This is a genomic window from Shewanella sp. TC10, assembly GCF_009663145.1.
Taxonomy (GTDB): domain Bacteria; phylum Pseudomonadota; class Gammaproteobacteria; order Enterobacterales; family Shewanellaceae; genus Shewanella.
On record NZ_VKHR01000017.1, the window covers coordinates 1 to 57671 of the forward strand.

Annotated in this window: 44 protein-coding genes and 1 pseudogene; 17 read left to right on the top strand and 28 right to left on the bottom strand. The window is 40.3% G+C overall.

What is annotated here, in order from left to right; translation table 11 throughout:
• Positions 1-97: 97 nt before the first annotated feature.
• The 10 genes from FNZ24_RS07945 to FNZ24_RS07990 form a co-directional block, all read right to left on the bottom strand.
• Complete coding sequence (locus FNZ24_RS07945) at positions 98-1708, bottom strand: ABC-F family ATPase (RefSeq protein WP_153913951.1); 1611 nt, start codon at positions 1706-1708, stop codon at positions 98-100.
• Between the two features lie 181 nt (positions 1709-1889).
• Complete coding sequence (mepA, locus tag FNZ24_RS07950) at positions 1890-2747, bottom strand: penicillin-insensitive murein endopeptidase (protein WP_153913952.1); 858 nt, start codon at positions 2745-2747, stop codon at positions 1890-1892.
• A gap of 119 nt (positions 2748-2866) precedes the next feature.
• A complete protein-coding gene (locus FNZ24_RS07955) occupies positions 2867-3397 on the bottom strand; it encodes a (2Fe-2S)-binding protein (RefSeq protein ID WP_153913953.1) in 531 nt (176 codons plus the stop codon).
• A complete protein-coding gene (locus tag FNZ24_RS07960) occupies positions 3394-6219 on the bottom strand; it encodes a xanthine dehydrogenase family protein molybdopterin-binding subunit (protein WP_153913954.1) in 2826 nt (941 codons plus the stop codon). Before FNZ24_RS07960 ends, FNZ24_RS07955 begins: the two co-directional genes overlap by 4 nt.
• A 590-nt stretch (positions 6220-6809) precedes the next feature.
• Positions 6810-7232, bottom strand: a complete 423-nt coding sequence (locus FNZ24_RS07965) for a ribosome recycling factor family protein (protein ID WP_153913955.1) — start codon at positions 7230-7232, stop codon at positions 6810-6812.
• A 16-nt stretch (positions 7233-7248) separates the two neighbouring features.
• Entirely contained in the window at positions 7249-7809 is a 561-nt protein-coding gene (locus FNZ24_RS07970; protein ID WP_153913956.1) for a sugar O-acetyltransferase, read from the bottom strand.
• Positions 7810-8109: 300 nt separating this feature from the next.
• Complete coding sequence (locus FNZ24_RS07975; protein ID WP_153913957.1) at positions 8110-9663, bottom strand: ammonia-forming cytochrome c nitrite reductase subunit c552; 1554 nt, start codon at positions 9661-9663, stop codon at positions 8110-8112.
• 923 nt (positions 9664-10586) lie between these two features.
• Complete coding sequence (locus tag FNZ24_RS07980; protein ID WP_153913958.1) at positions 10587-11504, bottom strand: LysR family transcriptional regulator; 918 nt, start codon at positions 11502-11504, stop codon at positions 10587-10589.
• Between the two features lie 1161 nt (positions 11505-12665).
• A complete protein-coding gene (locus FNZ24_RS07985; protein ID WP_153913959.1) occupies positions 12666-13223 on the bottom strand; it encodes a DUF4377 domain-containing protein in 558 nt (185 codons plus the stop codon).
• Between the two features lie 319 nt (positions 13224-13542).
• Positions 13543-14805 carry a glycosyltransferase gene (locus FNZ24_RS07990; RefSeq protein WP_153913960.1) on the bottom strand — a complete coding sequence of 421 codons (1263 nt, stop codon included), beginning with the start codon at positions 14803-14805 and terminating at the stop codon, positions 13543-13545.
• Positions 14806-15143: 338 nt separating this feature from the next.
• Between FNZ24_RS07990 and FNZ24_RS07995 the strand changes: the two genes are divergently transcribed.
• The 3 genes from FNZ24_RS07995 to FNZ24_RS08005 all read left to right on the top strand — a co-directional run bounded on the left by FNZ24_RS07995 (position 15144) and on the right by FNZ24_RS08005 (position 17931).
• Complete coding sequence (locus tag FNZ24_RS07995) at positions 15144-15968, top strand: mechanosensitive ion channel family protein (protein ID WP_153913961.1); 825 nt, start codon at positions 15144-15146, stop codon at positions 15966-15968.
• 249 nt (positions 15969-16217) lie between these two features.
• Complete coding sequence (gene trmH / locus FNZ24_RS08000; RefSeq protein ID WP_153913962.1) at positions 16218-16943, top strand: tRNA (guanosine(18)-2'-O)-methyltransferase TrmH; 726 nt, start codon at positions 16218-16220, stop codon at positions 16941-16943.
• A 322-nt stretch (positions 16944-17265) separates the two neighbouring features.
• Positions 17266-17931 carry a DedA family protein gene (locus FNZ24_RS08005; RefSeq protein ID WP_153913963.1) on the top strand — a complete coding sequence of 222 codons (666 nt, stop codon included), beginning with the start codon at positions 17266-17268 and terminating at the stop codon, positions 17929-17931.
• Between the two features lie 119 nt (positions 17932-18050).
• Here FNZ24_RS08005 and FNZ24_RS08010 read toward each other — a convergent pair whose 3' ends face one another.
• From FNZ24_RS08010 to FNZ24_RS08020, 3 genes are all read right to left on the bottom strand, one after another.
• Entirely contained in the window at positions 18051-19304 is a 1254-nt protein-coding gene (locus FNZ24_RS08010) for an aminotransferase class V-fold PLP-dependent enzyme (protein ID WP_153913964.1), read from the bottom strand.
• A gap of 99 nt (positions 19305-19403) precedes the next feature.
• Positions 19404-20369: a tryptophan 2,3-dioxygenase gene (locus tag FNZ24_RS08015; RefSeq protein ID WP_153913965.1), complete on the bottom strand. Its 966-nt coding sequence runs from the start codon at positions 20367-20369 to the stop codon at positions 19404-19406.
• Between the two features lie 403 nt (positions 20370-20772).
• Positions 20773-20940, bottom strand: coding sequence for a hypothetical protein (locus tag FNZ24_RS08020; RefSeq protein WP_153913966.1), 168 nt, complete (start codon positions 20938-20940; stop codon positions 20773-20775).
• 155 nt (positions 20941-21095) lie between these two features.
• On the opposite strand from FNZ24_RS08020, the gene FNZ24_RS08025 reads away from it, so the two are divergent.
• The 4 genes from FNZ24_RS08025 to FNZ24_RS08040 all read left to right on the top strand — a co-directional run bounded on the left by FNZ24_RS08025 (position 21096) and on the right by FNZ24_RS08040 (position 27076).
• Positions 21096-21704, top strand: a complete 609-nt coding sequence (locus tag FNZ24_RS08025) for a protein-disulfide isomerase (protein WP_153913967.1) — start codon at positions 21096-21098, stop codon at positions 21702-21704.
• A gap of 501 nt (positions 21705-22205) precedes the next feature.
• On the top strand, positions 22206-24641 hold the full coding sequence (locus FNZ24_RS08030; protein ID WP_153913968.1) for a S8 family serine peptidase: 2436 nt from the start codon (positions 22206-22208) through the stop codon (positions 24639-24641).
• A gap of 309 nt (positions 24642-24950) precedes the next feature.
• Positions 24951-25790, top strand: coding sequence for a sulfotransferase domain-containing protein (locus FNZ24_RS08035; protein ID WP_153913969.1), 840 nt, complete (start codon positions 24951-24953; stop codon positions 25788-25790).
• A 233-nt stretch (positions 25791-26023) separates the two neighbouring features.
• Positions 26024-27076 (top strand): flavin-containing monooxygenase, encoded by a 1053-nt coding sequence (locus FNZ24_RS08040; RefSeq protein WP_153913970.1) that lies wholly within the window; start codon positions 26024-26026, stop codon positions 27074-27076.
• A gap of 78 nt (positions 27077-27154) precedes the next feature.
• On the opposite strand, the gene FNZ24_RS08045 is transcribed toward FNZ24_RS08040, so the two are convergent.
• Positions 27155-27796, bottom strand: a complete 642-nt coding sequence (locus FNZ24_RS08045; RefSeq protein ID WP_194945021.1) for a LysE family translocator — start codon at positions 27794-27796, stop codon at positions 27155-27157.
• 128 nt (positions 27797-27924) lie between these two features.
• Complete coding sequence (locus FNZ24_RS08050) at positions 27925-29142, bottom strand: cation:proton antiporter (protein ID WP_153913972.1); 1218 nt, start codon at positions 29140-29142, stop codon at positions 27925-27927.
• A gap of 116 nt (positions 29143-29258) precedes the next feature.
• Here FNZ24_RS08050 and FNZ24_RS08055 point away from each other — a divergent pair, with 116 nt between their 5' ends.
• Positions 29259-30122: a universal stress protein gene (locus FNZ24_RS08055; protein WP_153913973.1), complete on the top strand. Its 864-nt coding sequence runs from the start codon at positions 29259-29261 to the stop codon at positions 30120-30122.
• Positions 30123-30203: 81 nt separating this feature from the next.
• Here the strand turns inward: FNZ24_RS08055 and FNZ24_RS08060 are convergent, their stop codons facing one another.
• Positions 30204-30452 (bottom strand): DUF3297 family protein, encoded by a 249-nt coding sequence (locus tag FNZ24_RS08060; protein WP_153913974.1) that lies wholly within the window; start codon positions 30450-30452, stop codon positions 30204-30206.
• Between the two features lie 597 nt (positions 30453-31049).
• Here FNZ24_RS08060 and putA point away from each other — a divergent pair.
• Entirely contained in the window at positions 31050-34874 is a 3825-nt protein-coding gene (gene putA, locus FNZ24_RS08065; RefSeq protein WP_153913975.1) for a bifunctional proline dehydrogenase/L-glutamate gamma-semialdehyde dehydrogenase PutA, read from the top strand.
• Positions 34875-35237: 363 nt separating this feature from the next.
• Here the strand turns inward: putA and FNZ24_RS08070 are convergent, their stop codons facing one another.
• Positions 35238-35756, bottom strand: coding sequence for a hypothetical protein (locus FNZ24_RS08070; RefSeq protein WP_153913976.1), 519 nt, complete (start codon positions 35754-35756; stop codon positions 35238-35240).
• A 42-nt stretch (positions 35757-35798) separates the two neighbouring features.
• Entirely contained in the window at positions 35799-36545 is a 747-nt protein-coding gene (locus tag FNZ24_RS08075) for a helix-turn-helix domain-containing protein (protein ID WP_153914015.1), read from the bottom strand.
• 536 nt (positions 36546-37081) lie between these two features.
• On the opposite strand from FNZ24_RS08075, the gene FNZ24_RS08080 reads away from it, so the two are divergent.
• Both FNZ24_RS08080 and FNZ24_RS08085 read left to right on the top strand, forming a co-directional pair.
• On the top strand, positions 37082-37906 hold the full coding sequence (locus tag FNZ24_RS08080; RefSeq protein WP_153913977.1) for a cytochrome C: 825 nt from the start codon (positions 37082-37084) through the stop codon (positions 37904-37906).
• 10 nt (positions 37907-37916) lie between these two features.
• Positions 37917-38477 (top strand): hypothetical protein, encoded by a 561-nt coding sequence (locus tag FNZ24_RS08085; RefSeq protein WP_153913978.1) that lies wholly within the window; start codon positions 37917-37919, stop codon positions 38475-38477.
• Positions 38478-38766: 289 nt separating this feature from the next.
• On the opposite strand, the gene FNZ24_RS08090 is transcribed toward FNZ24_RS08085, so the two are convergent.
• Positions 38767-39021 (bottom strand): hypothetical protein, encoded by a 255-nt coding sequence (locus FNZ24_RS08090; protein WP_153913979.1) that lies wholly within the window; start codon positions 39019-39021, stop codon positions 38767-38769.
• A 329-nt stretch (positions 39022-39350) separates the two neighbouring features.
• The gene (locus tag FNZ24_RS08095; RefSeq protein ID WP_153913980.1) at positions 39351-40433 is read right to left on the bottom strand and encodes a sensor domain-containing diguanylate cyclase; all 1083 of its coding nucleotides are present in this window, start codon (positions 40431-40433) and stop codon (positions 39351-39353) included.
• 402 nt (positions 40434-40835) lie between these two features.
• On the opposite strand from FNZ24_RS08095, the gene FNZ24_RS08100 reads away from it, so the two are divergent.
• Together FNZ24_RS08100 and gltS are read left to right on the top strand one after the other, a co-directional pair.
• Positions 40836-41282 carry a hypothetical protein gene (locus FNZ24_RS08100; protein ID WP_153913981.1) on the top strand — a complete coding sequence of 149 codons (447 nt, stop codon included), beginning with the start codon at positions 40836-40838 and terminating at the stop codon, positions 41280-41282.
• A gap of 351 nt (positions 41283-41633) precedes the next feature.
• Positions 41634-42863, top strand: a complete 1230-nt coding sequence (gltS, locus tag FNZ24_RS08105) for a sodium/glutamate symporter (protein WP_153913982.1) — start codon at positions 41634-41636, stop codon at positions 42861-42863.
• Between the two features lie 90 nt (positions 42864-42953).
• Here the strand turns inward: gltS and FNZ24_RS08110 are convergent.
• Positions 42954-43631 (bottom strand): annotated as a pseudogene (locus FNZ24_RS08110) (class I SAM-dependent methyltransferase); the annotation flags it as partial.
• Between the two features lie 355 nt (positions 43632-43986).
• Between FNZ24_RS08110 and FNZ24_RS08115 the strand changes: the two are divergent.
• Entirely contained in the window at positions 43987-45144 is a 1158-nt protein-coding gene (locus FNZ24_RS08115; RefSeq protein ID WP_153913984.1) for a cupin domain-containing protein, read from the top strand.
• 325 nt (positions 45145-45469) lie between these two features.
• Complete coding sequence (locus FNZ24_RS08120) at positions 45470-46447, top strand: methylenetetrahydrofolate reductase (RefSeq protein WP_153913985.1); 978 nt, start codon at positions 45470-45472, stop codon at positions 46445-46447.
• Positions 46448-46681: 234 nt separating this feature from the next.
• Here FNZ24_RS08120 and FNZ24_RS08125 read toward each other — a convergent pair whose 3' ends face one another.
• The 4 genes from FNZ24_RS08125 to FNZ24_RS08140 all read right to left on the bottom strand — a co-directional run bounded on the left by FNZ24_RS08125 (position 46682) and on the right by FNZ24_RS08140 (position 50536).
• On the bottom strand, positions 46682-47293 hold the full coding sequence (locus FNZ24_RS08125; protein WP_153913986.1) for a trimeric intracellular cation channel family protein: 612 nt from the start codon (positions 47291-47293) through the stop codon (positions 46682-46684).
• 226 nt (positions 47294-47519) lie between these two features.
• The gene (locus FNZ24_RS08130; RefSeq protein WP_228768419.1) at positions 47520-48029 is read right to left on the bottom strand and encodes a YrhK family protein; all 510 of its coding nucleotides are present in this window, start codon (positions 48027-48029) and stop codon (positions 47520-47522) included.
• A complete protein-coding gene (locus FNZ24_RS08135) occupies positions 48010-48900 on the bottom strand; it encodes an AraC family transcriptional regulator (RefSeq protein WP_153913988.1) in 891 nt (296 codons plus the stop codon). The genes FNZ24_RS08130 and FNZ24_RS08135 overlap by 20 nt, the downstream gene beginning before the upstream one ends.
• Before the next feature lie 88 nt (positions 48901-48988).
• A complete protein-coding gene (locus FNZ24_RS08140; protein WP_153913989.1) occupies positions 48989-50536 on the bottom strand; it encodes an Ig-like domain-containing protein in 1548 nt (515 codons plus the stop codon).
• Positions 50537-51296: 760 nt separating this feature from the next.
• Between FNZ24_RS08140 and FNZ24_RS08145 the strand changes: the two genes are divergently transcribed.
• A complete protein-coding gene (locus tag FNZ24_RS08145; RefSeq protein ID WP_153913990.1) occupies positions 51297-52805 on the top strand; it encodes a DUF3360 family protein in 1509 nt (502 codons plus the stop codon).
• Between the two features lie 248 nt (positions 52806-53053).
• Positions 53054-54628, top strand: a complete 1575-nt coding sequence (locus tag FNZ24_RS08150) for a tetratricopeptide repeat-containing sulfotransferase family protein (protein WP_153913991.1) — start codon at positions 53054-53056, stop codon at positions 54626-54628.
• Positions 54629-54676: 48 nt separating this feature from the next.
• Here the strand turns inward: FNZ24_RS08150 and FNZ24_RS08155 are convergent, their stop codons facing one another.
• From FNZ24_RS08155 to FNZ24_RS08165, 3 genes are all read right to left on the bottom strand, one after another.
• Entirely contained in the window at positions 54677-55819 is a 1143-nt protein-coding gene (locus FNZ24_RS08155) for an aspartyl/asparaginyl beta-hydroxylase domain-containing protein (RefSeq protein ID WP_153913992.1), read from the bottom strand.
• A gap of 18 nt (positions 55820-55837) precedes the next feature.
• Positions 55838-56860: a sulfotransferase family protein gene (locus FNZ24_RS08160; RefSeq protein WP_153913993.1), complete on the bottom strand. Its 1023-nt coding sequence runs from the start codon at positions 56858-56860 to the stop codon at positions 55838-55840.
• A gap of 243 nt (positions 56861-57103) precedes the next feature.
• Entirely contained in the window at positions 57104-57529 is a 426-nt protein-coding gene (locus FNZ24_RS08165; RefSeq protein ID WP_153913994.1) for an HPP family protein, read from the bottom strand.
• Positions 57530-57671 lie beyond the last annotated feature (142 nt).

Consider the following 57671-nt stretch of genomic DNA (forward strand, 5'->3'; position numbering starts at 1 on the left):
AGCACAGCAATTTAGATTTTTCCGCTGATATTGAAATGCCGCTACCCTCAGGGGGCGCGGCATTTCAATATCAGCGGAAAAATCTAAATTGCTGTGCTTATTTACCTGCGAATGCAGCTGCTTCAGCTTGGCTAGCTAAGTACTCGTCAAAAGTACCGTGGAAGCTCACCAGTTGTTGGTCTTTCACATCAATAATGTGGGTTGCCAAAGACGACACAAACTCACGGTCGTGGCTGACAAAAATCAAAGTACCTTCAAACAATTTAAGCGCGTTATTTAACGCTTCAATGGCTTCCATATCCATGTGGTTAGTCGGTTCATCCATGACTAACACGTTAACGTCTTGCATCATTAACTTGCCGTATAACAAACGGTTTTTCTCACCACCTGAACAGTTTTTGGCTTTCTTGTTGGCATCGTCTTCAGTAAATAACAAACGGCCTAACATGCCACGAACCATTAAGTCGTTATGTTTAGGGGTACGCCACTGCGACATCCAATCAAACAATGACAAATCATTATCAAAGTCTTTGCTGCTATCTTGCGGGCAATAACCAATTGCAGCGTTTTCAGACCACTTAATAGTGCCGTGATTATTAGCTAGCTCATTGACTAAACAACGCAGCAAGGTGGTTTTACCCACACCGTTTTCACCAATAACCGCAAGCTTAGCGCCCGCTTCTAAAATTAAATCGCCACCTTTAAATAAGGTTTCGCCATCAAAGCCATGGCCTAACTCTTCAATCACTAATGCTTGGCGATGCATTTTCTTACTTTCATCAAAACGTAGCGATGGCGTCATACGGCTTGATGACTTCACTTCATCTAAGCTTATTTTATCAAGCTTTTTAGCACGTGAGCTTGCTTGTTTCGCTTTAGATGCATTGGCACCAAAACGGTTAACAAAGTCTTGCAGCTCTGCCATTTCAGCACTCTTTTTAGCATTGCCTGCTAATAGTTGCTCTTGAATAAGGCCAGATGCTTCGAGGAAGTATTCGTAATTACCTGGGTAAATACGCAACTCACCGTAATCAATATCAGCCATATGGGTGCAAACTGAGTTCAAGAAATGTCTATCATGGGAAATGATAATCATGGTGCACTTACGCTTGTTAAGCTCACCTGCTAACCAAGAAATGGTATGAATATCCAAGTTGTTGGTCGGTTCATCAAGTAACAAGATATCTGGGTTAGAGAATAACGCCTGAGCCAGTAATACTCTTAATTTCCAGCCTGGTGCCACTTGTTGCATCAAGCCAAAATGAAAGCTTTCTTCAATACCCGCCTCTAGCAGAATTTCACCCGCGCGAGACTCAGCACTGTAGCCATCCATCTCAGCAAACTCACTTTCAAGATCGGCCACTTTCATGCCGTCTTCTTCACTCATTTCAGGTAAAGAGTAAATACGGTCACGCTCTTGCTTCACTTCCCACAGTTTTGCATCACCCATGATCACAGTATCAACCACACTGTATTGCTCAAAAGCAAACTGGTCTTGGCTCAGGGTACCGACTTTTAAGCCCGGTGTAATTGAGACATTGCCAGAGCTTGGTGCTAACGCACCACTGAGGATTTTCATGAAGGTTGATTTGCCACAACCATTTGCACCAATCAGACCGTAACGGTTGCCGTGGCCAAATTTAGCTGAAATGTTTTCAAACAAAGGCTCAGCGCCAAACTGCATGGTGATGTTGTTTGTACTAATGATAACGGCAATCCTCAGGGTAAATAGTCGAATAAATGAGCTTTAAAAGCAGCGCGGCAGTATACAGAGTCTGCCGATCATTAGATAGGCAATAATCAGTTAAATATAAGGGGGAATAAATAAATTTGCCCCCAAACGCCGCGCGTAAGTGGTGCGACATCAAATTACATTGGTTAGAGGTATATCAAGGCGCGGCCACCGTTAGTGGTTCACATTGCTGGGGCTTCTTCTTTAGAGGCTTTGGCTGACGCTTTTTATTTTTATCTAGCGGCTTTTTAGGAGCTGACTTAGCGATATAAAACTGCTGCTTCCACCAATCAATATCTTCACAGCCATCTCCTGCTTTAATTGCTTGCTGAGGTTTACAATCAATATCTGCTTCAGGGCAGGCTAGGCGAACATGCATATGAGCACTGTGCCCCCACCAAGGACGCACTTTATTAAGCCAAGTATCTGACTCCGTTCGCTCCTTACAAAGCTGTTGCTTAATCGCGCCATTAACAAATATCCGCTCCACGTTAGGATTTTTAGCCGCGGTCATTATCATGGTTTTGTGTTGGGGTTTCCATGCAGTGCGATTAATCGCAAACTCGTTAAAATCAATCACTGTGACTGCCGTGGGAGACTTAAGCTCTTTGGCCGTTAAAGGTTTATCAGTTAATTTAAGCCAAATATCCACATCCAAGCCAATTTGGTGGCTACTGTGACCATAATCAAATTGGCCTCCACGGGGCATCGACATATCCCCCACCAGAATTTGCTCTATCCCTTCACTTTGCAATTGCATGGCATATTGCTGTACAAAGTTGACCAAATTGGGGTGGCCATAATAACGATCTCGTTGCGGCCTAATCACTTGAAAACCGTCACCGGATAATGGCAATGCCTCAGCGCCTGACAAGCAACCATTAGCATATTCTCCAATCGACTTTGAAGGCCCATTGAAGGGAGATTTTGCATGTTCCCAAGGGTTAAAACGCGCCTGAACATTAGCGCTATTACACAGAACTAAGATGCTAATCAGTATTGATAAATAATACATGCTGACTCTCTGGTAAATGTCAGGTAAAAGCCTAGTAAAGCAGCAATATAAAGCGACTCTAATTCGAGTGGAATACGCTTTATATTGCTTAGCAACTTGCTATGAGTTAACCATAAAGCTTATACCGTTAAGCCTTTGGTCGCCAAAATCAATTTTTTAGCCGCTTTAAAGTAACGCACATATCCAGTACAACGACAGACATGATCTCCTAAGGTGTCTTCAATGACTTGCTCCACTTTATCTTTAGCAATAGGGCTTAACTTCAGTTTTTCAATCAATGACACCGTTTCGTTAGTAAAGCCAGGGGCGCACCAACCACATTGAAACGCGAAGTTTTTGATAAAGGCATCTTGCACAGGATGCAGCGCGATAATTTCACCCACGTTATTTTTGGTTGCATGGCCTTCAATGGTTCTAATATTTAGATTATTAAAAAGCATGACATTTGCAATACATGTCCGCCTGGTGCTTGAAGTGCCATCTTCATTATCAACAATCACTACACAAGCATGACAAATACCTTCGCCACAGCCAAATTTAGTCCCTGTGAGGTTGAGATACTCATGTAAAAAGTTGACCATTGGCATGCCTGGATCTATCTCCAGTGGGCCATATTGCTTTCCATTGATGGTTAAGTTTAATGTGCTCATGCCTTGCCCTCCGAAATATCTTTAGCTGTAATAGGTAAATGGTAGAAACGTTTTTCAGTGGCTTGATAAATCGCCTCAACAACCGCGGGAACAATTGGGATCATCACCACTTCTGCTAAGCCTTTTGATTCATCACTTCCATCAATCGGCGGTAGGAGCGTGTAGTCAAGAGTCCACACACCATTGTCTTTGGCAAACGGAACTTTATAACGGTCAATGTTCCATTCACCATTACCTGCGCCGGTATTATCCTGTGGTAATGCTTCATGAAGTACATGGCCTATCCCCATGGTAAGCCCGCCTTCAATTTGTCCTTCAACTAACTCCCGCACATGCACTTTCCCAGGTTCTATCCATGTTTGCGTTCTAAGAATGTCAACTTCGCCAGAAACCTTATGAACAGCAAGTTCTACCATAGTTAAACAAGGAGTGTAATATCGTACCATTGCGCTATTAAGCTTTACTTCAGGGTAATTGACAGCTTGTCTTTCTTGCACCACAAAGCCCTGTTTATTTTGCTTAGCTTTTACTGCGTCATTGGCGCCGATACCGTATTCCAATGCGATGGCATCTAGTGGGTATTCTTTTTGCTGCTGATTAAGTTCAAATTTTGCTGTTGCCCATTGCCAACGATTAAAACCATGGGTCATAACACCCGTTATCATGCCTTCGGCATGCGCTTTCTTACAGATAATAGACAGTGATAATGGCTCTGCGCTTTTAGCGTGCAATAGGCCATCTTGCCAGCTCACATCAGCAATGTTGATGCCGCTAGTTCCTTGCTTTTCCCATATCACTTTTGCAGCCATAAACAATGACTCTTCAAATAAAATTTTAGCTGCATATTTAGTCGAATGACTTTGAAAAAAAGCTGATTGGCTTGCCGACGATGCTGATACGACCATAGGGGTCCAACGTGGATTTTTAGCCATTTTATCTTGATGCTCTTGGCTCATTATATACGGGCTAGCATCATCAAAAATCTCTAATGCATCAAACACTTCTATTTGAGCAATATCAAGGTTATCTGCTGCTGAGCCCAAGTATTCTGAGATTAAACTGGCTTGAGAAGTGTCGGTTCCTGTACCCATTTCAACAGAGAACACTTTAACGACTACTTTTCCATCTGGCGTTACGCCAACATAGGAGGACGGCGCATTAGAACCCGTGCCGTAATCTTTACTGACAAAACCAAACCCAACGCCCATTGATTTATCTGGATTGGCTTGGTCAAACTTGGTTTTATTGGCTTGCCTGTTTTGCCACATCTCATGTTTTTCAGCTAAATCAAGCATTTCTTGGTAGCGAATATTTTCAAGTGGCACAGAGCCTTGGGTATTTTTGTCGCCATTAACCATGGCGTTGACGCGCCGAAGTTTGAATGGATCCACTTTCATCTCATCTGCCGCTTCATTAAACATCATTTCTATAGATGCCATTGATTGCAAAGAACCGTAACCTCGCATTGAACCGGCCGTTGGCAAATATGATGGTAAACAGGTCGCCACAATATCATTTCTGGGAATGTAATAAATACCTTGAATAGCACTCGCTCCCACCATGGCAACGGACGAGGAGAAGTTAACTCTACCACCACCATCTAGGTCAATATCTGCCACTAAGCCTTTGAGTTTAAGGCTCGATTTATCAAATGCTAACTGGTTAGTAAAATGGAATGGGTGGCGCTTAAGTCCTGACTGAAATTGTTCAAAGCGATTGTTTGCCAGTCTTACCGGTGCGTCAGCAAAAATGGATGCAATCATGCCGTAATAAGGAAAAATAGTGTGATCTTTACCGCCAAATCCGCCTCCAATATAAGGAGAATGAACCACAAGGTTTTTAATCGATTGGGTTAATGGGCTTTCACTGAGCACCTTACCAGCTTGAAGGTAAAAATCTTGGGGGGATTGGGTCGTGATGACCACGTGCAAAGTTTGGCTTTTTTTATCGAAAAAACCATTGTAGGCTTCTGGCTCTAACATCATAGGTTCAATCGATTGAGTTTTGTATTGTTTATTTAATACAAACCAATCATCGTTTGATGTCATCTCTTGACGAAGAGTCTGTGCAAGATACATCCCTCGCTCGCCAATATCATCACTGTCTTTTACTGGGTTAGGCCAGAGCAGTTTTTGCCCCTCGTATTTAGGGAAAAACTGCCCCGAGTGATATGTGCTATAAATATCATCATCTTGGGAGCCTTTAGCTGACTCTTCACGGATAATTCGCCAGCCTGCATAAGGTTGTTTTGAGGCTGCAGTATAAGGCACGGTTTCAGGGCCGTATTGCACAAAATGCTCATGAAATTGCAGCATCATTTTAGCTTTTAAAAACTGGGCAAAATCATTAAATAATAAAATGGCCACTTCATGACCTAAATAATCTGGCGCACTGCCTTTTTTAAGCAGCATATTATCGCCATAAAAAGGCGGTAACTTTAGATCATTACTCTCTAAGTCTTCAGCTGTAATGATCTTATAGGGCATCAACTCTTTAGGAATAATACTGAGGTCAAGGCCTTGATACACTTTATCTGCAATGTGGGCTCGCACAATAAAGGCATGATGTTGAGTGTCAGGCCAAGACGGGATATCTTTTGCGCGATAATCACGGCCGTAAATTTTCTCACCAGTAATTTTTTCTATCGCATCAAATCGAAATGCTGGTTTGCCATCTTGATACCAAGTTTCTGCCAATGAAGCAGCAACACCTGTCGCCATTGCACTTTGCTGCTGCAGTAACATCGGTGCACTATAAACTGTTACCCCACCGATAACGCACTTTTTCATGAAGTCCCGTCGGGATAATTCCCACTGTTTCATACCTAATTCTCCTAAAGTTAACCGATGGAAAAATATGGTTAACATTGACCGTCAAATAAAGGGATGAGTCTATTAACAGCAAATGACCTCACATCTAGATACAAAGCAGAGGAAAATAAAGACCCGTAAGCAAGTATAGACAGCTATTGAGCAACTGATTCAAATCTATTGCGATTTAAATTAGGGATACATGAAGTACCTTGCTAAATTGTGATAGCAAAGAAACTGTCGGCGCACAAAGGGGACTTATCTGACTTCGCTTTAATGATAAATAGCCTAATTGATGCCATTCAACAAACGTAATAAATAACCAGTGACCGAGGGGAGTAAAACAGGTGTAATTGGAAAAATTGCGGAAATAGAATTCAAATCAGTGGGTTATTTCAAAAGCGTAAGGTTTAAGTTAGTACATCTAAGCAAGAGCATCTAAGCAAGTACACTTAAGCAAGAGCACCTAAGCAAGAGCACCTAAGAAAGAGCACCTAAGAAAGAGCACCTAAGAAAGAGCACCTAAGCAAGTACACTTAAGCAAGAGCATCTAAGCAAGTACACCTAAAGCCTCGCTTAATAACCTGCTTTAATCGATATAGCTACCAAGTATCCGCTTCAAACCTAGCCGTTCTGGCTTGCACTTCTGTACATTGAGTCAACTGGATAAGCTCAGCTAAGGTAATGCTAGGTGTTTCAGTGATGAGGCGAATGAGCTTGGCTTCTAAAGGCTCCAGTTTATCGGCATGATCTAACAGTGCAATTTCAATTTTTTTGCTCAAATAGCCAAAGGACTCTTGGCTGATAGATTTAAGTATAGAAGATTTAAGGCTAGCCGATTTAAGTTGAGTGTTGAAAGATTGAACCTTAATCGCCTCCCCCACCAAGCTCCAGTTTCTGGAGCGGCGCACACGTTTGAGCTCACATCCATGCTTGGTTGCGATAACCTTGGCCTGATTAACACTTTCTCTACCGATGCGATGAATAAGCGAAGGCAGTGCAATGGTGATAGCGTCTTTATGCATAAACTAGCGTAAGCCCTTAAGCGTCATTTTCAGTTAAATGGCGAATTAACTTAGCCGGCGTTCCGCCATAAAGACAATCTGCAGGGACATCTTTTGTGACAACAGAGTTTGCAGCAATCACTGAACGCGCTCCAATGGTAACGCCTTGATTGATTATCGCATTACCACCAATCCATACGTCGTCTTCGACCACGATAGGTAGACAGTGGGTTTGCCACTGCTTGCGCTGACGGTAATCTAAGTCATGGCTTGCCGAGTAAAACTGAGTGTTAGGCCCCACTAGCACATTATTGCCAATGGTAATAAAGCTGCCATCAAGCATAGTGACATTCAAGTTAATAAAGCTGTTATCACCTATGGAAATAGTTTTACCAAACTCACACGAAAATGGTGAACGAATCACGGAGCCTTCACCAAAGTGAGCAAATAAACGCTTAAATAATGCAACTCGTCTTATATCATCTACTGTCTGGTTAAGTTCAACTAATGCCATCGTCGCAGTATCACGCATTACATTTAACTCACTATCGCCACCATTAAATGCTTGCCCTGAGGTCATCTTTTCAAACTCTGTCATCGTCACCTCTGTACCTCTATTACTTTGTAATTCATTCTCAGACTATAGAAATACTACACCCACATTCAGTTCAGCAGGATTATACCGTGGATTAATACCTAGTGTTTTGAAATAACCCGCTAATCGCTATTGCTTTATCATAATTTCTCAAATAAAAAGTGAGAAAAATACTGAACAATAAAAATGCCAGTCGATGAACATCGACTGGCATTTTGCTGCCACAGTGACAGATTTGAACGGTGATAGTGGAGAGTCTATTTATTCAAATTGCACTGATTCATTAAAGTGTCAGTAACTGAATTACTTAAGCTCTACTGGCCATTCTTTTTCTACACGCTTTTCAAGAAATAGTTCTTTTGACGCTTTCATTGCTTCAAGGTCTAAACCAACAAGTGGCTGAACTTTCGCTTTCGTATCGTATTTAGTTGCATCGTACTTATATTCTGGTGCGTACTTTTTCAGTAATGCATCAGCTTCAGTGATTGCTGTATCTAAAATACCGTTAGACTTCTCTAACAAACGGATGGCTTCAGCAGGGTTGTGAGCATGGATACCATGAGATGCTGTTGCACTATCCCAGAACCACTGTGCATTTCTTACTTTGGTCAGTAAGCTGTTCATTTCACCAGATAGTACTGATTTAGTTTTCAGCGCAGCTTCGTAGTTACCTTTCGCTTCTGCAATGCCTTTACCCGCTTCTAAACCTTCAATGCCATTAGCAGCCCAAATTGCTTGCGCTTTAAAATGAACTTCAGTCAAACGTGGGTCTGTGCCGTCGGCTTCAAAACGTAGTTTGTTGATTTCAGCTTTACGCTCATCAAGGATTTCTTTGAAGTCTTCTGCTTCATGACAGCTTTGACAGCTTGATGGTAATGTTTCAGCTTCAAACGTCACTTTATGGTTAGAATATTTGCCGCCCTTTTCATTTTCAGCTTTAGGCATATGACAAGTAGTACAGCCAAACTCTAAATGGCTATCCATTGCATGCTCAGTTCGATCAAGCATGTTTTCAAATTCTGGATGTTGCGCTTTAATCATTGGCGCACCAGAAACAGCATTGGTCCAATCTTTAAAGCCGCGGCTATCGAAATATGCAAGTTGTGCTTCAGCCGCAAAACCTTCGTATAAACCGTCAGTTCCTTTGTAACCCACAAACTCTTTATAATCTGTGTTCACGCCTGGTACCCAGTAATCCATTGGGTATTTAACTTTCTTCTCATCTGTACCATCGAAGTAGTATTCAACGTGACACTGGGCACACGTCTGACTTGCTTGCATTGTGGCATCTTGCTTATCGAAGTCTTTACCAATCGCTTTCATTGCGCGGTCTGCATACGGACGGCTTAATCGTATTTCTTCTTTACCTAATTCATGACAGTCAGCACAACCTATGGTGTTAGACATCTCATGGCCCCAAGTTGACCAGGTATTATCAGAAAACTTGCCTTCGCCGACTTCATCATACATGCGAGCAACATCAGGTGTTTTACATGACCAACAGCTTGCCGCCATTGCTTCACCAACCATCTTACCGTCATGACCTACCATTGGGTGGCCAACACGTAATGTTTTAACGATATCAGTTAGTGCAAAGTGATGACCGCGAGCACGGTTGTAGTCTTTAGCAAATCCATAACCAGCCCATGCAGAAACTAGGTTAGGGTTAGCAGCGAGTAAATCATCTAACTCGCCATTTGCAGGTGTGCTCTGCTCAGTTTCAGCCCAAGTTTTATATTGTTCTGGGAAGCTTTTTTGCCAGTTTTCACTTTTGTATAAATCGACTTCACCTGCAATGCTGTAACCTGTAAATGCGGTAGTTAGCATTACTGCGGCAGCTAGTTTTCTTAATTTCATCATCATTCCTCATTGGGATTTTTATTATTTACACTTAATAATTTATTCATCATCACTAATTATTTATTAAGTTAATTTATTAAAGCCATGGAAGTAACACTGTCTCCCTTATGGCTACAAAGAATACCCTTCAATATTTCATTAATGGAAATTCTAATAAATTCAATACAATTATTATCACAACAAAAATAGAGTGGCAGGGCTTTACTGTATTAATGTGACCATTAACAAACCGAATCAAAATACATGTCGAACTTCAAATTTTACCCAGCAAAAGGAATACTCCTTTAGGGGTATTTGCATATATTTTTAAAGAGGAATTATGGTTAAATTTCGATTATGTCAGCGATTGCTACATTAACAAAATGGTATAAAGCAAAACAAAACTGATATCTAATTAAATAAAAACAACCACTTAATAAAAAACTAAGCTACCAGTAAAGTTTTATGAGAAAGCTTAAAGTGGTAACAACTGCTAATATTTCAGTTCACAAAAACGCTGAAAACTAAAGCCACATCAAGATTAATACAAGGGTAACAGTATAATTTAAAGGGTAAAAACCAGACCTAACGTGCAAACCTTAAATCAAGCTTAATTATTTATTAATTTTATTGAAAGCGAATAAAGCATTATATAAATAACAATTCAAAGCAATCAAAAACAATAAACGCCAATAAAAACTGAAAATTACACAAGCATATAAACACCGCAGACAACACTAAAGATAAAACTATAAAAATCACGACATATAAAAACTAATTTAGCAATTTACAATAAAGTTATTTAACTAAAGGTAAATTACCAACACCTTATTTATAAATCAGCACCATCAAGTTTCAAATTAAAATAATCCCCCTATTGATAAACTAAACTGAGTTTAATCATTTAATTTATTAACTGAAAGATAATTTAATAACAGCACCTATATTAATTCTTGCTGATTTAATTTATCAAGAATCGCTTCTGCGTTTGTTCTAAACATATCTCTAAGTAAGCGCATTGTAGGTGTAATTGATTGACGGCTGGGACACACTAGCCATAGCTCAGTTGCTGTAGGACTATAGCCTGGCATCACATTAACCACTCTACCGGCCAATAAATCTGTAGACATATCTAAGCAAGACTTAATGGCGATCCCTTTGCCCGCAACACACCATCGTCTAACTAGATCACCATCATTAGATGCACGGTTGCCTTTAAGCTTTACTTTGTGTTCTTGCTTACCGTCATTTAGCTGCCAATCGTCCTGCAAAATATCCTGTAACTGATACAGCAAGCCATTGTGCTGTGCGATGTCTTCAGGTGAACTAAGGCTACCATGCGCCGCAACATATTCAGGGCTAGCACAGACGACTCTTGGAACATCGCAGATTTTAAAACCATACATAGTGGCATCGTTAGGGGAGCCATAACGCAGCGCCATATCCACAGAGTCGCGATAGAAATCAATTTTACTGTCACTGATACTGCTACGAAGGGTTACGTTTGGGTATTGATCTAAAAACTCATCAAGCCAAGGCGTGATTAGGTTTCTGCCTAAATCAGATGACAGTGCAATACGAATCTCACCATCAATAATGCCAGAGTCTTCTCGCATATTTAGCTTTGCTTGCTCAAGCATTTTTAATGCTTGTTCACAATGAGGAAGGTAGCGCTCGCCTGCAGTTGATAAACGTAAATGGCGGGTGGTTCTAACAAATAGCTCAGCACCTAGTGATGCTTCAACACGCTTAACAGCAGCGCTCGCGGTCGCCGTACGCATATCTAAATTAGTCGCCGCAGCAGTAATACTTCGAAATTCAGCGACTTTTAGAATCACTACCAGATCTTCAAGAAGCATAATTTGACCATGATTATGAGAAAGTGGCTCTCATCATATCCAGTAATGATTAATGCACCAAACCTTATTATCAATTTATATTTGATAATTATATATAAAATACGAGCTTCTCATTTAATGAATTATAGAATTGGTTCCCTAACTCATTTTATGACTTAAAATTTTTTTGCAATAAAAAACAGCGCCATGCCGCTTAGCTCTAGCTAATTTTGAGCGTAAGTTTCCTTTCTGTATTTCCAAACTCCGTTTGGATTAAAATCAAAGTCGTGGCGCTTCGCCCATTCTTTTGTAAAGAACAGGCCAAGAGGGTATCAACAGCAATACCCTCTATACTCCCTGTAACCCAACGAAAAATGCTGAAAAGCGCATGTTTTCAACGGAGGTTGATCCAGCTTTCAACCTCGCTTGTAGACTGCTTCGGCCACCTCTTTATTGCAAATAAGTAAAAATGCTAACACTTCCGATGGTGCATCTGAAGTAAATGGATTTATGAATGTCACGATGGCATGTGTGCCAAGGAGTGACCATGCACCGCGAAAGCTAGCCTGACGTCCTGTCAGGCTCACGCTATTTTCTCTGCGTCCTCAATTCAAACTGAGTCTTTTAGATTTGTATCTTTTTGATTTTTTAGTTGTCGCGAATACCGTCAAATCGAAGAGACAATAATCCCAGTGTAGATGCAGCAGCGAGCTTCTGACTGCCAAGAATGGCGGGAATGTCAATATTTGTCGGGAACAAATATGACCAAAACATGGATGTTTTGGCAGAGCTTACAGGGACCTTTTGATTTAAATAAAAAGTGCAGCGTCTCGCAGTTGTATCTGCACATAAGGTCTCTATTTCACATCTGACCCATAGGGATATGGGAAATGTCATTATGATATAGGGAACATCATTGACCATGTGATCGCGACATTCAGTTCATCCTGAACATCCCTGCGGCAGGCAATGGATTAGATTGAAGATATGGTTTCCCATAACTGTCCCAATATAAATTTAGTTATCGTAAAACGTTTCTGCCCCAAAGTGAGTTAGTACCACTTGTCACTTCCATCACTTATCTAATGATAGAAATTTAATTTCGATTTAGAAATCTATAAAGTAGTGACCCAAATAGTTGTGACACTATAAACTTGATGTACTATCTCAGCTAAGAAAAAACTAAAACCAACGAACAATTTCACCTTCATTATTATATTTTATTTCAAGATTAAGAATGACATCGTTTTCGGCTAAGTCTAAAAGTTCATTACATAACATTGCTGCTGAGCAATTTACTTCATAGCCTAAGAGAAAAAATATATCTCCATCTTGAATAAAGCTAGCCTGATTGAAAGGAACATCATTATAGGTATAAATACTACCTAAAGGGTCTGCACTGTTATCGATAATATTTAACAAAGTATATTTCATACTCGACCCATCGGCAGGAGGGTTGGAAATTGGACTTTTTTCAATTTCTATTCTGTCACTTGCTCCCCAAGTATGGTTATAACCTTCTACTGGATCATATAATACTGTTTCTTCATCACTCCCTTCGACTATATATCTGAGGCAAAATCTTGTAATCACACCCTGACAAAGCGCTGGGTTACCGACTATATTCCAAATTTCTCGTTGTACTTTTTGCTCATCATTACTATCAGAGTCACTGCAGCCAGTGAGAGAGAAAAATATTATTAATAAAAATAATGTAGTAAAGGGTAAAGTCCATTTCATATGTTTAAATTCCGTTTGTTGCTATTTTGATATTGAAAGCACTTAAAATCGAGGGTGATATTGTGAAGTTATAATACTCTCAAGCTTAAAAAAGCAGCAAGGCAAAGCTTGTAACACCTTGTATCTTGGTAAGTGCACTCATAATGCACATGTAATAATTCAGTGGAAAAGCAATCTGTGATTAAAAGGACGAGTGACTAACGTACTTATCTCCAAAAGTGAGCTTAACTTTTATTATCCGTCAGCGTCTGAATACCCTAAAAACCTCCCTTCCCTCAAATCATATTTCGGCTTAGGTACTAAATTAATCTAAGTTAGCCTAAGTTAACAATCCCTGCTGCTTTAACCACTTAATCGCATTCTCTATGCCATCTTCTTGAGATAATTGCTCAGCTATTTGTTGAGCTTGGTGCTGCATTTGTTTATCAGACACCATTTGCACAATGCCCTCAGCAAGATTATCAATAGTGAGGTTCTTTTGTTTAATCGCTGTCGGCCCTAGTCCTAATGCTGCCACTTTATCTCCCCAAAAGGGTTGGTCTGCAAAGAAAGGACAAATTAACGTTGGCTTACCAGCTATAAGCCCTGCGGCTGTCGTACCAGCACCGCCATGATGAACCACTGCGGCAACTTGCGGAAATAACCACTCATGGGGCACATTGTCGATAACTAATACCTGGCTTGGAACATCACCAAGTTTAAGGCCGCCCCAACCAGTGACAATAATCGCTCTCACCTCAGCTTTAACAACGGCATCAATCACCAATCGTGCGGTTTTGACAGGATCTTTACCCAACATACTGCCAAAGCCTATATAAACAGGTGGTTTACCATCGGTAATGAAATCAATAATTTTCTTATCAGGTGAGAAATCATTGTGCTTTTTTAGAAACCAGTAACCGGTTAATACCGTGTTTTGCGGCCAGTCTTGCGGGCGAGTCACTATGTGCTTACTAAAGGCATGTAATACAGGAATGGCTTTACCCGTATTCATTGAGAACACGCCTGCTTTGTCGCTCAATTTAGGCAAGTTTAAAAGTGACTTTCTAAGTAGATTAAGCTGTTTCAAATAGGGTTTAAAACCCAAACTCGCTAATCGATAACTTAAGCGATTTGTGACACCACTAATATTGGGTAAACCTATTAGAGGAAAGTCACTGGTTTTAACTAGCATAGGCTGTAGTAATGCCATGACAGCCGGAGCATTAAACTTCTCAGCAATAGATGGAGCAACGATACACTTAGGATGGTAAATAACGAGATCAGGCTGCGCTTTTATTCCTGCTTTAATGCTATCCGTCATCAACTGTCCATTTATTGGTTTTGCCAGCTTCATTAGCCTAATCGCGGTGTTAATGCCTTTGAATAAACTTCCCATGCTTTCAACACTGCCGCCTTCCATTAGCTTAAACAGATCATTACTAAGGTATTGATAATTGAGTCCATGGTCTTCAACGATTGATTGAAAACGTTGATGAGTACAAACAACAATCTGATGGCCATGTGCCTGCAAACCGATTCCCAGAGCAATAAAAGGCTCAATATCTCCACGAGATCCAATAGTGAGTAGCAAAATGTTCATCTCGTTATCCTCAAGGCCTTTTTAGATTGAGCATCATATAAGCGTCATCATTGGGTATCAGCATAGAGAACTTAATCATAGAGAACTTAATCATAGAGAACTTAAGCATAGTGAACTTAGGCATAAAGAACTTAAGCAAAAACAACCCCTTTGATATGAACCTTCAACCTGTTGTCATCACATATTGCATTAGGTTGTGCTAAGCTAGATTCGATAACAACAATATCATGTAACTGGACTAAATTAATCAGCTAAACAAGCTGTTAGCAAGCGCCAGCATCCAATACACAGTATTTGTTGAATCTAAGGCAAGTATCCTTTTATGCAGGAGGCATTAAATGCAAGATTACGTAGAACAAATCGATATAAATCAATACCTACCACTCATTATTGATGTTGGAATTAATGTGTTATTAGCCGCAATTATATTAATTGTTGGTCTATATATCGCTAATAAAGCCAGTTCAATCATTAATAAAATTGGTGAGCGTTACGATAAGCTCGACAATACTTTATTCCGTTTTTTAGGCAGTGTTGCTAAATACATCATTCTCGCGTTTGTTGCGATTGCGGTATTAAATCGCTTTGGGGTGCAAACAGCTTCAATCGTTGCATTATTAGGTGCTGCTGGCTTAGCTGTAGGTTTAGCATTACAAGGCACATTATCTAACCTTGCTGCTGGCGTCATGTTGCTATTATTCCGCCCTTATAAAGTGGGCGATTTTATTAGCGCTGCAGATCGTTTCGGTAACGTGCAAGAAATCGACTTATTCACCACTATCCTAAAGACCTTTGATAATCAACATATTATTGTGCCAAATAGTCAAATTTGGGGCGCGCAAATCGTCAATCACTCATTCCACGACATCCGTGGTGTTGATATGCATTTTGGCGTAGCTTATAAAGAAAATACCGATGAAGTGAGAAAAGTCATTGATACGGTATTGGCCGCTCACCCACATATTTTAAAAGACCCAGCACCATTTGTTGAAGTTGAAACCTTGAACGACAGCTCAGTGGACTTCTTAGTCCGTCCTTTCTGTCATGGTGAGCATTACTTCGATATTTTGTATTCAATTCCAGAGCAAATCAAAAAAGCCCTAGATGAAGCAGGTATTGAAATTCCGTTCCCGCACAGAAAATTAATTATCGAAAAAGAGTAATATTTTTGCTCATGTGAAATCATTACGAGCAAGTGCTTTTAGCCTTGCTCGTTTTATTTTCTGGTACACAAATTTATCTTCAACACTTGCTCCTCTTTATCAAGTCGAGGACATTAGCGTCGAATGTTAGTCCTTTATTAAGCTATAATCCCCCCGAAAATCTTTAAGCTTAGCCAGTTATGTCACTGACCACCTTAAAGTAAATCTCGTTATATCAATCAATTATTGTGAATAAGTAGAATTACACCCATGACTCCAGAACGTTTAGCCCGCATCAATGAAATGCTTGATAACCGCCAAGTCGACCTCACGGTTTGCCTAGATAAGGTGCATAAAACCAATAATATTGCAGCCACAGTTCGCACAGCTGACAGTGTTGGTATTCATCAAATTCATGCGGTTATGCCAGAAGACAGTTTATGGGTTTCAGGTAATACCTCATCGGGTAGCCATCGCTGGGTCAATACCGTTAAACATGTGACTTACACTGACGCTTATGAGCAGTTTAAAGCCCAAGGGATGCAGGTATTAGCGACGACATTTTCTGATACTGCGGTAGATTTTCGCGAAGTCGATTACACTAAACCAACAGTGGTTGTACTGGGTAATGAGCGTGATGGTGTTAGCCCTGAAGCGATAGCCTCTGCCGATCAGCACATCATTATCCCTATGGTAGGCATGGTGCAGTCATTAAATGTGTCGGTGGCTGGCGCATTAATTATGTACGAAGCACAAAGGCAGCGCCAACAAGCTGGAATGTACAACAACAGGCAGCTTGATCACCAGTACTGTCAAACGAAGTTGTTTGAGCAAGGTCACCCTATTTACGCAAAAGCCTGCCGAAGAAAAAATATTCCTTATCCCGCTATTGATGAACAAGGCCAGATTGACGCAGATGAACAGTGGTGGGATCGAATGCGAGCGCCAGATCCTGAAGCTCTTGACTGTGATGAAGGGGATATATCAAACGCTTGATCTCAACTTTACGAATAAGTGTTTAATCCATAAGAGTCATCGACAGGGTTAAACACTTATCTTACTTTAAAAACCGTAACGCACTATTTTATATAAATTTATCTAAATACACCCTCTGCTCAAAATGATTCCCAACCACCGAAAACGATTATAAAACAACCTAGAACACTCATGCAGTTAACATAGGTTTCATCTGCAATTACAAGCATGATGGTTATTTAATGAAGTCCCATTCATCGAAGTGATAATCTAGCCCGCAGTGATTTACAGCGAATGGTCATTTAGCCAATAAAATATGCCATTCGCCATTTTGAGGCTGTCCATGATAGAGATACTGCAATCGATTTGGCATCAAGATTTTGATGCTCTGTTAGAAATGACCACAGTGCATTACTTGATGTTGATATTAGCCTTAATCCTGTTTTTAGAATCGAGCTTTGTTTTCCTGCCCTTGCCTGGCGATGGCTTAGTGTTATTTGTTGGAGGACTGGTTGGCTTGGGCGTAGTGGAATTTAATTATGCGCTCATCTTGCTCACTATTGCTGCAGGCTTAGGTTCCATCATTGCCTACCTTCAAGGTCGGTGGTTATCTCACCACCCTATTGTGACTAAAGTAGAGAATGGCTTACCTGATAATACCCTTGATCGAGCATCAAATTTATTAGAAAAGTACGGCTTTTTAGCGTTATTCTTTTCACGCTTTATCCCTTTCGTCAGAGTGTTAACCCCTATGTTAATGGGTATTCGTAAACTGGGTATAAAGCGCACTATGTTAATGAGTTTTACCAGTGCGTTAATCTGGAGCTTTTCATTACTCATGGTCGGTCGATGGGTAATGAACAACCCGATACTAGCTGAGTATCAGGAGCAACTAAGCAAAGGCTTCATTGTGATCAGTTTATGTTTAATGATATCGGCAATCGTCGCAATGCTTGTTCGGTTCACGATTAAATCTAAAACAGGTAAATCACAACCAAGCAACCATTAGTGATGACAAGCCATTTGTTATTGATTTACCGCTAAAAAAAGCAGTATCTCTTGATAGCAATACAAGTGGCTTCTGTCTGAATTAGTCGCCACAGTAACTAAACTGCGGCGTTTAATTATCTATCCTTGGCCAACAGTTGAGCATGAATCTTCAATAATATTTAACGCATGGTCAATTTGCGTATTCGTCACATAAGGCGCCGCGCCTAATCGCAACTGATTGCCTCGACTATCGCAAAGCACATTATTGTTTGCTAACAGTTGCACCCAATTAGCTGCATGAGGAGTCGTCAGTGATAAGAAACCGCCATTGGCCGATAATTCATGTTGAGGTAGCGCAAGGCCAACTTTATCTGCTCCAATAGCCTCAATCCCTTGCCACAGGCGGCCAATCTGCGCTTGATTGATATCACGTAACACAAGATCGGTTAATTGTTGCTGCTCGAAAAATTCAAATACAGCACATGCTCGATAATGACTTGTGGGATCATAAGTTGATCCCGCGAAAGCAGATTGTCCCTGACCATACCCCACCTTTCCAGGCACTTGATCTAATACATCAAACTCTGCATACCACCCCGTGATAATGGGATGACCTTGGTAACCAGCCGGAATACGCATCATGCAATTTCCCTCGCCAGCCTGACAATACTTATAGCCGCCCGCAACGATAAAGGCTGACTCTAATTGCCACGCAGCCAAATTAAACGGCACCACATTTAGCGCATGATAGGCATCAACTAAACAAGGCACATTTAGCGACTTTGCCGCTTTGGCGACGAGCCCAACATCGTAAAATATCTCACTGGTATTAAAGAACACCGCTGACAACATCACCGCATCTGTGTCTGCATCAATCTTTTCGATAACTCTTTGAGCAAGCGTGTCACTTGGAAATACAGGCACAACTTCGATTGTGCAATTAAGCTCTTGCAGGCGCTGTAGTTGCCGTCTTAAAGAATGAAACTCGCCATCGGTAGTGACTATTTTTAACGGCCTTTTTGGCTGTTTTTTGGAAGTAATCGCTGAACTGCTATTTGAATGAGTAGTCGAGGAACTTGATGAAGCTGCGGTGAAATAATCTAAGTCAGAAATAAAGCGCAAAATCAGTTCATGAGTTGAAGAACCAAGCGCAATTTGGCCATTGGCTTCTCCCATTAAACGACGATAGAAATCTCGCACTTTATCGGCTTTAGCCAGTGCAAGTCCCCACTTATCATCAATATGAAGTGCTGCATCGTTATAACAATCTAACACACCTTGCTTCGCCACATCAGGCCAAGCTTGGTGAGAGTGACCAGAAAGTAATATCCGTTCACTGACATTAAAATCGCTATAGTATTGCTGTAATTGCCCCGCGTCATGATTATTCATTTTTGTTTTTATCTCTGCAAAAGTACGTTTTATCTCTTCAAAAGTGCGTTTTTATCTCTTCAAAAATGCGCTTATTAGCTTAGGCTTTTATAGCCCTGGTTACAGATGCGTTCTAAGCTCAAATAACTCAGGGAAAAAGCTAATATCTAAAGACTTTTTCAAAAACTCAACACCAGATGAGCCGCCTGTTCCGGCCTTATTACCAATGATCCGCTGCACGGTATACATATGTTTAAAGCGCCATTGCTGAAAACTATCTTCAATATCGACTAACTTTTCAGCCAGTTCGTACAAGTCAAAATGCTTATCGGCATCTTGATAAACCTTGATCCAAGCATCAAGCACACACTTTTGAGATTGGTACGGTTTGCTGAAATCGTGATTGTTAGAATCAAAGCGGCTTAATTCATCATCAGTTACGTTTTTATCATCGATTGGTTTATCATCGATTGATTTATCAGAGAATTCTTGGGCAGTGATCAGGCCTCTGTCCTTAAGTACTTGAATACTCACATCGTATAAACTCGGTGCATGCAGTAAATCATTTAACTCTTGATATACCTCAGGATGACTTTTGTGCACCTCAAGTAAGTCAGCATTTTTGTTACCTAATAAAAACTCAATTTTGCGATAACCATAGGACTGAAACCCCGATGAATGACCTAAGGCATCACGAAATTTGAGGTAGTCGACAGGGGTCAGTGTGGCGAGAATATTCCATGATTGAGTGAGCTGATTCAAAATCTGTTTCACACGAGAGATGACTTTAAAAGCATGGCCAAAATCGCCAGTGTTAATATTATCAATAGCACAAGTTAACTCATGTCCCGCAAGCTTAAGCCAAAGCTCACTGGCTTGATGAATAACAATAAAAAGCATCTCGTCATGTTGATCTGACAAAGGTTGCTGCGCCGATAAGATTTTCTCAAGATTGAGATAATCGCCATAGGACATATCATCTTTAAAATCAGTATGAATACTATCTTCTAGCTCTCTAAAGTTAGCTTTGGTCTCATTGTTATTATCCGGCTGACTCGCAGACTTATGACCAAGTGGGCACCCCATGTAAAACTCCTTTGGTGAGTGACTTGTGTTTAATATCAGTGAAATGCCGCTAAAGTTCGTAAATTAAGCGACAAATAAATAACCTATCACGTAGGTTAAAGACTGACTAACAAGGCCTCAATTATGGCGTCAGTTTTAATTTACATTTACAGAATATGAGACAGAATTGAAGCTGCACTTTTTGAAGATCAATAGTGTTCAAACAACTCATTTAAAAGAGATGCTTTAAAGAGAAAGTTAAACAGAAGCGTTAAAGAGAAGCGTTAAGCTACCAGCTTGAATAAATTGGATTGATAAAAAATGACATGATTAAAATAACTCTCAGGCTGAAGGCTTCACTGACCTTCAACCTGTAACACTATTTAGCGACAAAACTTAGCGTCTAAATATAGCAACTAGAAAGTCACTTCAACCCTGCAACTATTTCATCTTGGTTCACTTGCTGGATTAACAGTTCTATAGTCTGAGTACGATTGTCAGTGGCCTGAGAGGCAAAGTTAGCACTGTCATTGGCAGCGCAGCAGACTACGGTCGTTAACACTAGTGCAATTATGGAATATCGAAATGTCATTGATGCTCTCCCGCTAATATTGGCTTTAGCATAACGATGGGAGGGTTAAGAAAGGGTTAAGGCTTGTAAAAGGCGCGAATACAGCTGACAAAGATTGAATATTACTCACAAACTATTTAGGATCAGCCCATATACACCCAATTAAGAAGCAATACATGAACACCGAGCTATATTTTATCTACGACTCACATTGCCCTTGGAGCTATGCTGTCACTCCGTTAGTGAACGCACTTCAAGAAGCTTATCCATCGATGAAGGTACACCTTCTACACACAGCGCTTTACGAAGGTAAAACCAGTGCAGGCGAAGAACAAATGGAAGCGGCAGAAAGAGCCAGTGGATTGAAGTTTGGTCGAGATTATATCCGCTATGCAAACAGCCCTAAAAGCTCAATCAAGACCGCTAACTTAATGGGTTGGATGCAAAGCAAGCAAGCTGACAAACAGTTACCAGTGCTAAATGCCCTGCAAAGAGCACATTTTATTGAAGGGAACCCATTAAATACTAAGCATGATTTCATGGACATTGTAGAGAAATTTAAATTATCTCCATCGAACAAAATATTCCGCGATGAGCTCAGTATGGATGCCGAATATGTTCTTGAAGGTATTGCAGAAATTCAACAAATGATTGGCACTACAAACTTCCCTGCAATGGTGATGACAGTGGGTGATAATGCTATTTTTATCGACCATTCAAAGTACATCAGCAGTCCACATGCGGTAGTTGATGCGGTTGAAAAAGAGATAGCTTCGTTTAAGTAATCCAATAACAATGAGCACTATTCGAATAAAGACCACGACTAACAATCGTGGTTTTTATTGCCTTAAATTTAACTCATGAATTACTGGCACATTACTCTCCAAATTTCTCCCCTATTCCAAGAAATACATCTCTTTTATAAATGATTAATTTACATTTTAAATAATAATTTTTTTATTATTTAAAATCATAACCTTAAGATTAAATAATTTTTAAATCGCAATTATCTCGCCGCTAACCTGCTGATTATAAATACTGCATATCATTGAATATAAAATCACACACTTCGCTTATCAGAACAATAGCCAACGTCCCACACTGAATATTTATTCAAAAAGGCGTAGCTTAAAAAACAATCAAAAAACCACCAAGTAATTTTCACATTAATTTTACAAATGTAACAACTAAAGATACATTGATCGCCGCAACGCACTCAAATAGAGTTTTGCGCTGCAAAAACAATAATAAATAATTTTTTACTCTGAATAACATGGAAGATAGTTATGACTAAAAACAAAGTAACAACAGTCCTCGGACTGTCTGTACTGGCACTTTCGATCTCTGCCAGTCTCAATGCAGCACCTGCCTTTACACCAAATGTGAATAGTAATTCACCTCAACTCAATCAGCAAAGTCCGCTACCTAAGCGCTATATTGTTAAGTTTAAAAATGCCAATGCGGCCGCTGCAGGGTTTTCAACTCAAGCAGCTTCTGATGGCATTAGCGATGCCCAGTATGAACCAAGAAGTAACGAGGTTTTCTCTCATTTTCGTGCAATGAACAGTGTTTCAGCCAAGGAAATGAAGCGAATTGGTCGCAGTAACAGCTATAGCGTCAAGCTCGATAGCAAAAACCTACAGTCACTCAGGTATCGTGCAGATGTTGATTACGTGGAAGAGGATGTTCAACGTCGATTACTCAGTGAAACCACTCCTTGGGGTCAAAGCTATGTAGGTGCAACTTCAGTCAGTGATAGCCAAGCTGGAAACCGCACAATTTGTATTATTGATTCAGGTTACGACTTAGGGCATAACGATCTTAATGCCAATAATGTCACTGGCACCAATAACTCAGGCACTAACAACTGGTATGAACCAGGTGCAGGTAATGCTCATGGTACTCACGTAGCGGGTACCATTGCAGCAATAGCCAATAATGAAGGTGTAGTGGGCGTGATGCCTAATCAAAATGCCAACATTCATGTGATTAAAGTGTTTAATGCTTCAGGCTGGGGTTACTCTTCAGATCTTGTCGCTGCTGTAGACACCTGTGTCAACAATAATGCTGATGTAGTAACGATGAGCTTAGGTGGCACAGGCTCAAGTAATACAGAACGAAATGCCCTAGCTGCCCATGAAAACAATGGTGTACTACTGATAGCAGCTGCAGGTAACGATGGTAATGATACCCTAAGTTATCCGGCATCTTACGACTCAGTTATGTCTGTTGCAGCAGTGGATAGCAATAAAGACCACGCGGCGTTTTCACAATTCACCGCTCAAGTCGAAATCTCTGGTCCTGGTGAAGCTATTTTATCAACCGTCACTCGCGGAGAAGGTCGATTAGCGGATATTACTATCAATGGTCAGTCATATTTTGATGATGGTGTTGTGCCTCACAATCGCTATGTTTTGTCAGGTTCAACCCATGTCAGCACACCATTTATTGGCACTGCAACTGGTGAGTTAGCCGAATGTTCAGTCAGCGGCAGTAACTTTAACTGTGGCAATATGAGCAATAAAGTTTGTTTAGTTGAGCGTATTGGAAACCAAGGTAGTAGCTACCCAGATATTGATGCTGTAAAAGCGTGTGAAGCTGCTGGAGCAAGTGCATCTATCGTTTACAGTAATACTGCATTACCTGGGCTACAAAACCCATTTTTGGTCGATAGCAATAACGAAGCGCCTATTGTGTCGGTTTCGGTAGACCGTGCAACGGGTTTAGCATTGCGCAACCAAGTGGGTTCGTCAGTGACTGTGACTAATACTGATAATGAAGATTATGAGTACTACAACGGGACATCAATGGCGACGCCTCATGTATCAGGGGTAGCAACCTTAGTCTGGAGTCATCATCCAGAATGTAGCGCCACCCAAATTCGCGCAGCGCTTAATGCAACAGCTGAAGACTTATCTATTCCTGGCCGAGATAACCAAACGGGTTATGGCTTAGTAGATGCTGAAGCAGCTAAAGCTTATTTAGATGCTTCATGTACTGGGCCAACCGATCCTGGTACTGGTGTAGGAGATGACGAGCTTACCAATGGCGTGGCTAAGTCTAACTTAAGTGGCGGCACAGGCGATGAGCTTTTCTACTCGATTGATGTGCCAGCTGGCGCGACTGATTTGAGCTTTACCATGAGTGGTGGTAGCGGCGATGCTGACTTATATGTCCAGTACGGCGCAGCCCCTACAACCAGCAGCTATGATTGTCGTCCGTGGAAAGGTGGCAACGCAGAGTCTTGTCCTATCGCAACCCCACAAACTGGCACTTACCATGTGATGGTCCGAGGTTACAGTGCATTTAGCGGTGTTAGCTTAGTCGCTAATTACACTGAAGCATCTGGCGGTGGTTCAGGTGGTGGCACTGGTGGTGCGGCAACATATTCAAACAACACGACTTATAGCATTCCTGATAACAGCAGCGTAGGCGTTAGCAGTTCATTAACTGCAACCCGCACTGGCGATTCAGGTGAAATCACCGTAAGCGTTAATATTAGCCATACTTATATAGGCGACTTACAAGTTGAGCTTTATAGCCCAACAGGTCAAGTGGCGGTATTACACGACAATAGTGGTGGCAGTGCCAACGATATTGTTAAAACGTACACTGTTGATATGACGGGTGTTGAATCAGCTGGCGATTGGACACTTAAAGCGGTAGATAGTGCTAGGCGTGATACAGGTACTATTAATACTTGGGAACTGACCTTTCAATAGCCAGTTTAAGTGAGTGCTCACTGAGCTCTTGTCAGTGATACTTCATGCCTGTCAGCTCCCCTCTGGCAGGCATTTTTTGTAACTCTTATAATAATATTAAAGTCTATTTATAACTATTAAGAGCGAAAACTCATTTTTATGCAGCTATCGATTAATGTGAAAAATCTCATCTTTTGATAGCTAATTGAATTATAAAATCTGAAGATAATCTGAGGCGTTACTCTTGCCATTCAATCGTAGAATAGGTAGTTTTAGCTTTATTGCAAGGACGATTAAAGTCCATAAATTAAAAATAAAAAAGGACTTAAAATGGGAAATATTCTTTGGGTAGCTTCTTACCCCAAATCTGGTAATACTTGGGTTCGAGCGTTTATTGAAAATTATATCCAAAATTCAGAAAGCTCAATCGATATCAATACAATGCATACTATCTCTACTGCAGAATCCGCCGCACATAGATTTCAAAATAAAATTAGAGATAATAGGAAAACAACAGATTTATCCTTAGAAGAGATTTGTGCTCTAAGGCCATCAGTTCAATCTGACATCGCCATGCAAGCAAACGGTACTACCTTTGTTAAAACTCATAATTACTTGGGTGAATATAATGGGTACCCGCTTCATAACTCTATGGTCACTTCTGGCGCCATTTACATAGTAAGAAATCCATTGGATGTTACCATTTCAATGGCTAAGTATTTTGACTACACCATTGATGAAACCATAGACTATATGGCTGAAGAAATGACTGGAACGCCTAATGAGGCTGGCAATGTACCGCAAATAATTACTTCTTGGTCAATGCATGTTTCAAGTTGGACTCAAACCCCTGAAGATTCTCGATTGGTTTTACGTTACGAGGATATATTGGACAACCCTAAAAAAGTGTTGAGAAAAGTTGAGTCATTTTTAGGGTTGAAAAAAGATCCTAAACGTTTAAAAAATGCAATTTTAAACTCCTCCTTCGCCAAATTAAAAGCACAAGAATTGAAACATGGTTTTGTCGAAAAGCACGAAAACGCTAATGCATTTTTCCGCAGCGGCATGAAGCATCAATGGCAACAAGCACTAACAACTGAACAAGTTAATCGAATAGTCGATATTCATGGTGAGCAAATGGCTAGATATAAATATCTTCCTAGTAAATAAAAGGGAGTTCATTCTAATAATTTGATTGATTCTCACCTTAATTGGTCAAAAGCCACAGATATATTAAGCAATTATCAGCGTGGCTTTTAATGTTTTAAATCATCATTCAAACGCAATACTCCTATTAAGTTTACACTTCTCTTCTAACTCTTTCATAACAGTGCCAAATTGAACTCCTAAATCTGCTACAATAGCGCGCGAAAATAATACTAATAACGACTTATCTGGATTTCATGAAAGACTTTATCATCATCGGTGCTGGCCAGTCTGGCCTATCAATGGCCTATAACTTGGCTCAAACAAACTCAAATTATTTAGTCTTAGATGCCAACGAACACATTGGCGCTCCATGGTTAAAACGTTGGGATTCATTAACCTTATTTACCCCTACTGAATATAATCACCTACCAGGAATGAAATTCCCTTTTCCAAAGGGTTACTATCCGAATAAATATGAAGTGGCCGATTACTTAAAAAGTTATGTCGAGCACTTCAATATTCCCATTGAGTTTAACCAAAAGGTCACCTCGGTTACTAAAGTTGATGGTGTATTTGAAGTGACTACTGCAAAAGAGCAGTTTAAATCCAAGCAAGTCATTATTGCTACTGGGCCATTTCATACTCCCTACACACCGCCTTGCCATACCGATATTGCCGAAGATGTGACTCAATTACATAGCGAGAATTATAAGAACCCTAATCAACTTCAAGATGGAGATTGCTTAGTGGTTGGTGCGGGCGATTCAGGAGTGCAAATCCTATCGGAGATTGCTGATACTGGCCGCAAAGTTCATTTCTCTGGCACAGATAATATTAAAGCGATTCCTCAGACCTTTTTGGGCAAAACATTATGGTGGTGGTTTACTAAAATCGGTTTCTTATCGGTTAATCGTTATAGCAAGATTGGCCAATGGCTCAGTAAAGGCGTACAGCCTGTGATAGGCACTGATGTAAAATCATTGCTAGCTAAAGATAACGTCATCCACATGGGCCGTACCTTATCCGCTGATGAAACTAGCATTACTTTCCAAAAAGGCAGTGTTAGCAGTATTAAAAACATCATTTGGGCGACGGGCTTTAAACCTAACTTCTTTTGGATTGATGGCATTTCATTTGATGAAATGAATTACCCAAGTAATTATCGTGGCGTTAGCAATGATATTGAAGGCTTGTACTTCATCGGCCTACCCTGGTTATACACCCGAGGTTCAGCCACCCTTGGCGGAGTTTGGAAAGATGCTGATTACTTAATGAATTACATTGCCAAAAATCAACAAGCAGCCTAAGTAAAAGCAGCGACCTATTGAAACAAAAAAGCGGAATGAGCATATACTCATTCCGCTTTTTGCTGATATGACGTCGGCTTAACTAATATTTTGTACTTGCGATGCTAATAACCAAATCGCTAACGCAAAAAATATCACGCCCATAAACTTGTTTTGGTAAGTACGAAACTTGTCATTTTTAAGCAATGGTTTACCTAAGCTGCCCACTAGCGCCACCAGCAATAAGTTAAACAGTAGTCCCATTACATTCAGTAATAGGCCCAAAGCCAGCATTTGCTCACCAGAGCTTGCTGTAAGCTGAGTTGAGACAAATTGCGGTAAAAACAGCACAAAGAATATCAGTGCTTTTGGGTTCAATAAGTTACTGAAAACCGCACGGCGGTATAGAAGCTTTGCTAAGTTATTTTGCTGTTCAATTTCTGGCGCGTCAGCTGCGCTGCTGCGCATACAGTCCCAGCCCATTTTTAATAAATAGGCGCCGCCCAATACTCTAAGCACTTCAAGCGCCATTGGGTTCATCGCCACTAAAGCAGATACGCCCATCGCAGCCAGTAAGGTGAGAATTAATCCTGAAGTGGCATTACCAAAACTGGCATACACGCCAACCTTGCGGCCATAGCTCAGGCTTGAACTGGCGATCAGCAGCATGTCAGGCCCAGGGATCAACAATAAGGCCACCACAGTGGTTAAATAAACAGGGAGTAAAGCCAGATCGATCATGATGAATTAGATAAGTGATTAAACAAGGCGCGGATTTTACAGCTATCCAACATGAATAAAAGTCATGTTGCGCTTAAATGAGAGCTAAAGATGGCAAAGTTTGTTTACGAAAGCCAATTACCTCCAGCCTAAGCTCGTTGTTCTTGTTTTTCAGCACTGATATGTTGCCTAATGCTCCACTTTAATAACATCGGACCGATTAACGTAGTAATAGCAATAATTACCACCAGCTCAGTGAATAATTTACTATCGATAATTCCCATTTGATAACCAAGTTCTGCAAATACTAGCCCGACTTCTCCCCTGGGGATCATTGCGCTGCCCACCACGGCTTTGGTTTGCCATTTAGGCCCACCAAACAATCCTGCTGCCAACTTAGTTAAAATCGCCAAAATGGATAAAAAAATCAGTAGCGTAATTCCGCCAGAGCTAAAATCTAACTGACTTAAATCAAGGCGGATCCCCACATAAACAAAGAATATAGGTGCAAACACATCGACCAAGGCTTGAGTCGATAATTCCATCTTATGTGTGAAGGGAAAAGGATTCACTAAATAGCGGTTTAGTGGCGAAGTAAACTGACGGCTTAACGCTAATCCAACAGCAAAGCCGCCTAATAATGCCGGCGCACCAAACAAATGAGCAAGCCATGAAAATAAGCAAATTAGAACCATGGTTATTATCACTTCATAACCTGATTTATCAGCTAAGGGTTTTAGCGCGCGGGCTAAGTACAACAAACCTCGAGTTAGCGGCGGGGTAAAAATCAGAAACAGCAATACTTTAGCGGTCAAAATCAACGAGCTATTTAAATCAAATTCACCAAAGCTTGCAAAGTTAAACAATAAACTCAGTAAGATAACACCAGCAATGTCATCGATTACCGCAGCGCCCAAAATGACATTACCCACTTCGGTTTGCGATTGCTGGGTCTGGCCTAGTACTCGTAGAGAAATGCCAATGCTGGTTGCTGTTAATGCACAGCCTAAATAGATCGCAGTAAAGTGAGAATCAGTAACCAAGTAAACACTACTTAAACCAATCACAATGATAGGAAGCGCAATACCTAATGTGGCAACTGCAGCAGCTCTCGGCCCTGCTTGAGATAAACGCTTAATGGAGGTTTCGCAGCCAATTGAAAACAGCAATAAAATCACGCCGAGTTCAGCTAAAACTGCCAAAGTTGCATCTGGTGTCACGACATTAAGTAATGTCGGTCCGAGTAACAGGCCAGCAAGTATTTCTCCCACCACAGCAGGTAATTGCAGTCGCTCAAATAAACTGCCCAATACCTTACCGCAAAGCAGGATCAAACATAACGCAATAATGAACTGCTCGACTGTCATCTAAGCCTCCAAACTGCTGCAGACACAGTTTAAATATTGAGCTCATTAATGATGAAGATCAAGGAGCAAATTCTCGTTTTTGATACATTTATTTTAGGAGCAGTAAGGAGGTAATTATGGATAAGCTTTATATCATCTCTCAAAAAGACCAACAGCAAGCCAACGCCGTCAGTGCTGGAATAGAATTGGCTAAAAAGTTGAATTTACAGCCTGAAATAGCTGCCTATAGCTATGAGTCTTTTAGTGGTGATGCGTATTACAACCCACGTATTGCAGCTGAGGTACGCCAACAAATTCTGGCTAATGATCGACTTGAACTGGAACAACAACTCAATGAGTTACAGGCAAGTTCCACTCCGTTTAATATTACTTGGTGTAAAAACTTAGCGGAGCATGCAAGCCAACACGCTCAGCCACCACAATATGCAATGATGCTTAAATCTATCCATGCTTCAGAGCAATTCTTACCTGCCGATTGGCAACTGATACGCCACACTAAAGTGCCTTTAATGCTCCTGAGTAATAACCCGTTAAATAAGGCGCGATCAATTTTAATGGCTATTGATTTAGGCAGTAATAAACCAGCAAAACAAGCACTCAACCAAGCTGTTGTTAATCAAGCTTATCGCCTTGCTGAAGTGACAGGTCACGAACTTCATCTTGGATTTGTTATTCGTATTCCAAAAGTATTGCGAGATATGGATTTAATTAATAGTCGTACATTAGTCAAAGAGGCTTACGATAAACATCAAGCCACCATTGAACCACTCGGGCTCAAACGCGAACAAGTGCATATTCTCGCTGGGAATGCTGATATGTGCTTATTTGAACTCAGTTGCCGCTTAAAAGCTGAATACTTAGTAATGGGAGCAGCCCAGCGTCAAGGCATAATGGGCTGTGTGATTGGCAACACATCAGAAGCAATTTTAGCTAAGATCCGCAGTAATGTTTTACTGGTGCCTCAGCCGCTAGAAAACTAACGACTTCCTGTCACTTAGGAAGTATCAGATACAAAAAAGGCTTAGCAATCATTGCTAAGCCTTCCTTAAAGGGCGTCGAAATTAGCGATAAAACGCTTCAACTGTGCCTTTAATTGTCATTAATAAAGGTTGACCACGACGGTCTAATGCCTTACCTGCTGGCACTTTTACCCAACCTTCACTGATGCAGTACTCTTCAACATCAAAACGTTCTTTGCCATTAACTTTGATGCCAATGTCATTTTCAAAAACAGCTTCAACATGATGTGGGCTGCGTGGATTAACAGAAAGGCGATCAGGTAAAGCGGGTTGTGAAGTTGTATCGTTCATGAGCATGCTCTGTAGTAATAGAATCTAGCGCTATTGTAGGCAATACAAGTGCTTTGCTCAAGTGTAGCCATCATATACTCAGTAATAAATGTAGCAGCAAGGATGTTTGATTAGTTGTGTCAGTGTCACCTAAATCCTTAGCCGCCGTTTAAAACAGACGTAACCATAAAAGTAACCGTAAATCATCGGTAAATACGCTCACCAAACAATGATGAATCTAGTAGAACTTTACAAGAAAACAGAAGGTTAAAAACGGATTTAAAATCTTAGCTTACAAGTCACGTTAATAGGCAAATTATAGCTGCTAGCTAAGGGCTCATGAATTGGCGCCAGCATAGGTTAACAGCAGGTTAAAATAGTTAAAAAACTTTACATCTTTTTAACTAAATGAGTATTGACACACAAGTGCTAGATCGAGGATATTCTCACCTAGAATTATTGAAGGTAAATCACACTTTAATAACTAAAAATAAATAATGTTTCAGTAGCGTATTGAAACGGCACTCAACTGCTGTTATCGGACAACTATAATAATAATTATTGAAATAGTTTTAATTGCCGGTGACGCAATATTTACTCATTTTTGGGGACAAGCACATGCTATTTGAAGGTAAGTTAATTTCTGACTGCCCAATCCGTCAAAAAATTCGTGATTTTTATCGTATAGATGAAAACATCGCGGTAGATCATATTCTCCCTCTAGCAGAAATTAACGTTAGCGCCCGAAGTAAGGCTTGGGAACGTGCACGCCAAATGGTCTTGAAAATTCGTCAAGATCAATCAGGCAATGGTGCAATCGATGCCTTACTTAATGAATATTCACTTTCAAGTGAAGAAGGTGTGGTATTGATGTGCTTGGCAGAAGCACTTTTACGCGTACCTGATAAACATACCCAAGATGTGCTTATTCGCGACAAAATCTCCCAAGGCCATTGGAGCAACCATTTAGGTAGCAGTGACTCATTATTTGTAAATGCTTCTTCGTGGGGCTTATTAATCACAGGCTCAGTGGTAGATTATGCCGATAGACGTACCAAAGATCGCTTTGGACTATTAAAGAAAACCATTGGCCGCCTAGGCGAACCCGTCATTCGAAAATCAATGAACTACGCTATGAAAATCATGGGTAAGCAGTTTGTGATGGGTGAGACGATTGTCGCAGCAACTGAGCGTGCAGCCACAAAAGAGCAACAAGGTTACGTGTACTCCTATGACATGCTAGGAGAAGGCGCTCGTACTATGGACGATGCCGACCGATATTTAGCATCGTACCAAGACGCCATCGAAACCATTGGTAAAGTCGCCCAAGGGGCTGGTAAAAATGATCCTAGAAAAGTCCCAGGCATTTCAGTAAAACTTTCCGCTATTCATCCTCGTTACGAATTTACCCATAAATCACGAGTGATGAATGAAATAGTGCCAAAGCTTAAAGCCCTATGTTTACAGGCCAAAAAGTACAATATTGGTTTGACTGTTGATGCTGAAGAGTCTGAACGATTAGATATCTCACTTGATGTTATCGAAGCTGTATTTAGCGACAACGATTTAGCGGGTTGGAACGGCTTTGGTATTGCCTTACAAGCCTACCAAAAGCGCGCTATTTTTGTGGTTGATTGGCTACGCGAATTAACCGTGCGTGTTGGCCGCAGAATGATGGTGCGCTTAGTCAAAGGTGCCTATTGGGATACCGAAATTAAGAATGCCCAAAAGGATGGCCATAGTCACTTCCCTGTATTCACCCGTAAGTCATCGACTGATGTGTCATTCCATGCCTGTGCCAATAAATTATTAGGCTACAGAGACACTATTTATCCACAGTTTGCGACTCATAATGCTTATACAGCAGCCACCATCGTAGAACTTGCAGGTGATGATAAAGAAGGTTTCGAGTTCCAGTGCCTACACGGCATGGGGGATTCACTTTATGATCAAATCGTCAGCGGCGAACATATTCAATGCCGAATTTATGCGCCAGTGGGTCACCATGAAGATCTGCTCGCTTATTTGGTTCGTCGTTTATTGGAAAACGGTGCCAACTCATCATTCGTGAATGCCATTGTTGATGAGTCAAAACCAGTTGAATCACTGCTTGAAGATCCTGTAGAAAAAACTCAGCGATTAAAAGAAAAGTACAACCAGCAAATCCTTAAACCGATTGCTTTATATTATGGTGAAGATGGCGAAGATCGTGATAACTCGAAGGGTTTAGACTTAACCAATATTCACGAAATCACGCCGCTTAAAGCGTCTCTTGATAGCTGGTTTACGACCACACAACTTAATGCTAATGATGTGCCAGAAGGCGCTGTGGCAGTGAAAAACCCTGCCAATCACAATGAAATCATTGGCTACCACCATTTCCATGATAAAGATGCCATGCTGGCGATGATCGACACTGCGCAAACGGCATTCGATTCATGGTCACAAGTATCTGTCATTGAACGCGCTGCGTTATTAACCCGTATTGCAGATATCCTAGAGCGTCATACCGATGAACTGATTGCGTTATGTATAAAAGAAGCCGGTAAAGTTGCTCAAGATGGTATTGATGAAGTACGAGAAGCTGTCGATTTTTGCCGTTATTACGCTAACCGAGCAATTGAATTAGCAGAAGATGACCGCTTAGAGCCTCGCGGCGTGGTGTTATGTATTAGCCCTTGGAACTTCCCACTCGCTATTTTCTTAGGCCAAGTTGCAGCAGCCATTGCCACCGGTAATACCGTGTTAGCAAAATCAGCAGAACAAACCAGCTTAATTGCTCTGCGCGCCATTGAACTGATGAAGTATGTTGGTCTGCCAACAGGTGTTGTTCAAGCTGTGATTGCTCCAGGTAGCCTAGTCGGTAGTGTTATCCTGCCAGATGAGCGCATTCAAACTGTGATGTTTACAGGCTCAACTGAAACAGGTACTAAGATTTCGCAAATCTTGTCTGAGCGCGGCGGCCATCAAGTGCCATTGATTGCTGAAACTGGCGGTCAAAATTGTATGATAGTTGATTCAACCGCTTTGCCTGAGCAAGTTGTAGATGATGTTATATCATCAGGATTTCAGTCTGCGGGTCAACGCTGTTCGGCGCTTCGCGTGTTATTTTTACAAGAAGATATTGCTGATAATGTCATTACCATGCTCAAAGGTGCACTGGCTGAATTACACGTTGGTAACCCTGAGTTCCTCAGCACCGATATTGGTCCTGTTATTGATCAAAAAGCACTGAACGCATTGAATGCTCACAGTGACTATATGAAAGATTATGGTAAGTTGCTATATCAATGCGACATATCTACTGAAGTTGCTGACAGTGAACACTTCTTCTTTGCTCCGCGCCTTTATGAAATCAATGACATTAGTGTATTAAAACGTGAAGTATTTGGCCCATGTGTCCATGTGGTTCGCTTTAAAGGTGATGAAATAGAAAATGTCATCGAAAGCGTTAATGGCACAGGTTTCGGTTTAACCATGGGCATACACACCCGAATAGAGCACAGAGCAATTGATCTCGCCCGATTATCACGTGCAGGTAATGTCTATATCAACCGCAATATGATTGGCGCCATTGTCGGTGTGCAACCATTTGGTGGTCGTGGACTTTCAGGGACGGGGCCAAAAGCCGGTGGGCCAAATTATCTATCACGTTTGGTAAAAGAAAAAGCCACACCTAATGCCGATGATTTTGACCTGTTACCGCCGCAAGCTATTGAGAAAGATTGTGATGCACAGTCTATATCCGAAGCAACATTGCTGATGGATAGAGCCAACAAGGTTGAAAAGCAATGGCGTTTAACGGACTTAAACACCCGTACCTCTTGTGTACGTCAGTTACTGGCTAAAATCGCCCAAGTTGATATCGTTGATGACTTAGCAGACGATTTAAATTACACCTTGAAGGTTTCTCGAGATCAATTAATCAATATTGAAAAACTGTTGAAAAAACCAAAGGTACTGCCTGGGCCAACGGGTGAGTCTAATATCCTTTATTTGGAAAATCGCGGCAACATCATTTGTTTTGCCGATGAGAGTGTCAGCTTCCACTTCTGGGTACTCTCAATCGTAACCGCATTGGCAACAGGTAATACCGTTATCACCGTAGTGTCTGATTTGTATCATGATGAAGCGTTGGTATTTAAAGATAAGTTGATAGCCACCGGTGCAGATAAAGATGTCTTCCAAGTGGCAAGACATCGTCATTTACCGACACTATTGGCACACCCTAAATTATCGGGTGTAGTTATTGATAGTAACTGCGATCGTAAACATTACATCAGTGAGAAATTAGCTGAACGTCAAGGTGCGATTTTACCTGTGATCAGCTCAGAGTATTTCGATAACTTGATCCAGCGTCTACTAACTGAAAAAACTGTCAGTATTGATATCACAGCGTCGGGTGGTAACACTTCGCTAATGACATTGGTTGAAGATGATTAACCTCAACTCTGGACAAGAAAGTCATATAGATATCTGTTTTTATTTCAATAAGTTACCATCTTCAACAACTCAGTATAGTAGTTTTAGATGGATAACAAGGCAAAATCATAAGTCAATAGCTAGCCTATTACGTTGATTTTAACGCAGTTAGACGCTAAAAACGCTGTGCTGAGTGGCTTAAATTATCCAGAGCTGAGGTTGATTAATACCCCACTGAGCATAGTCCCCTTAAACAGGAGATGATGAGTCAGGTGTAAACATAAAAGCGAACCATAAATGGTTCGCTTTTTTATTGTTTTAAATTATAGCAGCGCAACGGCAAACGCTGATGAAGTGAATCGACATTAGCGAATAGAAATAACATTAGTTCACTAAGCGGCAACCGCAAACAGTATTACTGGGTTGAAACAGCACCACAGCAAAGTCTTTTGCTTCATCTTGTTCAATGATTTGTACGCTAAGGTTGTGCATTCCATCGCGATTCAAATTGAGGTTACTTACATAAGACAAGTATTGATAATGCTCTGGAGGCTGTTGATTTTCGGCTAAAGGGCTTTCTTGTTTGGTGTTCACTGAAATATCGTAAATCATATTTTCAGTATCAATACTGTTCACTTTACCTTGCATTGACACCGTCCCAGCTGAACTGCCATCGATATTAAAATAACGATAATGCACTTGGGCTTGGCCATCTTTAGATAATAGATCCACGAGTAAATAATGATTACTGTCTTGCTCGCCGTTATTACGATTAAATAACTCAGAACTACAGCTGAGCATAAAGCTTGGCGAGCTTGAACTGAGATTGAAGATCACCCCGAAAGAACATATCAAAAGCGTTAATATGATGATGTTAATGACCCAGCGCCCTGTTCTTGTCATCGCTTAGCCTCCACATTAAACCATCGAAGTAACTTTGCTAAATTAACCACAGACTTCAACTCCTTCTAGCCACTGCTGACTAATAAACTTTTTAGGTTGCCTGAGGTCGCTTATCTTTAAATTACGGATGACCGATTGGCCAAAGTGGTCACCGCGCAAAGTGATATTGAGTACCTGTTTATCGTGAGACAAAGATAAGTAGATACTTTTCCAAGGCGTTATCACGCACTGAGAAAATTTCTGCTGTATTTGCATCCCCTGCTCTTTTAGCAATGCATTATTGGTTTTCGAGCGAGAATACAAGATAACATCGACAGACTGACCTGAAGTCAACTTAACGCTAGTGACACTGTTTGGCATGACAGGTAGGGTTTTGGGCGGAGTAAAATCAATTAACACCATCGCACTAATCAAACCTGAAACAATTAGGGTGATAGCCGCAACCATAGCGACGCGAGGTAAACTACGCCAAGAAAAAGCCTCTTTTTTACGACTACGATGATGCTTTAGTAAGTAGCCCTGACCTTTGACTGTCTCTATTAAAGACTCGTATTGCGGCCCTAAAAAAGCGCGCAAGGTAAAAATGGCATGTGCAACTGATGCATCGCTTAAAGGCTGCTCTTCGCCATTGCCAGCTTTTAACAAAGGCTTGGCCACGACCTTACCTTGATAATCGATTAATAAACCCAGCACTTGGCGCTCAGCTCTCGGAAGTCGCCAAGTTTCACCGTTTTGACTATTAATCAAAGCTCCCTTGCTTTCATCAAATCTGCAATGGCCTAATTGCATCATTTAACCCCAAAAAACACTTAATGAATTCAGTCTAAAACAACTCAGTAATATTTCTGTGATCCTGCGTAATTTAGCTTTGTTCTATTCAAATTTTGAGGCAAATAACCATGCAATAACAATAAATTGAGATGTAAATCACACAAATTCATAATCAAAATACAACCAACATACTCATTAAAACTAACGTTAATCTTGATTAATCCTATTAATAGCGTGACTTAACTCACCTTTCTTGTCATTGGAAGTACATTTCAGCGTATTTTTACTGTTTTTAGGTGCTGATAATTTCAGCAATTGACACAAAATTTAGCGGCAAAATTTCTATGCTGTACATCACAAAATTAATCCCCCCATTACTTACATTAACTCCATCAAGCAACGCAGTTCATTTCTAAATCAGTCATCGTTAACTGGCATTAACGTAAAAGCGAGCTTGAAGAGATGAGTAACAAGTAAACCAAAAACAAAGCGAACACCATGAGTTTGCGACCCATTAAATAGTAAAAACAAAATTTGAATAAAGGGTGATTATTATGAGCATAAATAGACGTCAGGCATTAACCCAAATTATTGGTATCAGCACAGTTGCAGCTGGAGCAACCTTAGTGGGAACTTCGGCATTCGCAGCCACTGATGAAGATGGCAATTTCCGTTTAGAGCTAGGTGATACATTAAAATATGTACCATTAGACGCAATGGCCACAGCTAAATTAGCCTATGAAACAGGTGGCGGGTGTATGCATCAAGTTTTCCATTCAATCGTCACTAAACTAGCCGAATCTTCAAGTGTCGATGCAGAGAACTTTGCATCAATTCCTACGGCATTAGCAGGCTATGGCTGGGCAGGTATTGTCGGGCAAGGCACTATTTGCGGTAACTTAAACGCAGCAGGTATGTTGATCAACATTCTCGGCGATATCAATGACCAAAATTCAGCTGTTATTTCGGCCTCTTTCCGCTACTACGAAAGAGAAGATTTACCACTATCATCTGACGAGTTTGTGGCAGGTATTGGCTCAACAGCAGAGAAAAGCGAGCTTGTGGGTGAAACTTCAGTGGCCAACAGCCCATTATGTCATTCATCAATCAGTAATTGGTCAGGTGCTAACGGCGGTAAACCTTTCGTCGAAAAAGGCGAACGTTGTAAACGATTATCAGCCAGTATGGCTTACTACATTGTTGACTTACTTAACCGCGCTTATGCTGGTGAAGTCATTGGAGTTCTACCTGAAGCGGTGGCTTCAGAAGAAACTCAAGCCTGTCAAACCTGTCATGGCACAACTGAAACTATGGGCTCTGCTGCCAGTGTGAAAGGTGACTTAGAGTGTCAAACTTGTCATACCGGCCATTTCAATTAAGGAGCTTATTATGAATCTCAAATTATTGAGCGTCTTGCTGGCCAGTTCGCTGCTATTGATGGGTTGTAATGATGATGACGATACTAGCACTGATCCTGTCGACCCACCGGTCGTTGAGCCACCAGTAACAGATCCTGTCGACCCACCTGCAACTGAAGTCATTACTATTAATGATGCAGATACGGTAATTTTAACAGTAGACGAGTACGATGCCAGTTCTGGTGCGTTAACTTTTAGCCTAGATAATGGTGATAGTTTAGCGATTACTGATGCCAGCGATTACAGCATCATGTATTTTGGCTATCCCGATCCTGCTTCGTCATCATCAAATGCTAAAGCATGGAAGCGCTGGCATGTTAGTCAAACCTTTAACTGTGATACTAGCAGTGAAGATGAATGTGCAGGCTCATTAACTGCGACGGAAACAGAAGGACAATATACCTTTAGTGCCACAGGTCTTGATCTTGAAAGTAAAGCCGCAGCTGGCGCAGTAGAAGTATTTAAAGTCGCAATTCAAATTCATGGAGCCAAGGCTACAAATGAATTCGAGCTAATTCCCGCAGGAGAATAGCCATCACCCGACCTAATCTCTTCCCCACAACAGGAATTAGGTTTTCACAGCCGTAGCGGCTTGCTACGGCTTTTTTTGTTTCATAATTAGAAGGTAGAATAGATTTAGGGAGCTCTATATAGAATACATTGATAAGTAAGAACTCATATAGATATGAGAAAGCATAACCTCGATAAGAACAATGAAAAGGATAAATTAGAAGTAAAGCGGAGCAATAGGTTATATGCGATAAAGAGATGACATAAAAGCCCTGAAAGTAACATCAAGGCTTTGTGGGAGACATTAAACCTTAACGATTATCAGACATATCGTAACTACAAGGCTCACTAGCGACTAACCGTTTGCTGCTTGTAACTGTACCACTCGTGAAAACAGAACCAGTACATTGGTTTACAACTTGTTCACCTACAACAGTAGAGCCAGACATATAAGTGTACTCAAGGATCCACTTATTTTGCATTCCTGCGTACGCGGAAAAAGCTACGCTTATAATGCCTGCCGTGGCAAATGACGCTATTACAGTTTTTTTAATTAGATTATTCATGATTTATTTCTTCCTTTAATAAACAATGTGATATTCCATTATAAATCTCAGATTTATATTGAGATCCATCTTCAAAAACATGCTAGACAATCTAACTACTTAGTCATATTTTCAACAACAATCTGAAGCTAATGGTTTTAATAAAGAAAGTCTATTTTTATTTTAAATCTTATAACATATTGTTTAAAAAAGTGAAAAAATAACACTTAAGAATGTAGACTAAAGTTACAGGCTTTCAGATTTACTCATATTGACTCACTAAATAACCCTTTTAAAAAAGTTCGGCAATGATGTTTCAGCCCCATTAAGAAAATAGTTATGTAAACTAATTAAGCAAAATCAGCCTTTTGATTTTTAGGCATAGTTTTTGGGATTTTACTCTTAGTCATTTGTTTTATTTTGACTTGAGCACTCTTCAGCTGATACATATTTTGATCTGCGATTTCAAACAGCTCACTAACGGAGTAGTTCTTCCCTTCGGCAAAAACATGTCCCCAAGCAAAAGTCAGCTGAAAGCAAACGCCTTTATAGTCAATAGTGCAGCAATTTTGCTGAATACGCTCAATAAAACCTTCAACCTCATTACATTGATCCGATGTGGAAAACACCAATACAAATTCGTCACCACCCACACGGGAGATGATATCTGCACTGCGAAACTCTTTGGCCAGTTTCAACGAGAACTGAGCCAAAATATAGTCTCCAGTTAGGTGGCCATGATTATCATTTATCTGTTTAAAGTTGTTTAAATCAAGATAGATGAAACAAAATTTTGAATCATTCTCACGATTATTGCGTCGTAATTTACGCAGCTTTTTCTCTAGGCCATAGCGGTTAGATAATTTCGTTAAATGATCTTGCTGAGATTTATCGAAAAAATGCATTCTCGATACAGTCAATGCAGTTTGCTCAGTGATAATATCGAAGTAATTCAGTTCAAGTGGCGACAATGTGACAATTTGCTCGCCAAAACTGCCAAATGCCATAACCCCTAATGCTTTAGCATCAACAAATAACGGATAATTGACCACAGTGCGCAAATTAAGTTCTGGGGTAACGTCATGATTAGCATCGGGTTCAGTCAAAAGATCTTCAGTATAAAAAATCTTACGCTGACCCATCATCATCTTAAATATGGGGTCACTATTACAATCAATACACGGAACAATGCTAGACATAGTATCGGCATTGGGGCCGACACCAGTGACATGATTAATTAAATTTGGGCATTTAGTATCGACTATGTAAATCCATACATCAGTCAACCGAAACAGAATATTGGTTTCAGTTTGCAGGAAAGCAGCCATTTCTTGAAGGGAACTAACTTTATTCAACCCTTGACTCACCCGAACTAAAGAATCAAAAAGTTCCTTATAGCGTTCGTTAGAGGTTGTGCTTATTTCTTGTTTCATAGGCTTACGGTGCTTAAATCACTTTAGAAAATACTACAACCACTTCCATGGGCCTTTTCTTTCAGTGATAGCTAACTACTTTATCAGCGTTCATCATGTATGATATTTCACACTTTTTTGGCTGATTTAAGTCTAGCTAATCATTAATTTTATCCTATAAAAAATACCAGACTACAGCTACAAATTTATGAAAGTTATAGGAAAAGCGAGAGTTTAATCAAACTTTGAACAAACTCCTTATTTTAACCACTCTGTTGGTTTTCATTTTCACACCTTCAAACAAATACAGCTTGGGTCAATCACGGATTAACTAAAAAATTTCCTCACAAACTGGAATCATTAATTTGTTAAAATGAAATGATGTGTAACCCAAAGAGCAATCGAAACGTAAGTAATCAAGTTATGACCGAAAAAGAATCGCTATTGAACAGCTTATTAGACATTTTAATAACCCAACGTCAGACCGCACTCGCCGCCGCTGAGGATGCTCATAACGATGCGACTAATGAGCAAAGTGTCGCTGAAACACAATACGACACCATTGGTTTGGAGGCTGCGTATTTAGCCCACGGCCAGTCGCAGCGCGTCGCAGATATTGATGTGATGATAAGAAAATTGAAAGCCCTACCTTTACGAAACTTTAGCGCTGAGGATGAAATTGATTTAGGTGCGTTAGTCACTTTGCAAGGTGGGTTAACTTGTTGGTTTTTGCCAGTGTGTGGTGGTGTTAAGCTCAACGACAGTAAAATTGTCGTGATTACACCTCAGTCTCCATTGGGACAAAAACTTGATGGCGCTGAAATGGATGAAAAGCTTGATGATGGTCGACTCATTATCTCAGTGCGTTAAAGGTCTCTTTCATCAGCTGAAATAAACAACTCAAGTTGCCACTCTGCTATTTTTCTAATCAATTCCCCCCAAAATGGTTCCATTAAATCTAAACAAAGATCCCCCGCTACGGCTTATCGCCTGACTGCAGAAAAGCTGAACCGCTCCTGAACCAAGTATAAATAAAAACTAATAATTACAATAAATTAATGTCGCATAAAGCTTATATCAAGTTATGTCCGTGATAATAAAACATCGACGAATTTAAACCATTTCTCTTTAAAAGCATTCTTCTAAAATGCTCTTTTAAAAATGGTACTTTGACCGAAAAAAAGCTCAGCTTGCAAACAATACCTATCATGAGGACAAGAAATGGAACCCCAGTTAGTCGAAGTCAAAGACTTCGTATCATTCACTTTGGCAATTATTACTTTATTTATTGGTAAAGGCATCATCTCGCAATATGAAATCCTGCGAAAATACAGCATACCCGAGCCCGTTGTTGGAGGCTTTTTCTGTGCGATTATTGTCGGTGTTCTCTATTACGCCTTTGGACTTCAAATTGAATTTAACCTCGAAGTAAGAGATATATTATTACTGTACTTTTTTGCAGGGATTGGTTTAAAAGCAGATTTTGCCACCTTAATTAAAGGCGGCAAACCGTTACTAATCTTACTTTTTCTATCAAGTACTTTCATTATCCTACAAAACGTCATGGGAGTGAGTGTTGCAAGCTTATTTGGCTTAGATCCAAAAGCAGGCTTAATGTCTGGTTCCATTTCTCTTATCGGCGGTGTAGGAACAGCAATGGCTTGGACCCCTACCTTTGTTGAAGATTTAGGCATTACCAACGCCAGTGAACTAGGCATAGCATCAAATACCCTTGGACTTATCGCGGCATGTGTTATTGGTGGCCCAATTGCCGCCTATTTAATGAAACGCCATAAGGTCAAACCTAATCGAGATGATGAACTGGATATTGGCGCTAGCCATCAGGAAAACAGTAAATCAATTAAAGTCGACTACTTTGGCGTACTGCGCGCTTGGCTATGGCTTAATGTTACCTTGATAATGGGTTATTTCATTGACATAGGTTTGCAAGGGGCTGGTCTTAAACTACCTATGTTTGTGGCATGTCTACTTGCAGGTATTATCATCGGCAACGTTGGCAGAGCAATACTGAACCGCAGAAAAGATAAAGACCAAACCTATGTTGAAGAAGCATCGCGAGGACTAAGTTTAATTCAAGATATTTGTTTGGGTATGTTCTTAACCATGGCGCTGATGAGTCTAAAAATTTGGGAACTCGAAGGCAGCTTAGCTTACATCTCTGTAGTGATGGCCTTACAAGTCATTCTTTCCGTTCTCTTTACCATATTCGTGGTCTTTAGAATGATGGGCAAAGATTATGAAGCCGCTGTGATTTGTTCAGGTTTTGGTGGTGTAACCTTAGGTTCAACGGCAACTGCGATTGTTAATATGACCGCGGTTTCACAACAATATGGCGCAGCCCATAGAGCCTTTATTATCGTGCCTTTGGTATGCGGCTTTTTCATCGATATCATTAATGCAATGATTATTAATGTCTTCGTGAATTTTTAAACACTATTTGAATCTTATAGAGTGACCAAAAAGGCGAACCATTTTATGGTTCGCCCAATGATTTTACATAAGCAATTCACAATTTAAGAGTTAAGTTGATGCGACTAAACAACGAAATGTAGCATCAATAATATACCTGCCATCATCTTTCACAAAAGGCTTGAGCGCTTTGATATGAGCCTCTTTAACCGCTTCGCTGCCACTATGCTCAATCGCTTTGGCAGCCACACCAGAGGAAGTAAGCCCATCAACAGCTTGAGCTAAATCCGAATAAATCCAAGGGCAATTAACATCAAATACCTCAACAGGTGAAAGCCCTGCATCGACAGCAAAATCTTTAAGTCGCGACTCATCAGAAAGTGCAAAAGGACCTGGTGCCCCAGGTGGCGGAGAAGGAAGTAGTGGTTTTAAAGCCACAACTAATTGAGCGGCCTCCATATTTTCAGGTTCTCCCCATGTCATCACAATGACCAGAGCATTAGCTTGTGTCACTCGCCTTGCTTCTTTCAATGCAGACAATGGATTAGCTGCATATTGAAAGGAGTTAAAGCCTGTGACACAAGAAAACCTATTATCATCAAAGGGTAAATTTTCAATTTCTTCCACTTGAAACTTCCCCTCAGGCGTTCTGCTTTTAGCGATCGAGATTAAATTCTCTGAAGCATCAACACCACTAACCTTAGCTCCTCGCTTAGCAGCAAAACTCGCGGCTAGCCCAGAACCACAGCCAATATCAAGATAATCAGAACTCGAATCCACTCCAAGACGTGTTAAAGCGGCATGGTAAACCGCAGCACAAGTGTGCTCTTAAATATTTGACCAGTTTTCAGCAGATCTTCCCCATAGATTTCCGTTTATTAGTCTTGTTTGCAGGTGAGTGCTCATCTTGCCCTCTCTTTTATCACGTAAGTTAAATTAGCATAAGATAAATTATAGCCAAGCCCCTGCGGCCCCTCATCAACCATAAGTTGAGGATAATGAGTAAAAAGGAGTCCAATCTTCCTATAAAAATCGCCTATTTGTTACTTATTAACACCAGCTAATCTGCCATTGTATGATCTCAGGCAAATTACTGATTGCTAATACTTGTTAGGATCGCCGCAAATTTTAGTGAGTAATAAACATGCAATTAGATTTAAATGGTATGACGCCAAAACAGTTTCTTGAGCAATACTGGCAAAAGAAACCACTGGTTATTCGTCAAGGCTTTAAGCACTTTGAAGACCTTCTATCTCCTGAAGAAATGGCAGGACTGGCTTGTGAAGACGTGGTTGAATCTCGTCGAGTGTTTAAACAAGATGGAGAGTGGCAAGCTGAGTTTGGCCCGTTTGAGTCTTACGAAGAGCTGGGTGAAACAGACTGGACCTTAATTGTTCAGGCGCTAAATAACTGGGTACCTGAAGCTGAAGAGTTGATTAAGTGCTTTGATTTTATCCCACGCTGGCGTTTTGATGATGTCATGGTTAGCTATGCCACACCAGGTGGCGGAGTCGGTCCACATATCGATTTATATGATGTATTCATCTGCCAAGGCTCTGGCCGTCGTCGCTGGCGCGTTGGGGATTTAGGCCCTCATAAAGAGTTTGCCGCCCACCCTGCACTGCTGCATACCGAAGCATTCGAACCCATTATTGACGTTGAATTGCTTCCTGGTGATATTTTATACCTACCACCAGGTTACCCCCATGATGGCGTTACACTAGAGCCTTCCATGAGCTTTTCTGTGGGTTACCGAACTGCGTCAGCCAAAGATATGGTCAGTGCAATGGCTGATCACATCATCGATAACGATTGTGGCCATGAGCAAATAGTCGATCCCGACCGCACATTAAGCAACAACTCAGGTATCGTCAATAATAGCGATTTAGCGCGTATTAAACAGCAATTACTCGCAACACTTGATGACAAACTCATTAGTGAATTTAGTGGTCGTTATCTAACCCAATCGAAGTGCGAACTTGATTTGCCCGATGAAAGTTTAGGATTTCAACGTACTGATGTTACAGAGCAACTCAAGCAACAACCTCTAGTTAAATTGGGTGGCCTTCGTACTTTGTACTTCGAAACAAGTGCTGCTGATGGTGTTGTTTATATTAATGGTGAACAATTTACCTTATCAGCACATGCAAAAACCGATAGTGAAGCCTTCATCGCTTTGTTGTGTGATACCCAAGAACTCACAGCTGAAGCTTTAACCCCTTACTTAAATGATGAGCAGCTCATTGAACAGCTCACCCAATGGGTTAATTCTGGTTATTGGTACTATGAAGATATTGAATAACTTAGGTCTCACTTAAGTGAGTAAAACACTGTTAAATCATTAGTAGTCATTCAATAAAGGTTCAACGGCATTAGTCGCTGAACCTTTTATATATCAACTAAGGTAATGAAATTAATGATTTATTAAATGCCTTCATCTATTTTATTAAGAGATATTCTCACTTTTTAGACATTTATAACGGGACTCAATTCTAAGGATACTATCCTTCAAATCTCTTCGTTTTTGCCATCAATTTTTCTGTATGAATAAATTTGTGATTTACAGTCTTAACAACCGCCATTATTTAAGTCACAATGGGGTTAATATCCATCTAGACGGCTAAAACATGAGAAAGTCATTAAAGCAGCGTTCGTCCGATCATCACCGTGGGATCTATTTTATTGGCACAACGCCACCTAAAATTGATACCGATTTTGAATCAGTCAGTACTATTGCTGATAAATTATTAGCACGCCTTGATGAAATCAGTTTTGATGGGTTGATCATCTACGATATTCAAGACGAAACCAGCCGTACTGACACTCCTAGACCTTTTCCATTTAAAGCGACTCACGATTCAGGTACATACGCACAGCTGATTAATCAAAAATCAGGTAAACCTGTTATCGCATATAAAAGTGTCGCTGGGCTGGATGAAAAGCAATTTACTGAGTGGTTATCGCGAGCTTGGTATCAAAATAACGTCAAAGATCTCGTGTTAGTGGGCTCACCTTCGACTCAAGTTACCAGCTCTTTATCTTTAAGAGACGCATACAGCACCTTGGCTGCACACTCTAAAGACTTTTACCTTGGTGGCGTCGCGATTGCTGAACGTCATTTAAGTAAAAAGAATGAGCATATTCGCCTGTTAGATAAAGCAAATCAAGGTTGTGAATATTACATCACTCAAGCGGTGTATAACGCCGAGGCGACGATTGAAATGCTCACCAGTTATGCAAAAGAATGTGAGCAAAATAATGTTAAGCCCAATCGCGTTATTCTAACTTTCTCACCTTGCGGCAGTGCTAAAACCTTGGAGTTTATCAACTGGTTAGGTGTCTCTGTTCCCGAAGCCACCAGCAAACGCATTTTATCTGCAGCTGACCCTTTGTATGAGTCAATTAAAATTAACCATAGTAATCTACTGAAAATCCTAGAGGCAGTTCTACCACTCAATATTCCACTAGGATTAAATATTGAAAGTTTAACTAACCGTAAGACTGAGATTGATGCTTCAATTTTAATGTATAAATTACTCAAAGGCACCATGGATCAAGCCTTAGCGCAAAACCAAATTAATCAATTTGTGCAAAGTAATCATTAACAAACTCACAGGTAAGCAATCTTCAAATCGGTTTTTTCCCATGGGGATTGCTTATTAACTCTTACCCGCAAAACTCTCCGTTTTGCTCGCAAAATTTATGCTGTTAATTACCGTATTATAATACCCTATTTCGGCTCTCTCATTGCTGTACTTTCCGTACTTTACTTTCCTCAGATACACAGGTTAGCAATCACAGATAAACAGGCCCTAGTGAAGGCTATCTGATTGATATTGCTAGTCAAATTTCGGCATCGACCAATGATAACGAATCGCCAGCATTCTAAAACTAAAGCCAAAAGTTACTGCAACAGTCAGGCTTATCCACTCCGCCACTCCGCTAAATTTCATTCCCACATACAGGATTGCAGTTAATAAAGCGACTAACGCATATAGCTCTTTCTTAAAAATTAACGGCACTTGATTACATAAAATATCTCGGATTACGCCGCCGAAAACACCTGTCACAACGCCCATTACAATCGCTATTTCTGCGCTATATCCGAGCATTAAAGTTTTTTGTGCGCCAACAATTGAAAATACCGCTAGGCCAATAGCATCAATTGCCAAAAACAACCGTGCTAAGTAGCGCATTAGTGGCGCTATCATCACGGTAAGCAACGATGCTCCTGCGATAGCTAGCAAGTAGTGCACATTTTCAACCCATATAATGGGATAGTTACCGAGCAACATATCCCGCAAGGTGCCACCACCGATGGCTGTTACACAACCAATAATCACCACACCAAACAGATCCATCTGTTTTTTACCGGCAGCTAACGCCCCAGTCATTGCCTCTGCCAAGATGCCGATAAACCACAAAGCACTGATAACTTTAACTTCTAACATAAAATGCACTAGCTAATAAAAAGAGTGTGAATATTGCGCCTATTCAAATCAAAAATACAGATACTAATATTATTTTTCGCATTACTTTTATTAATGCATTAAATCAAAGTAACAATAAAAACCCTATAAAAAGTATAATTAATATGGCTAACATACAGATTTATTAATACCAAAAAGTAACAACTTACAATAAAACAAATTCCGACCTCCATATAGCACAAAGCACTTATTTCGACCCTTTAGCTTTAGCAATTTCCGTTTGAACTAACAAATACGCACGCCAGTAATTGAATACTCCGCCTAATAAAAATAACAGGCTTCCAATCATGTACTGCCAAGCAAGAAAGTTAAGAATAAGTAAATGATCATTTGGTGACTCAAACGCCCATAAATAGGGAACTGAAGCCATACCATAAAGAACAGATCCTACGATGAAACAAATGGAGGTTAAATTCATCAATTGCAGTAATTTCACCGAGTCAGCTTTGATAATCAAAAAGATGTTCGCCGCGGCTCCAACAATAAACAATGTACTGCCAATAATGAATAACCAAGTACTAACAAGCGCCCAGTCAACTTGAGGAAAGCTGGTTATGCGTCCAAATACAAAACATAGTGTACCGCGCAAATAAGTCGCGCCTGCGAAATACTCTAAAGCTTCATCAACTTTATGTGTGTTATGGCTTTTCCAATAGCGACGGGAAGTAAAAGAAACACTAAATGCCTGCGCGCTCATGCTGACGTTTAAAAGCAGCGGGAGTATTTGCAGTTTTCCGTTTAAAGTATTTATTAAAGTGCGTGAGGTCATCAAAACCTAATTCATCTGCTGCTTGCTGAACCGACAAACCATCCATTGCTAGTTTACGTTTAATCTCTAAAATCATTCTAAAATCAATTAACTGTTTCGCGGTTTGTCCACTACATGATTTACAGAGTAAGTTTAAATTTTTATAACTAGTGTGCATTTTATTGGCATATTGAAGCGCCTCTCTACACTCTACATAATGCAACTCAACTAATGATAAGAAATGCCCAAACCTTTCCTTTTGATGTTCGCTGATATGGGCTGAATGACTTTTCCTTGCTCGGCCTAATTTAACCAATAACGTCGATAATAATAGCTGTACGACTAAGTCATCAGCCTCGTTTTCTAGTTGCGATTTTCTCACCTCATCTAATAACACTTGGCAACTATGCTTCAGGTCTTGAGATAAGGTGATAACCGGAAATGATGCTCGACTAATATGAGCAGGAACAAAGTAAGATGTGCGGATATTGGCTGAACTTGATGATAAAAATGACGAGGTAATATTGATCATTTCCCCTTGCGGGCAATCATCTGAATCAAAGGCATGTACTTGGCTAGGATTAATGAATATGACTGAGCCTGATTGATAATCGTAGCGATTAAAATCAATTAAATGACGTCCTTGACCTTCAGTAATGAATAATAAACAAAAATAGCTCACCCGATGAGGCCGATAGGGGTCAAATTTATAGGCACTTAACCTCGAACGAAAAACCTCAAGGTCAACAATTTCAATACCTGATTCTTTTAGGGATGGAGATCGATATTCAATATCAGGGATAACATGGCAATCGACCATACTAGCGCCTCCCATTAATAACTACTCATAAAGAAAAATACTCAACACAAGTTATAAACCAGCGGCGATATACCGCTGGTTTTCATCATCACATATGGATATAACCTATCCGTTTTGCGCGTTCGTCGTAGTCGGACTCATGACAACTAGAACAGCTATCATAAGCGCGAAGCCAAGGTTTTATATACTCTCCATCGGCAGAGAAGTGTTGAGGATCATCCTTTGCTCCGTCAAGCTTAATCCTAAACAAATGTGACTTGCTCGGCATATGACAATCAGTACATTGCGCCATGAACTCATGGGCTGCAGAAGCAAAGTCACTGCCAGGAGCATCAGCAAACGTCATATTGTGACAATCCTTACACTCACTATTCATCGCTTCTTCATGTCCAGGGTGATCTTGATTTACCTTAGACATATGCGGATTATGGCAAGTTGAACAGGCAAAATCCCTTTTAACCCCCTTGGCATCACCAGTATCTGGGTCTGTACCGATTAATGTTGCCGCAGCATGTCGTCCGCCTCTTCCATCCAATCGACCTTCTGGTCCAAAACCTGAAGAGGACTTCAATCTGGCACCTTCAGAATCACCACCAAATATTTGCTCGTAAGGCGAGATATAATCAGGATAACGTCTTACACCATCATCAGTTGTGTGACATTCAGTACACTTAATCGCTTGACCAAATCCCATATCCTCAGCGCGATATTTATCAGCGCTGCGATATTCAGCAAACTTGACGATATTGTCTTTGCTGGGGTTGCTCATATGACTTGAACCTGCACCATGACAAGCCTCACATTGGATCCCTGTCAGCGCAAATGTGCCTCCCATGCCTGGCATATCATCTTGACGATGTAAATTCCGCTCATCGCCAGCGCCTTCAGTGTAGTCTTTCCAGCCGGTAGTGTGGCACCGTCCACAATAGTCAAACCCATGAGAGTCAGGTTGATGATTCGCACTGTAAGGATAGGCTGAAAAAGCTTGCTCCCCTTTAGGGACGATATTAACCCCCGCCTTATCGCCCGCCATGATATAGCCATTTTGATCAATAAACATCGCACTACGCATATAGCCGCCAATGACATAACTGATGTCCTGCCAGCCACTTGGATTGCCTAACGTATTATCGATATCCAACAACTCAACAGCCCCAGAGATGGAAGAAAATGGATAAATCGGTTCTTGATCGCCCTCAATCTTAGTTAGTTTAAAGTTATGGCCACTTTCCTGATGAGACGCTTTATCATCATGACAACTTATACAGGTATCAGAGCCAACATAAGTTAACTCGGTAGCTGTAACAGTGACTGTAACGGTTGAGTCAGCTTCACCGCCATTCCCATCTGAAATACGATAACGAATAGTCGTTATCCCGATGCTTTCTGGCACAAAAAGAATGTGATTATCTTCTATTGATGCGTTACCGCTTCCATCAGTCACGACAGCTGATTCCAAACTCAACAGATCTCCATCAGGATCGGTATCATTTGCAAGCGCATCAATTAGGATGTCATTGTCTAGCGTCGTACTTGCATCAACTGGGTTTGCCACTGGCGGGTTATTAATGGGCGCGTCATCATCACTGCCTCCACACGCGCTCAGAGAACTGATTAAAAAAACTGCGCTGAGCATCTTAATTATTTTACTGTTTCTTCGCCGAGCTATGTTCGAATTACTACAAAGTTTCATCATCATCACTTCCTTATATCTATTAATTTTGCTAACTCATAGATAGTAAATTCACCTTTAATACTTCTGAGTTTGCACAATCAAAGTAATGGGGAAAGATAAACTGATGAAGGCCAAAAAGAGCCGTAAAATTGCCGTTTCATTACCGAATAAAAGGAGTGTGATCAAAAATTGTAGTGAGTCCAAACTTTTGTTTACATCCGCAAGAGATTAATGAGTTTTAAAACCTTATGACTAAATCAACGTTTTGAAAATTGGGCTTAGCGACAGTCAATGCTGTCATGTTAAAAAGCGCTAAATCATATAAAGAATGTCACAAACCTTAACTTTACTCGCTAACAAATTCGAACACAGAGCAATTCACTAGCAACTCACCCAATTGCACTACAAAGTACTTTGACTTGTTATTAACCAATAACAAATTTAACGGCAAACTATTGATTTTAAGTGTGTAAATGATTGTTTACCTACGACTAATGTCTGAGTCTAAAACCGCTTTTATTGTTCGCTATGGCTAGGAGCTTCAGATAAGGTGCCTCTAATCTATTTCCAGAATATAAGCCCTGGGTCTAAATGCCGAGTCTAAGCCCTGAGTCTAAATCCAGATTCTAAGCCCAGAATCTAAGTCCGGAGATTGAGTCCCAGTCTAAGTCCAAAGCACTTTTTAGTGAGTGAACTTTAGTGAATGAACAATAGGAATAATATGAGCAGTAATTCTGAATCAGTACATGAGCAAAAAAGTGATTTTCAACAATCCAATGATGGACAAAGTTATCAACAATTACATAAACCCAGTTCTGAGTTTGAATCCCGTGAAGCGTACTTAGAGCATGAATTGAAAATCATGCAGCCAAAACGCTGGCGGCCTAATTTACCTTTCAAAGATTTTCGATTTGAAGCAGAAGACTCCATTGCAGCAATGGCAGCCACCATTGGTAAGGTGGTGATGGTCGGTGCTATCGCCACCACATTTGCGACATCACTTGGACTTGAAGAGAGTTTTATTTTAGAAAACGTTCGCTATGAATTGATCATTGCCGCTTTTTTCATTGTGATTTTTTCAGGCTTCCTACTTCCGACAGCCAACCTAGCAGGCACCCATGGACCGCTCATTCCACTCATTCCGATTGTGGTTGCAGCAGGCGGGCATCCAATGGCCTTTGGGCTTCTCATTGGTGCTTTGGGATTAATACTCGCCATAAGTAAGGGCGGTAGTATGCTAGCAAACCTCACCAGCAAAGGGGTTTGTGGTGGATTACTTTTGTATTTGGGCTTTGTCGGAACCGCATCCCAAGTCAATAAATTGATCGCTTGGGCCAATGATATTGGCATGTCTCACATCGCCTTTATCGTGATTTTTTGTACCATCATTTTATATGCCCTACTTGAGCATTGGCGCAAGCGTTGGCTAGCTGTGCCGTTGAGCTGTTTACTTGGAGGAACATTAGCCTTTGCAATGGGCGCACCATTTGAATTTCAAACTGACCCAGGCTTACCCAATATGACCCCTATGTATTGGTGGGGCGAAGATACAGGTTGGATGTTAGGTTTACCTACCTTAGAAAGCTTTATGGTAGTACTGCCATTTGCCATTTTAGCCGTCGCCATGTGGTCGCCGGACTTCTTAGGACATCAAGTATTTCAGAAGATTAACTACCCTGAGCGTACTGAGAAAGTACATATGAATATTGACGACACCATGACAAGTGCATCTATTCGTCAAACTATCGGCTCAATCATGGGCGGGGCTAACTTCACCTCATCATGGGGCACATATATTGTGCCAGCAGCAATTGCAAAGCGCCCTATCCCTGCTGGTGCATTACTCACAGCTTTATTTTGCATAATAGCCGCACTATGGGGCTATCCGATGGATTTAGCCATTTGGGAACCGGTACTATGTGTAGCATTGGTGGTTGGGGTATTTATTCCATTACTTGAAGCTGGCATGGAAATGACTCGCGAAGGTAAAACCACCCAATCAGCAGCAATCGTAGTATTTTCATCAGTACTGGTGAACCCTGCATTTGGTTGGTCGTTAACCATGCTATTGGATAACCTTGGCTTAATTGGCTGTAAAGAGCGCAGCTCAAAGCTGACTAAAATGAACCGCTGGATAGTGCCAAGTATTATGTTTGTGGTGCTTACTGGTGTGATGGCAGCAGTGGGAATTTTACCAGGTATTCCAGCTTTGATTTCTAGCCTAAATTAACAATTTACTTTGAGCTTTAATATATTAATAAGGTTTATAATTGGGAAGCGCTCTTGTGCTTCCCAATTTTTCAAATTCATACAATGGTAATATTCAAATTTATAGTGGTATTTTCCTTTCTTAAATAACTACCACATGCTTCGAAAAAGTTATGTTACTCTAAAGTTAACAATCAAATAAACTTAGTTCCTGTTAATCAGTTTAATTTAGAACAGAATGGAAAAATAAGAATAAAAAAGGATGATCGTTTGAGTATTATTGAACAATATTTAAGCCAAGCGCAGTCACTATTCCAATCAAATAACTTCTCGTCAGCCAAAATGTATGCTCGCAAAGTAGTAAAACGAAATAATCAACATGTTGAAGCAATTGCATTAATTGGTCATATTCATATACAGCAAAAGCAATATTCTGAAGCGGAAGAGTATTTTAATAATGCCGCAACGATAAACCCAAACACGCTTTCTGTCCTAACTGGTTTATTGGCTATTGCAGAAGTTAAACAAGACTTTTTTTTAGCTAATAGTTATTTAGAGCAGTTAATCACTCTACAGCCACTTGTCGCTGAACACCGCTATAAAATGGGCTTAGTCGCTTCTAAAATTGGTAATATTGCTTTAGCAGAGCAAAGCTTTGAGTGGTGTATTGAAAATAATTTTTTGGAGCCTGCTGTTCAGCTTAATTTAGGTCATATCTATAAGGCTAGAGGTAATACAAGTGTGGCAGCTGGTTATTACCAAGATTATATTCAACTGTGCCCTGAACAAGCTGGAGTAGGATTCTGGAGTTTAGCTGATTTAAAAAAATATAAATTTAGCTCTAAAGAGCTTAAAGAGATGCAAAATATTGCTTCAGAAGAATCACTTAGCAAGAAAAACTTAGCATTAGTATACTTCGCTTTATGTAAAGCTTATGAACAAACCCAGCAAATTGATAAAGCCAGTGCGTCAATGATACTTGCTAACCAAATAGTGACCCAATATAGACCATTTAAGCAGGCTCTTTTTGCTAAAATTGTAATGTCCTTGTTAGGGCATGCTCCTTCTCCGAATATTAAAAATTTACCACTTGCAGACCAAACACCTATATTCATTGTTGGTATGCCTCGATCAGGTACGACATTAGTGGAGCAAGTTCTAGCCTGTCACACTGAAGTTGGCGCCACTGATGAACTACCATTTATGGAACGCTACGCACTAAAAATGGATATGACTGGTGGTTATCAAGCGCAATTAAGTCAGCTCTCAACTGGTGCCATCATGCTGCTGCGTCAAGAATATTTGACCGAAGTAAATCACTACTTCACCAGTAAACCAACTTATGTAATAGATAAAAACCCAAATAACTTTTTACATATTGGGTTGATAAAAACGTTATTCCCCAATGCTAAGGTGATTAACTTAGTTCGAAATGCTGTAGACAATGGATTAAGTGTATTTAAACAGTACTTCAGTTTAGGTCACGACTATTCATATTCATTCGCTGGTATTAATAGTTATTGGCAGCATTATTTAGATCTTATGGCTCATTGGGAAAGGTTATATCCCAATGAGATATTGCATGTCTGTTTTGAGCAATTAGTACAAGAGCCAGAATCACAAATTCAAAGGTTGCTCGACTATTGTGAATTACCCACACAAGAGCAATGTTTTACTTTCTATGAATCTAATCGTGTTGTATTAACACCAAGTTCAAGTCAAGTTAGGCAACCCATGAACCCTAAAGCGATAGGTCAAGGCAATATATACAAACCTTTTATAAAACAAGAAATAGAAAAACTAGATACCATTGCAACTCAAGCTACTCAGCAGTTTTTTGACTAAATAGAATCGTTAATAACCTTTTTTATTCATGCTATTGAGTTGCGTTAGTTAGTTTACTTTTCCATGGCAAGCTTTATACCGCTTACCACTTCCGCATGGACATGGGCTATTTCTTGATAACGGTGCAGTAATAACTTGCTGCCCACTTTCTCCTTCCTTATCTTTTTTGTGAGGAATAGGAGCAGGTTGTGATTTACTAGGTGGCATTAATGCTCTATTTCGGGGCGGTTGTTGTTCCCTCAACTCTATGTTCATGCAAGCAACAATCACTAATTGTTCAAATGCTTTTACTGCTGCACCAGAGTACATTAACTGTAATGTTTTACCGCATTGTAATGCTTTACCCATAACTTGCTCACGTAGCGCATGATAATGAGGCCAACCTGCTTGATTGCATTCAAACTGACTCCATAACACTCGCCAATCAGCGATAAAATTAGCTAATACAGACGAAAAATCATGAACTTCTTCTGCCGAGTTTTGCGTATTCCCCTTAATCTCAGTTATTAGTTCATTGCATAGGAATTCCACTTCAGTAACAGGCATTATAACTGGAGCGTTAAATTGCTCAGTTTTAAAGGAAGGAGTTAGGTTCGGCTTATAACTTGTAAATTCACAGTTGAAATCATCACTATCATTAACTATCGAGCGAGAGTGCTGAAAAATGGTTTGCCAAAAATGACTTGAGCCAGCAAGGTCTACAACTAGATGAACTCGATACTGATCGCTGTTATTCTCGACTTTATGAAGTTTCCACGAATCGAATATCCAACATTCTCCAGCGCCCATATGAACTTGCTTGTCATGACAAAAAAATTGTACTTGCTCAGTGGTAGTAATCGGAATGTGGACTCTAACACGCTTATACCAGTGATAATTAATGTCTGAGTGCAATGGAACTTGTGCACCTGGAGCAAGGCGCATTAATCGTGACCGGCTAAGCACTTCACCAAATGAGGCTAATATTTGTTGAATATAAGGACATTTATCTAAAACTGAAGTAGGCCTCATCGGCCCTTTAAAGTCATTATTAAATTCACCATTAACCGAAATCAATGGAATTGCTGAATTACCTTGAAAACCCTCATGATGTGAAATCCAATCAAACTCGTTAAATTGCTCAATCTCTTCGATTAGCTTCGGCACGTCAAAACAATAAGGCAATTGATAAAACTCATGGGGCAACTTCATAATTAGATTCTCTATAGTTTAGCTTAATGCACCGTGGCATTGTTTAAATCGTTTACCAGAGCCACATGGGCAAGGACTATTACGAGAAACATTGTCATATTTAACTTGCTCAGTAGCCTCTACTCTTGCAGGTGCAATAGCGTTATCCACATCAAGGTGCTGCCATTGGGGCTCGAAAATTGGATGACCATGCTGGCTTAAATGATGATTAACCTTATCAAGAGTCGAAGCGATTTTAGACCAAACCTGTTCGATACTATGGTAATTTTCAAGCCACTTTTCTGGTTTGGGAGTTGAGATCGTATAGCGTGAATATGGGAGAGGTTCACGGCATAACTGCACTAATGATTCGCAAAATTTAGTTTGAGTAAACTCACATAGCTGTTTTATAGTTTTTGCAGGATTGGATATAAGTTGTTCATAGGTCAACATGCACCAACGGGAACTATCCAATTGTTGTAAAGAATTAATAATTGCTTCGTTAGCAGCTTGCCATTGAAAAGCAGCTATAGATTGTAATGGTTGATCATTTAATTGTTGCCATCTATCAGGAAGTAATAGCGACCAATTTTGACGATTCCAGCCTGGTAAACTTGGATAGGTAATAAACTTATTCGAACGCCAAGCCTGCATAATACTACTGATATTTTCCTTAGGGTCGCGAACGAGGTAAATAAAAATAGCATCTGGAAATAGCGCATTAAAAAAATCGACTCTTAAACTGTTTTTTGGAGTTTTTTCTAGTAAACGAACTGTACTGCTACAATCTTCATCAGGCCTTCTGGCTTGAGTATTTTGCACTTTATCGCTAAATCGCTGTAACAGTTGTTCACGGATATTGTCGTTCATATCCTGCTCACTCAGAGCATTTGAGCTAAACTTTCGATAGGCAATATTTAAACTTGGAATCGTTTCAATTAGTGCATGGCTCTCGCCACCAATAGTCCAAATTGATTGGCTTTTTGATAAAACCTCAAATAAAAGAGTACTGCCTGAACGCGGAGCAGATAAGATAATAATTGGTCGTTCAAATCGATACATAGTCGCTTTAATTTTTTGTTGTATTTTTTAACATCATACCCACACAAGCAACTGATGGCTACATCATCGACTTTAGAAAAAACTGAATTCCAATTTAATGCTATTACAAGTGTACAGCTAAGCTTTGATACACTTAACCAATTGAAATATTAAACTAATATTGGATTGATTTATTTAAGCAACGCAAATACTGAGCTAGTAAGAATGATATACATCCTGCTAATGTTTTTAGTCAGATGTCATTTATTGCTGCGTTAATAATAAGCGCTGGCATAATTTGACAAAGTCCGACGAAGTTACAATTCCCAATACCTTTTGATTGTCATCGATAACAGGTAAACAGCCCAACTTATTGTCGATAAAATACTGGACTACGACGGTTAACGGCTCATCTAAACCCAGGATCTGCGCTTCTGTTTCCATAATGTCAGCGATAGGCATAAACCGCTCTTTCCTATCCAACGCCCCTTGGCCATATTTATTCAATGTTTGCACTACTATCGAAATCATCTTTTTGTGAGTTAACAAACCAACAAATCGCCCACCTTGTTCTGATATGACAGGCAAATGACGTACATTGCGTGACTGCATCAATAAATGGGCATCTTTAAGGCTCGCCTGATCACTAATACAAACAGGATTAAGGGTCATAATATCGCGCACATTCATGGATTAATCCTCATAATTTTATGACTTAAACGTCCAAGTAATCAATAAGAGTATAACGAAGGTTTTCAGCTACGTAGAGAGGATATGTCAACTTTTTAACCACCTTATTAAGAACGATGGGAAAACCATAAAAGGGAACTCA

Bases quoted from the DNA above. Each gene is read 5' to 3' on its own strand.
- mepA (WP_153913952.1), bottom strand. From the start codon at position 2,747: ATGTATTATTTATCAATACTGATTAGCATCTTAGTTCTGTGTAATAGC.
- FNZ24_RS07955 (WP_153913953.1), bottom strand. From the start codon at position 3,397: ATGAGCACATTAAACTTAACCATCAATGGAAAGCAATATGGCCCACTG.
- FNZ24_RS07960 (WP_153913954.1), bottom strand. From the start codon at position 6,219: ATGAAACAGTGGGAATTATCCCGACGGGACTTCATGAAAAAGTGCGTT.
- FNZ24_RS07965 (WP_153913955.1), bottom strand. From the start codon at position 7,232: ATGCATAAAGACGCTATCACCATTGCACTGCCTTCGCTTATTCATCGC.
- FNZ24_RS07970 (WP_153913956.1), bottom strand. From the start codon at position 7,809: ATGACAGAGTTTGAAAAGATGACCTCAGGGCAAGCATTTAATGGTGGC.
- FNZ24_RS07975 (WP_153913957.1), bottom strand. From the start codon at position 9,663: ATGAAATTAAGAAAACTAGCTGCCGCAGTAATGCTAACTACCGCATTT.
- FNZ24_RS07980 (WP_153913958.1), bottom strand. From the start codon at position 11,504: ATGCTTCTTGAAGATCTGGTAGTGATTCTAAAAGTCGCTGAATTTCGA.
- FNZ24_RS07985 (WP_153913959.1), bottom strand. From the start codon at position 13,223: ATGAAATGGACTTTACCCTTTACTACATTATTTTTATTAATAATATTT.
- FNZ24_RS07990 (WP_153913960.1), bottom strand. From the start codon at position 14,805: ATGAACATTTTGCTACTCACTATTGGATCTCGTGGAGATATTGAGCCT.
- FNZ24_RS07995 (WP_153913961.1), top strand. From the start codon at position 15,144: ATGCAAGATTACGTAGAACAAATCGATATAAATCAATACCTACCACTC.
- trmH (WP_153913962.1), top strand. From the start codon at position 16,218: ATGACTCCAGAACGTTTAGCCCGCATCAATGAAATGCTTGATAACCGC.
- FNZ24_RS08005 (WP_153913963.1), top strand. From the start codon at position 17,266: ATGATAGAGATACTGCAATCGATTTGGCATCAAGATTTTGATGCTCTG.
- FNZ24_RS08010 (WP_153913964.1), bottom strand. From the start codon at position 19,304: ATGAATAATCATGACGCGGGGCAATTACAGCAATACTATAGCGATTTT.
- FNZ24_RS08015 (WP_153913965.1), bottom strand. From the start codon at position 20,369: ATGGGGTGCCCACTTGGTCATAAGTCTGCGAGTCAGCCGGATAATAAC.
- FNZ24_RS08020 (WP_153913966.1), bottom strand. From the start codon at position 20,940: ATGACATTTCGATATTCCATAATTGCACTAGTGTTAACGACCGTAGTC.
- FNZ24_RS08025 (WP_153913967.1), top strand. From the start codon at position 21,096: ATGAACACCGAGCTATATTTTATCTACGACTCACATTGCCCTTGGAGC.
- FNZ24_RS08030 (WP_153913968.1), top strand. From the start codon at position 22,206: ATGACTAAAAACAAAGTAACAACAGTCCTCGGACTGTCTGTACTGGCA.
- FNZ24_RS08035 (WP_153913969.1), top strand. From the start codon at position 24,951: ATGGGAAATATTCTTTGGGTAGCTTCTTACCCCAAATCTGGTAATACT.
- FNZ24_RS08040 (WP_153913970.1), top strand. From the start codon at position 26,024: ATGAAAGACTTTATCATCATCGGTGCTGGCCAGTCTGGCCTATCAATG.
- FNZ24_RS08045 (WP_194945021.1), bottom strand. From the start codon at position 27,796: ATGATCGATCTGGCTTTACTCCCTGTTTATTTAACCACTGTGGTGGCC.
- FNZ24_RS08050 (WP_153913972.1), bottom strand. From the start codon at position 29,142: ATGACAGTCGAGCAGTTCATTATTGCGTTATGTTTGATCCTGCTTTGC.
- FNZ24_RS08055 (WP_153913973.1), top strand. From the start codon at position 29,259: ATGGATAAGCTTTATATCATCTCTCAAAAAGACCAACAGCAAGCCAAC.
- FNZ24_RS08060 (WP_153913974.1), bottom strand. From the start codon at position 30,452: ATGAACGATACAACTTCACAACCCGCTTTACCTGATCGCCTTTCTGTT.
- putA (WP_153913975.1), top strand. From the start codon at position 31,050: ATGCTATTTGAAGGTAAGTTAATTTCTGACTGCCCAATCCGTCAAAAA.
- FNZ24_RS08070 (WP_153913976.1), bottom strand. From the start codon at position 35,756: ATGACAAGAACAGGGCGCTGGGTCATTAACATCATCATATTAACGCTT.
- FNZ24_RS08075 (WP_153914015.1), bottom strand. From the start codon at position 36,545: ATGCAATTAGGCCATTGCAGATTTGATGAAAGCAAGGGAGCTTTGATT.
- FNZ24_RS08080 (WP_153913977.1), top strand. From the start codon at position 37,082: ATGAGCATAAATAGACGTCAGGCATTAACCCAAATTATTGGTATCAGC.
- FNZ24_RS08085 (WP_153913978.1), top strand. From the start codon at position 37,917: ATGAATCTCAAATTATTGAGCGTCTTGCTGGCCAGTTCGCTGCTATTG.
- FNZ24_RS08090 (WP_153913979.1), bottom strand. From the start codon at position 39,021: ATGAATAATCTAATTAAAAAAACTGTAATAGCGTCATTTGCCACGGCA.
- FNZ24_RS08095 (WP_153913980.1), bottom strand. From the start codon at position 40,433: ATGAAACAAGAAATAAGCACAACCTCTAACGAACGCTATAAGGAACTT.
- FNZ24_RS08100 (WP_153913981.1), top strand. From the start codon at position 40,836: ATGACCGAAAAAGAATCGCTATTGAACAGCTTATTAGACATTTTAATA.
- gltS (WP_153913982.1), top strand. From the start codon at position 41,634: ATGGAACCCCAGTTAGTCGAAGTCAAAGACTTCGTATCATTCACTTTG.
- FNZ24_RS08115 (WP_153913984.1), top strand. From the start codon at position 43,987: ATGCAATTAGATTTAAATGGTATGACGCCAAAACAGTTTCTTGAGCAA.
- FNZ24_RS08120 (WP_153913985.1), top strand. From the start codon at position 45,470: ATGAGAAAGTCATTAAAGCAGCGTTCGTCCGATCATCACCGTGGGATC.
- FNZ24_RS08125 (WP_153913986.1), bottom strand. From the start codon at position 47,293: ATGTTAGAAGTTAAAGTTATCAGTGCTTTGTGGTTTATCGGCATCTTG.
- FNZ24_RS08130 (WP_228768419.1), bottom strand. From the start codon at position 48,029: ATGAGCGCGCAGGCATTTAGTGTTTCTTTTACTTCCCGTCGCTATTGG.
- FNZ24_RS08135 (WP_153913988.1), bottom strand. From the start codon at position 48,900: ATGGTCGATTGCCATGTTATCCCTGATATTGAATATCGATCTCCATCC.
- FNZ24_RS08140 (WP_153913989.1), bottom strand. From the start codon at position 50,536: ATGCTCAGCGCAGTTTTTTTAATCAGTTCTCTGAGCGCGTGTGGAGGC.
- FNZ24_RS08145 (WP_153913990.1), top strand. From the start codon at position 51,297: ATGAGCAGTAATTCTGAATCAGTACATGAGCAAAAAAGTGATTTTCAA.
- FNZ24_RS08155 (WP_153913992.1), bottom strand. From the start codon at position 55,819: ATGAAGTTGCCCCATGAGTTTTATCAATTGCCTTATTGTTTTGACGTG.
- FNZ24_RS08160 (WP_153913993.1), bottom strand. From the start codon at position 56,860: ATGTATCGATTTGAACGACCAATTATTATCTTATCTGCTCCGCGTTCA.
- FNZ24_RS08165 (WP_153913994.1), bottom strand. From the start codon at position 57,529: ATGAATGTGCGCGATATTATGACCCTTAATCCTGTTTGTATTAGTGAT.